The 57,671-nt window shown below is 42.6% G+C and carries 45 protein-coding genes and 1 tRNA gene (1 of these 46 running past the window's edge); 21 read left to right on the top strand and 25 right to left on the bottom strand.

Annotated elements, in window-relative coordinates; genetic code table 11:
• Together B3Q63_RS07685 and copM are read left to right on the top strand one after the other, a co-directional pair.
• On the top strand, positions 1 to 227 hold the 3' end of the coding sequence (locus tag B3Q63_RS07685) for a DUF411 domain-containing protein (protein WP_296175473.1). 463 nt of this gene lie to the left of the window's left edge; the window shows 227 of its 690 coding nt (coding positions 464-690); the start codon falls outside the window, past its left edge; its stop codon occupies positions 225 to 227.
• Positions 228 to 530: 303 nt separating this feature from the next.
• The gene (copM, locus tag B3Q63_RS07680) at positions 531 to 1,295 is read left to right on the top strand and encodes a CopM family metallochaperone (RefSeq protein ID WP_296175470.1); all 765 of its coding nucleotides are present in this window, start codon (positions 531 to 533) and stop codon (positions 1,293 to 1,295) included.
• Between the two features lie 156 nt (positions 1,296 to 1,451).
• Here the strand turns inward: copM and B3Q63_RS07675 are convergent, their stop codons facing one another.
• Positions 1,452 to 1,967: a hypothetical protein gene (locus B3Q63_RS07675; protein WP_201562808.1), complete on the bottom strand. Its 516-nt coding sequence runs from the start codon at positions 1,965 to 1,967 to the stop codon at positions 1,452 to 1,454.
• Between the two features lie 518 nt (positions 1,968 to 2,485).
• Here B3Q63_RS07675 and recJ point away from each other — a divergent pair.
• Positions 2,486 to 4,339, top strand: a complete 1,854-nt coding sequence (recJ, locus tag B3Q63_RS07670; protein WP_201624892.1) for a single-stranded-DNA-specific exonuclease RecJ — start codon at positions 2,486 to 2,488, stop codon at positions 4,337 to 4,339.
• A 21-nt stretch (positions 4,340 to 4,360) separates the two neighbouring features.
• Here the strand turns inward: recJ and B3Q63_RS07665 are convergent, their stop codons facing one another.
• The 13 genes from B3Q63_RS07665 to B3Q63_RS07605 form a co-directional block, all read right to left on the bottom strand.
• Positions 4,361 to 5,023 (bottom strand): trimeric intracellular cation channel family protein, encoded by a 663-nt coding sequence (locus B3Q63_RS07665; protein WP_296175468.1) that lies wholly within the window; start codon positions 5,021 to 5,023, stop codon positions 4,361 to 4,363.
• Between the two features lie 109 nt (positions 5,024 to 5,132).
• Entirely contained in the window at positions 5,133 to 5,768 is a 636-nt protein-coding gene (locus B3Q63_RS07660; RefSeq protein WP_201618801.1) for a trimeric intracellular cation channel family protein, read from the bottom strand.
• A gap of 14 nt (positions 5,769 to 5,782) precedes the next feature.
• On the bottom strand, positions 5,783 to 6,964 hold the full coding sequence (locus B3Q63_RS07655; RefSeq protein WP_296175461.1) for a multidrug resistance efflux transporter family protein: 1,182 nt from the start codon (positions 6,962 to 6,964) through the stop codon (positions 5,783 to 5,785).
• A gap of 116 nt (positions 6,965 to 7,080) precedes the next feature.
• Positions 7,081 to 7,821 carry a 7-carboxy-7-deazaguanine synthase QueE gene (gene queE, locus B3Q63_RS07650; protein WP_201628860.1) on the bottom strand — a complete coding sequence of 247 codons (741 nt, stop codon included), beginning with the start codon at positions 7,819 to 7,821 and terminating at the stop codon, positions 7,081 to 7,083.
• 241 nt (positions 7,822 to 8,062) lie between these two features.
• Complete coding sequence (gene dapD, locus B3Q63_RS07645) at positions 8,063 to 8,884, bottom strand: 2,3,4,5-tetrahydropyridine-2,6-dicarboxylate N-succinyltransferase (protein ID WP_183618859.1); 822 nt, start codon at positions 8,882 to 8,884, stop codon at positions 8,063 to 8,065.
• Positions 8,885 to 9,062: 178 nt separating this feature from the next.
• Entirely contained in the window at positions 9,063 to 10,001 is a 939-nt protein-coding gene (locus B3Q63_RS07640; protein WP_296175458.1) for an alpha/beta hydrolase, read from the bottom strand.
• A 224-nt stretch (positions 10,002 to 10,225) separates the two neighbouring features.
• Complete coding sequence (locus B3Q63_RS07635; protein WP_296175456.1) at positions 10,226 to 11,416, bottom strand: hypothetical protein; 1,191 nt, start codon at positions 11,414 to 11,416, stop codon at positions 10,226 to 10,228.
• Between the two features lie 14 nt (positions 11,417 to 11,430).
• The gene (locus tag B3Q63_RS07630) at positions 11,431 to 12,417 is read right to left on the bottom strand and encodes a DUF2515 family protein (protein ID WP_296175454.1); all 987 of its coding nucleotides are present in this window, start codon (positions 12,415 to 12,417) and stop codon (positions 11,431 to 11,433) included.
• 9 nt (positions 12,418 to 12,426) lie between these two features.
• Entirely contained in the window at positions 12,427 to 15,093 is a 2,667-nt protein-coding gene (locus B3Q63_RS07625) for a DUF2345 domain-containing protein (protein ID WP_296175452.1), read from the bottom strand.
• 114 nt (positions 15,094 to 15,207) lie between these two features.
• Positions 15,208 to 16,035, bottom strand: coding sequence for an OmpA family protein (locus B3Q63_RS07620; protein ID WP_296175450.1), 828 nt, complete (start codon positions 16,033 to 16,035; stop codon positions 15,208 to 15,210).
• A gap of 64 nt (positions 16,036 to 16,099) precedes the next feature.
• On the bottom strand, positions 16,100 to 17,125 hold the full coding sequence (locus B3Q63_RS07615; protein ID WP_296175448.1) for a TagF domain-containing protein: 1,026 nt from the start codon (positions 17,123 to 17,125) through the stop codon (positions 16,100 to 16,102).
• A complete protein-coding gene (gene tssM, locus B3Q63_RS07610) occupies positions 17,122 to 21,156 on the bottom strand; it encodes a type VI secretion system membrane subunit TssM (RefSeq protein WP_296175446.1) in 4,035 nt (1,344 codons plus the stop codon). Before tssM ends, B3Q63_RS07615 begins: the two co-directional genes overlap by 4 nt.
• Positions 21,157 to 21,247: 91 nt before the next feature.
• Positions 21,248 to 22,780 (bottom strand): hypothetical protein, encoded by a 1,533-nt coding sequence (locus B3Q63_RS07605; RefSeq protein ID WP_296175444.1) that lies wholly within the window; start codon positions 22,778 to 22,780, stop codon positions 21,248 to 21,250.
• A 711-nt stretch (positions 22,781 to 23,491) separates the two neighbouring features.
• On the opposite strand from B3Q63_RS07605, the gene B3Q63_RS07600 reads away from it, so the two are divergent.
• The 4 genes from B3Q63_RS07600 (at position 23,492) to icmH (ending at position 27,354) form a co-directional block, all read left to right on the top strand.
• Positions 23,492 to 24,334: a M15 family metallopeptidase gene (locus B3Q63_RS07600; protein WP_296175442.1), complete on the top strand. Its 843-nt coding sequence runs from the start codon at positions 23,492 to 23,494 to the stop codon at positions 24,332 to 24,334.
• 117 nt (positions 24,335 to 24,451) lie between these two features.
• A complete protein-coding gene (locus B3Q63_RS07595) occupies positions 24,452 to 25,093 on the top strand; it encodes a hypothetical protein (RefSeq protein WP_296175440.1) in 642 nt (213 codons plus the stop codon).
• Between the two features lie 9 nt (positions 25,094 to 25,102).
• Complete coding sequence (gene tssK, locus B3Q63_RS07590; protein ID WP_296175439.1) at positions 25,103 to 26,449, top strand: type VI secretion system baseplate subunit TssK; 1,347 nt, start codon at positions 25,103 to 25,105, stop codon at positions 26,447 to 26,449.
• A gap of 92 nt (positions 26,450 to 26,541) precedes the next feature.
• Entirely contained in the window at positions 26,542 to 27,354 is an 813-nt protein-coding gene (gene icmH / locus B3Q63_RS07585) for a type IVB secretion system protein IcmH/DotU (protein ID WP_296175437.1), read from the top strand.
• A gap of 201 nt (positions 27,355 to 27,555) precedes the next feature.
• Here the strand turns inward: icmH and B3Q63_RS07580 are convergent.
• Positions 27,556 to 27,631: transfer RNA gene (locus B3Q63_RS07580), tRNA-Asn, on the bottom strand.
• Positions 27,632 to 27,990: 359 nt separating this feature from the next.
• Here B3Q63_RS07580 and B3Q63_RS07575 point away from each other — a divergent pair.
• The 3 genes from B3Q63_RS07575 (at position 27,991) to B3Q63_RS07565 (ending at position 30,703) form a co-directional block, all read left to right on the top strand.
• The gene (locus B3Q63_RS07575; protein ID WP_201562794.1) at positions 27,991 to 28,533 is read left to right on the top strand and encodes an acyl-CoA thioesterase; all 543 of its coding nucleotides are present in this window, start codon (positions 27,991 to 27,993) and stop codon (positions 28,531 to 28,533) included.
• A gap of 301 nt (positions 28,534 to 28,834) precedes the next feature.
• On the top strand, positions 28,835 to 29,923 hold the full coding sequence (locus tag B3Q63_RS07570) for a cation diffusion facilitator family transporter (RefSeq protein WP_296175434.1): 1,089 nt from the start codon (positions 28,835 to 28,837) through the stop codon (positions 29,921 to 29,923).
• Positions 29,924 to 30,013: 90 nt separating this feature from the next.
• Positions 30,014 to 30,703 carry a DUF2059 domain-containing protein gene (locus B3Q63_RS07565; protein ID WP_296175432.1) on the top strand — a complete coding sequence of 230 codons (690 nt, stop codon included), beginning with the start codon at positions 30,014 to 30,016 and terminating at the stop codon, positions 30,701 to 30,703.
• A gap of 144 nt (positions 30,704 to 30,847) precedes the next feature.
• Here B3Q63_RS07565 and dps read toward each other — a convergent pair whose 3' ends face one another.
• A complete protein-coding gene (dps, locus tag B3Q63_RS07560) occupies positions 30,848 to 31,330 on the bottom strand; it encodes a DNA starvation/stationary phase protection protein Dps (RefSeq protein WP_193031191.1) in 483 nt (160 codons plus the stop codon).
• 537 nt (positions 31,331 to 31,867) lie between these two features.
• Here dps and uvrB point away from each other — a divergent pair.
• The 4 genes from uvrB (at position 31,868) to B3Q63_RS07540 (ending at position 37,577) form a co-directional block, all read left to right on the top strand.
• Positions 31,868 to 33,979 (top strand): excinuclease ABC subunit UvrB, encoded by a 2,112-nt coding sequence (gene uvrB / locus B3Q63_RS07555; protein ID WP_296175428.1) that lies wholly within the window; start codon positions 31,868 to 31,870, stop codon positions 33,977 to 33,979.
• 90 nt (positions 33,980 to 34,069) lie between these two features.
• The gene (locus tag B3Q63_RS07550) at positions 34,070 to 35,545 is read left to right on the top strand and encodes an AbiH family protein (protein WP_296175426.1); all 1,476 of its coding nucleotides are present in this window, start codon (positions 34,070 to 34,072) and stop codon (positions 35,543 to 35,545) included.
• Between the two features lie 207 nt (positions 35,546 to 35,752).
• Complete coding sequence (locus tag B3Q63_RS07545) at positions 35,753 to 36,838, top strand: pyridoxal phosphate-dependent aminotransferase (RefSeq protein ID WP_296175424.1); 1,086 nt, start codon at positions 35,753 to 35,755, stop codon at positions 36,836 to 36,838.
• 349 nt (positions 36,839 to 37,187) lie between these two features.
• Entirely contained in the window at positions 37,188 to 37,577 is a 390-nt protein-coding gene (locus tag B3Q63_RS07540) for a hypothetical protein (RefSeq protein ID WP_296175423.1), read from the top strand.
• 207 nt (positions 37,578 to 37,784) lie between these two features.
• On the opposite strand, the gene B3Q63_RS07535 is transcribed toward B3Q63_RS07540, so the two are convergent.
• Together B3Q63_RS07535 and B3Q63_RS07530 are read right to left on the bottom strand one after the other, a co-directional pair.
• Positions 37,785 to 39,470: an alkaline phosphatase D family protein gene (locus B3Q63_RS07535; protein ID WP_296175421.1), complete on the bottom strand. Its 1,686-nt coding sequence runs from the start codon at positions 39,468 to 39,470 to the stop codon at positions 37,785 to 37,787.
• Positions 39,471 to 39,616: 146 nt separating this feature from the next.
• Positions 39,617 to 40,003 (bottom strand): hypothetical protein, encoded by a 387-nt coding sequence (locus B3Q63_RS07530; protein ID WP_201563005.1) that lies wholly within the window; start codon positions 40,001 to 40,003, stop codon positions 39,617 to 39,619.
• 964 nt (positions 40,004 to 40,967) lie between these two features.
• On the opposite strand from B3Q63_RS07530, the gene B3Q63_RS07525 reads away from it, so the two are divergent.
• The 3 genes from B3Q63_RS07525 to B3Q63_RS07515 are packed head-to-tail and all read left to right on the top strand — an operon-like array spanning position 40,968 to position 44,614.
• Positions 40,968 to 42,002, top strand: a complete 1,035-nt coding sequence (locus B3Q63_RS07525) for a TAXI family TRAP transporter solute-binding subunit (RefSeq protein ID WP_296175419.1) — start codon at positions 40,968 to 40,970, stop codon at positions 42,000 to 42,002.
• Positions 41,983 to 42,525 carry a DUF1850 domain-containing protein gene (locus tag B3Q63_RS07520; protein ID WP_296175417.1) on the top strand — a complete coding sequence of 181 codons (543 nt, stop codon included), beginning with the start codon at positions 41,983 to 41,985 and terminating at the stop codon, positions 42,523 to 42,525. The genes B3Q63_RS07525 and B3Q63_RS07520 overlap by 20 nt, the downstream gene beginning before the upstream one ends.
• Positions 42,497 to 44,614: a TRAP transporter permease gene (locus B3Q63_RS07515; protein WP_296175415.1), complete on the top strand. Its 2,118-nt coding sequence runs from the start codon at positions 42,497 to 42,499 to the stop codon at positions 44,612 to 44,614. Before B3Q63_RS07520 ends, B3Q63_RS07515 begins: the two co-directional genes overlap by 29 nt.
• Before the next feature lie 117 nt (positions 44,615 to 44,731).
• On the opposite strand, the gene lipA is transcribed toward B3Q63_RS07515, so the two are convergent.
• Positions 44,732 to 45,775, bottom strand: a complete 1,044-nt coding sequence (gene lipA, locus B3Q63_RS07510) for a lipoyl synthase (RefSeq protein WP_271133977.1) — start codon at positions 45,773 to 45,775, stop codon at positions 44,732 to 44,734.
• A 213-nt stretch (positions 45,776 to 45,988) separates the two neighbouring features.
• Positions 45,989 to 46,414: a carboxymuconolactone decarboxylase family protein gene (locus B3Q63_RS07505; protein WP_296175413.1), complete on the bottom strand. Its 426-nt coding sequence runs from the start codon at positions 46,412 to 46,414 to the stop codon at positions 45,989 to 45,991.
• Positions 46,415 to 46,881: 467 nt separating this feature from the next.
• On the opposite strand from B3Q63_RS07505, the gene acnB reads away from it, so the two are divergent.
• The 3 genes from acnB to B3Q63_RS07490 all read left to right on the top strand — a co-directional run bounded on the left by acnB (position 46,882) and on the right by B3Q63_RS07490 (position 50,742).
• Complete coding sequence (gene acnB / locus B3Q63_RS07500; RefSeq protein WP_296175411.1) at positions 46,882 to 49,485, top strand: bifunctional aconitate hydratase 2/2-methylisocitrate dehydratase; 2,604 nt, start codon at positions 46,882 to 46,884, stop codon at positions 49,483 to 49,485.
• Positions 49,486 to 49,703: 218 nt separating this feature from the next.
• Positions 49,704 to 50,132, top strand: a complete 429-nt coding sequence (locus B3Q63_RS07495; RefSeq protein ID WP_201628879.1) for a DUF805 domain-containing protein — start codon at positions 49,704 to 49,706, stop codon at positions 50,130 to 50,132.
• Between the two features lie 163 nt (positions 50,133 to 50,295).
• Entirely contained in the window at positions 50,296 to 50,742 is a 447-nt protein-coding gene (locus B3Q63_RS07490; RefSeq protein ID WP_180952490.1) for a PACE efflux transporter, read from the top strand.
• Positions 50,743 to 50,838: 96 nt separating this feature from the next.
• On the opposite strand, the gene B3Q63_RS07485 is transcribed toward B3Q63_RS07490, so the two are convergent.
• Entirely contained in the window at positions 50,839 to 51,636 is a 798-nt protein-coding gene (locus B3Q63_RS07485; protein ID WP_296175406.1) for an enoyl-CoA hydratase/isomerase family protein, read from the bottom strand.
• A 329-nt stretch (positions 51,637 to 51,965) separates the two neighbouring features.
• Between B3Q63_RS07485 and B3Q63_RS07480 the strand changes: the two genes are divergently transcribed.
• A complete protein-coding gene (locus B3Q63_RS07480; protein ID WP_296175403.1) occupies positions 51,966 to 52,778 on the top strand; it encodes an alpha/beta fold hydrolase in 813 nt (270 codons plus the stop codon).
• 182 nt (positions 52,779 to 52,960) lie between these two features.
• Here B3Q63_RS07480 and B3Q63_RS07475 read toward each other — a convergent pair whose 3' ends face one another.
• The 4 genes from B3Q63_RS07475 to B3Q63_RS07460 all read right to left on the bottom strand — a co-directional run.
• Positions 52,961 to 54,037: an HpcH/HpaI aldolase/citrate lyase family protein gene (locus B3Q63_RS07475; protein WP_296175401.1), complete on the bottom strand. Its 1,077-nt coding sequence runs from the start codon at positions 54,035 to 54,037 to the stop codon at positions 52,961 to 52,963.
• Positions 54,038 to 54,184: 147 nt separating this feature from the next.
• A complete protein-coding gene (locus tag B3Q63_RS07470; protein ID WP_296175399.1) occupies positions 54,185 to 55,384 on the bottom strand; it encodes a cysteine protease StiP domain-containing protein in 1,200 nt (399 codons plus the stop codon).
• 241 nt (positions 55,385 to 55,625) lie between these two features.
• On the bottom strand, positions 55,626 to 56,447 hold the full coding sequence (locus B3Q63_RS07465; protein ID WP_296175396.1) for an HAD hydrolase family protein: 822 nt from the start codon (positions 56,445 to 56,447) through the stop codon (positions 55,626 to 55,628).
• A 122-nt stretch (positions 56,448 to 56,569) separates the two neighbouring features.
• The coding region (locus B3Q63_RS07460; protein ID WP_296175393.1) for a phosphoribosyltransferase domain-containing protein at positions 56,570 to 57,671 on the bottom strand (1,102 nt) is incomplete at its 5' end.

The following is a 57,671-nucleotide window of genomic DNA, read 5'->3' as shown; positions in this document are numbered from 1 at the left end:
CAACCGACGGTTATGTATTTGAGGGGCATGTACCAGCTAAATATGTCGCTCAGTTTTTAGCCAATCCACCGGCACAAGCAATCGGGCTTGCTGTTCCTGGTATGCCAGTCGGCAGTCCGGGTATGGAATATCAAGGTCAATTTGCACCTTATCAAATTATGCAAATAAACAAAGATGGTACAAACCAAGTATATGTAGATATTGAATCTGCTGAGCAGCAGTTATAAGCTCATACAATATGAAACTCATAAAAGAAGCTAGTAAAAGAAGAAGTACCTTTTACAATAGGTTGACTTTTAAATAGCCTAAGCCATATAAAGGCAGTCATAACAACAATCATAACGACCTGAGTCGTGTAGAGGGAGACTGCTTTATGAATCATTCAGAACAAGAAAAAATGAACCTATATGTGAAATTCTCACTGATGATTCTAACGTAACGGCGTTTAGCACATTCGTTTAATAGTTTTTTATTGGTAAATCTTAACTGATTTACCATTTTTTATTGTCTACTTACATAAAGGATATACCATGAAAATCACTCATCATTCACGTCTTGTTGTTCTCACTGCTAGTATCAGTGCGGCATTGCTGCTTAGTGCCTGTCAGCCTACCAATGACAAAGTTGAAACTGCCCCTGCTACAGAAGAGACAGCGGTCGTTAATGATACTGATAATGTTAACGATACTGCAGCCGCCACAGATCCACATGCCGGTCACGATATGTCAGCGGGCACGATGGCAGGTGCTAAACATATGACGCCGATGCATCAAGCATACAATGACTCTATGGTAAAGATGCATGACGAGATGATGGTTGGGATGGAGTATAACGATCCAGATGCCGCCTTTGCCAAAGGGATGCTAGGTCATCACATTGGCGCCGTTGATATGGCAGAGATTCAGCTGAAATATGGTACTGATAAAGAGATGCGCCAGCTGGCACAAGACATCATCGATGCTCAACAAGCTGAAATTGAGCAAATGCAGGCGTGGCTAGCCAGTTATCCCGATGCAGCTGAGGCCACACCCGATACCAAAGCCATGCAACAAGCCTATGCCGATGGTATGGATGCTATGCATGATGAGATGATGGCGGGTATTGCTGATCCTAATCCTGATATGGCATTTGCACGTGGTATGTTGCCGCATCATGTCGGCGCGGTTGATATGGCAAAAGTGCAGCTGAAATATGGCAAAGATGCCGAAATGCGTAAGCTAGCGCAAGCTGTTATAGATGCTCAGCAGTCTGAGATTGAGCAAATGCAAAACTGGATTGCCAAACAAAATAGTTAGAAGTTTGGTGTAAAAAGTAGCTAGAAGTTTGCCATAATATACTTTATGTAATTAAATTTAAATAGAAAACCCAGCTAAGAGATTCTTAGCTGGGTTTGTTTTTTAGCTTATTATTAAGTTATTAATTAGTTATTAAGCTTTCGATTTGTTATGCTTTTAGACGTTTTTACCATGCTGTTTTTGCTGAATATCTTTTGCCAAGTTATAGCATTCATTGATATGGTCGGTGGCGATTTTTTTGAAAATCATATAACCCATGGTTGCCGCAACCATTTGTCCGCCAAGTGGGATAAATTTGGTCACTTGCTTGGCTGCGATACGACCACCAAAGCCTTGGACGGTCTTTTTCACGATACCACGTGTTGCCATTAAGCCTGCAAAGTCAACGGTACGGTCTTTTAGCGCCGCCCAATGAATGGCGCGTGACTCTAAATCAATGGCAGACTGACGACCTTCAATCAGACCAAAACGTTCGCTAATCTCAGGTAACAGCATGGTTAGCATGCTGGCATCAACTGCCACGTCAAAAAATGGTACTGGAACGATGGCAACACCCGCTGACAGCTTGGCGCGTTTTTTGACCAATTTTTCGCAGTCTTTTTTAACTTTTTCAAGATCTAAATTTGGATCGATGGTATTAGGCAGTTTTTCAGCAAGCGGAGTGGTTTTCATAAAGCGTCCTTAAAATGTTTAAAAAACAGAAAATGGTTAATATATTAAAAGAAAAAATTGCAAAATGATAAGTATCTTATGATTTTCTAATAAGTCATCTTAGATGTTTACCATTTTATGGATTTATACGCCCCATACAATCATTGCTTTGTAGCAAAATGCAGAAAATTACAGTCACTCTGCACCGTTTTTGTAAATAAGTAACGGCTAAGAAAGAAGGGATTTAGAAATGCGCCATATATAACCCTTGTTTGGCATAGAGTAAATTTAATACACACAAAATACAGCGGCGCTTGAATATGTTTTCTGCCGCCTCTGTCTGCTGTAGGCACAGCAAGCAAAAAAAACCTATTCAAGCCGCGCTTAATGATTTAGTAGATTCATTTTATTTAAAGTTGACGATAAAATACATGGAATATAAATTACGCCATCAGACCCACCAACGCAATCGCTAAACCTAAACGACAGTGCTAAAAATTCCCATTGTGGCTATCTGCCAAAGCCAGTAGAATACCAACATGCTAAATTTAACCCCCCGTTATAACAGCACTCGCATCGACGAGTTGCCCGCCGCGTTGCAACCACTTGCCGCCCAATCATTTACCCTTGCTAGGCTTTATGCTGGTCGCGGTATCACTGCGCCTGATGAGCTTGAAACAGGACTGTCTGGTTTACTGCCAGCCGAAATGCTGCATGGCGTCACGGAAGCGGTGCGTCTATTAGATGTTGCTATCGATGAAGGGCAGCGTATTTTAATTGTCGGTGATTTTGATTGCGATGGAGCAACCAGTACCGCCTTGATGATGCGCGCGCTGACAAAGATGGGCGCAGTCGTTGATTTTTTAGTACCTGACCGTTTTAAGTATGGCTATGGTCTGACGCCAGAGATTGTCGAGTTAGGTATCAAGACTTATAAGCCCGACATGATTGTGACGGTGGATAATGGTATCTCAAGCCACGACGGTGTGGCGCGGGCGCAGGCTGATGGTATCACTGTCATTATTACTGACCATCACCTGACCACCAAAGAGACACCGCCTGCCGAAGCGGTGGTCAATCCCAATCAGCTCGGCTGTCACTTTAACAGTAAGGCACTGGTCGGTGTCGGCGTGGCGTTTTATGTGCTTGGACGCTTGGCAAAATTACGCCGTGAAGCAGGCAAGTCAAGCGTACAAGTGAGCCAGTATTTAGATTTGGTCGCGCTTGGGACGATTGCCGATGTGGGCGTACTTGATAAAAACAATCGCATTTTAGTCCATCATGGGTTAAATGCCATTCGTCAAGGGCGCTGCTCGCTTGGCATATTGGCATTGCTTGAACAAGCAGGTCGTGACCCTAAGCAATTACAGGCGCAGGACTTTGGTTTTGTTTTAGGTCCGCGTATCAATGCCGCTGGGCGTATGGATAATATGCGCATCGGTATCGAGTGCTTATTGACCGATGATTGGAGCACCGCACAGCGTTTGGCGCAAGAGCTCGAACAGCTTAACCGTACCCGCCGTCATGTCGAAGGCGAGATGCGCGCGCAAGCGGATAGCATTGTACAAGCGTTAGCTGCTACTGATTCTAATGCTAATGTGAATACTGGTGATATTAATAATAGGGCTGACGAGAGCGATGAAAATCTTATCCAGCCTAAAACTGAGAAACAGGCGGCTGATAATCAAAATCGCAGTATTATTTTATATCAAGACGATTGGCATCAAGGGGTTATCGGTATTGTCGCTGGACGTTTAAAAGAAAGCCATTATCTGCCCAGTATCGTTTTTGCGCCAGCAGACACAGAGCGCACGGGTGGTGATGATGCCATCAAAGGCTCGGCGCGCTCTATCGCAGGCGTGCATATTCGTGATGCGATTGAGCAAGTAGCCGAACGTTATCCTGATTTAATCAGCCACTTTGGCGGTCATGCCATGGCCGCAGGTTTAACCATCAAACGTCGTAATTTTGATGGCTTTGTGACTGCATTTAACGAAGTGATGGCGCAGATGGATGATGAGGTATTTGCCGAGCAGAAATTTACCGATGGACCATTGCAAGCGGCTGACTTTAGCTTATGGTTTGCGGAGCACTTAGCCAATGCCAGCATTTGGGGTCATGGCTTTGCGCCGCCGATATTTGACGGTGTATTTGAGGTATTAAGCTTTAAAGTATTAAAAGACAAACATCTTAAATTGTCGCTACGTTATCCCGATGTGCAATATCCGATTGAGGCAATCCAATTCAATTTTGATAGTAGTGCTTGGGATTACCGCGCCGAAAAAGTGCATTTATTATTTCAGCTAGACATTAACGAGTGGAACGGCAAACAAAGCTTGCAGTTGATGGTTAAAGATTTGGCGCTGGTAAAAGAAACAGTAGAGGAAAGCTAGTAGTTGCTAGGCTTGAATGCTTTAATATTTCCATTCAATGGTTGGAAATTGCCAGTCATAACGAATGGCAAGCATGCGCAAGGTAAAAATCGTCGCCATTGCCGAGATATCAGCAATCCAAGCGCTCACGCCAAGATTGTGCAGTGCAAAGTAGAGGATACCGCCCGTTAAAGCGGCGGTAATATAAATCTCTTGCTGTAGCACCAGCGGAATCTCATTACAAATCATATCGCGGATGATACCGCCGACAATAATGGTAATCACCCCCAGTAATAATGCCACCGGCACATTGGCGCCCATACTATCAGCAACCTTGATGCCGATTAAGGTAAAGGCTGATAGCCCAATGGTATCGGAGAGCTTGAGGAATTTATCAACACGTCTAGAGTTGGGATGAAAGAATATCTGCATCACCAGCGAAGAGATAGTAATAACCGTCAGGTAACTCATGTCTACCATCCAAAACAGCGGATGACGATCCAAAATCACATCGCGCACCGTACCGCCGCCGATGGCAGTCACAATCGATACCAGTAAGCAGCCAAAGACATCGAAATTCTTATGCTTGGCCAATATCGTGCCTGAAATACTACAAGCGACAATCCCAATCATATCAAACAGATAAATCAGCGAGCGCGGGTTAAAAGTAGTAATCAATTCAGAATCTAAAGCAATGGTGAGCATGCGTTTTTCTCATTAAAGCCTTGCTATTAAAGCCCTGCTATTAAAGCATGGATATTAAAACAGTGCTATTTTTTCGGCCATGATGATAAGCGGCTAAACGACTAATTCGTTAATCGACCAAGCGAATAGAAGGCAGATGCCAATCGAATTTAAGCGCCAGCATACGCACAGCAAAGATGATAAATAACATCATAAACTCATTGGTAACCGCGTCAACGCCCCAGTAATCAAGCGCCAGATACGTTACAGACCCTGCAATACTGGCAGTGATATAAATCTCACGCTGTAGCAGCAGAGGTATCTCATTACAGATAATATCACGTAATAAGCCACCAATAATCGCCGTCCAAACCCCCATCATAACCGCAATAACCGGCGACACATCTTGCGCCAAAGCCACTTTAAAACCAATCACACTAAAAGCCGCCAGCCCAATCGCATCAAAGAACTTAAGCGCTTTATCAATCTTATGATACAAATGAAAGAAAATTTGTAGAATAAGCGAGGTAACGGTAATGACGATGACATAGTTGAGGTCAGTCATCCAAAATAGCGGATGGCGATCGAGCGCCATATCACGTAATGTACCGCCGCCAATGGCATTGACCATAGAAACCAAAATACAGCCAGCAATATCAAAGCCTTTATGCTGCGCCAGCAAAGTGCCCGCAATGGCACAAGCAATGACGCCCACCATATCTAATAAATACAGCAGAATGTCAGGAAAAATAAAGTTACTTATCATGATTTATTTGAGCCTCAACCGTCTTTTGCAAACAATATAAGCCCTAGCATAATTAGCCCAATACCGACCAATCCCAATGCTGAGGGTAGCGTGTTATTCAACAATAGTATACCGCCAATTAAAGCAAAGATTACCTCGCTGGCTTGGGTCGAGTCAACGCCTGCCACCTCACTTGAGGTTACCGCTTGTTCACGTGCATAAAGAAATATGCTCGTCGCTGCCACTCCAGCCAACAGTGCGACTAGCAAGGTGTTAAAAATTTGTGTGGTTGCCGGTGGCTCGGGATGTATAAGTACGCCTAAAATTACCCAGAACGGCAAGCTACCGAGGGTCATGAGCCAGATTTTGTTAAAGGCATTTTGTAGGAGTGTCGTCTCGATAGCAGGAATACGGGCAATGAGGTTTTGTAAGGTAGAGGCGGGTTTAGCTTCTACGGTAGGATTTGTATTTAACGTCATGCTATTATCTGCTGCACTATTTAGGGCAGCAGATAAATCGTAAGCTTCTGAGATAAGCGCTTGGTTAGCATCGACGTTATGATTTTTATTGTTATGAAGTTTACTATCGGCTTCTCGCGCTGGTTGCAGCTTCTCGCTGTGTTTACGAGAATTGTGTTTGCGCGAGTTGTGGGAGACTTGCCAGACCAGCTGATTGCCGATTGGGTAACTGAAGGCAGCGATTAGTGCAGGTAGGGCACCGTAAAGTAGCATTTCTGCCATCGGCGCGCTATCAATATCGGCGAGGGCAGAGGCGCGTAAGCCTTCGCTGACATTGACCAATACCACCCCGATAAAAACCAAAAAGGCATAAATGATAAATTTCTTGTCAAACCTTTGTCCAAATGCCATTAATACAATAAGGCTTGTTACCACGGTAAACATAAAGGTAGCGGCAACGACCCAGCCTGCGACGTGGTCGCCCGCATAGCAAATGCCTGTATAAAATAACCCAAAGCCAATACTGCCGGTAAGGCACCAAAAACCCCAATGCTGACGAAAAATGGTCGTTAGCTCTTTGATGCGAGCAAAACCATGTTGCAGGATTATAATGGCGGTAATAATCAGCCACATAAAAATATAGCGTAGGCTTGCTGACCAAAACCAATGACCACCGGCATTACTCATCAGCTCATTTAAAATAAATGTCGAGCTAAAGAACGCCCCCGCCAATAAGCCCAATAAAATCAGTTTGACCATTCATGCGTCCTTGCAGTCGGCTCGTTAGCTATTTAGAGTGTATTTATCTTTAGGTTGCTGATTTATCTTATTTATTTTGACTGTCATTTTGCATGACTTATGCAGATATTAGACGGTTATTTACCTTTGGCATCGGCCCAAATAATCTTATGTAATTGCAATTGAAAACGTACCGGTAAGGCATCTGCCAGCATCCATTCAGCCAGCTCACGTGCCAGTACGGGCACCTCAGGGCTGCTTATTGCTTTACTATCGGCTACATCGTCTGCAACATTAAACATCGGTGAAAACCAAACCGTACCAACCAATTTATCGAGCTGATGCTCAAGTAGTTTTTCTTTCGCCCACTCATAATCAGCGCGGTTCATAATGACAAATTTGATTTGGTCGTGCGCCGTAAGATAGTCAAGATTTGACCAAAGATTCTTATCGACTTCACCTGAGCTTGGCGTTTTCAGGTCCATCACTTTACTGACTGCGGGCGGCACATTTTCGACCGTCAGCGCCCCTGCGGTTTCAAGTGAAATCTCATAACCCTCATTTAACAAACGCTGCATTAATTCAATGGCATTTGGCTGCGCTAATGGCTCGCCACCAGTCAAGCAGATACGTTTACACGGATAGCTTTTTATGGTCGTGATAATGGCTTCTAATGATTGGCGTTCGCCGCCACTAAAGGCGTATTCGGTATCACAATAGACGCAGCGCAGCGGGCAGCCGGTCAAGCGCACAAATATCGTCGGCAAGCCTGAGGTCAACGCTTCACCTTGCAGCGAATAAAAAATTTCGGTCAAACGTAACCCTGCTTCAGGGTCGGTGACAGGAATCAATGATGTGCGTAAAGATAACTCACTCATAATATTTTCAAATACGGTTAGAGATTGATAATGCCGTGAGCATTTATCAAATAAAAAAGGTTTAATAATCTGTCTAACGCTCGGAGTTTCAGTGTCCAAACGAGATGCAGATTATAACGTAATGTCTTACATTAAACTTGCCATTAAGCTGCTATTAACCTGCCATAAAGCATTAAAAAAGATGCTGGAGTCAGCCCCAGCATCTTTTATGATAAAAACAATTAACGTAATAAATAAAGCATTAGGCTAAACGTAATAACTCATTGACTGATGTTTTAGCACGGGTTTGCGCATCGACTTTTTTCACAATAATCGCAGCATATAAGCTGTGAGTGCCGTCTTCTGATGGCAAGCTACCGGGTACGACGACTGAGCCTGCTGGTACACGGCCGCGATGAATCTCGCCCGTTTCGCGGTCATAAATGCGCGTTGATTGCCCGATAAACACACCCATAGAAATCACTGAACCTTCTTCTACAATCACGCCTTCAACGATTTCAGAGCGCGCACCGATGAAGCAATTGTCTTCGATAATCGTTGGATTGGCTTGTAGAGGCTCTAAGACACCGCCGATACCAACGCCGCCTGATAGATGCACATTTTTACCGATTTGGGCACACGAACCAACCGTAGCCCACGTATCTACCATCGCGCCTTGGTCGACATAAGCGCCAATATTGACGTACGATGGCATCAAGACGGCACCCGCTGCAATGTATGAGCCTTTACGAGCAACCGCTGGTGGTACCACGCGTACGCCGGCTTCTTTAAACTGCGCTTCTGTCCAGTTGGCAAACTTCGTTGGCACCTTATCATAAAACTGCACGTGTTCGCCCGCAGCTTGGACATAGTTGTCATTTAAACGAAATGATAATAAAACCGCTTTTTTAGCCCACTGATTGACCACCCATTCGCCATCTTTTTTCTCTGCCACACGCAAGCTACCGTTGTCTAATTGCTCAAGCACTTCATTGATGGCATCGCGTACGTCTTTTGGCATGGTTGCTGGGCTATATTCGTTACGATTTTCAAAGGCTTGTTCAATGGTTTGTTGCAATGACATAAATATTCCTAAAATTGATGGAAGGTAAATAAAAACGAATAAAAAGAGCGGTGCTAATAAAGTGAATAAAAGCGTTTTAACTAAAAAACGGGCTTGCTGTATTGTCGCTAATTTGGCGACTTTTAGCAAATAACTTAAGCGCCAGTAGCAGTACTGTTATTGATGCTTAATGCAGTTATTAATTAGGAGTATGGCTCGTTATCCATTCTAAGATATCTTGATAAACCAATGCTTTATTCTGCTCATGAAGTGGCTCATGGCGCATGTGCGGATAAAGCTGAAGCTCGACATCACTAAAGTTCTGTTTTTCTAAACAGCTGGCAATTTTGCGGATACCTTTGCCCATATCGCCAATAGGATCGTTCTCACCACTGACCAATAACATAGGAAAGCCTTTGGCAATTGTTGTCGCCCAGTTTTTATTGAGACCAGCGTCCATTAAGGTGAATAAGGTCAAAAAGCCATTATTGGTAAAGTCAAAACCCGTCAATGGATCGGCTTCGTACGCTTCGATAGCCGCAGGATCTTCATTTAGCCACGCAAACTCTGAGGAAGAAATACGATTATCAAGCTTACTATTGAGCACTTTATTCATCACGTTGGCAAAGACGGTATTTGGCTTTCTAGGAGCGGCTTTTGCTAAGATTTTATTAATCGGCAGCAGTACTTTGGTCAATGGATTGGCATCAGCCGTGCCCATTAGAATTGCACCAGTAAAGTTCTGCGCATGATGCTTGAGGACGTTACGCACAATAAACGAGCCCATTGAGTGACCCATGACAAAATGCGGTACGTTAGGATGGCGCGCCTTTAGGCTGTCTGCCATGATAATAACGTCTTTTAATAACGACTGTACCGGATGCTCTTCAGCAAAAAAACCCAAATCATCGGCCGATTTAACGGTCTGCCCATGACCAAGCTGATCATAAGTGGCAACCGCAATGCCATTATCCGCTAAAAACTGCGCAAACTCTGCATAGCGGCCACTGTGCTCCGCCATCCCATGCACAATCAGTAAGGTGGCAGTAATCGCCGTACTAGCATCGCTTGGCTCAAAAAAAGTATGGTGTAAATAATGAGTGTTATCAGAAGAAGTAATTTGTTCAGTGTGACTCATAAAAATCCAGTCCTTGAATGGTGAAGGGTTAACATACAGACAGTATATATAGGTATAAAGGTTTATTATAAAAATAAATAATGGGGACGAACACTCTAATCGCCAAGCGTTACAGGGTCAAATTTTTTACTCGTTTAAGGTTATCGTACAATAGTCTGGGTATAAATGCTTTTGTTTTATGTTTTTAAGCATTTGTTTCAATACGGACAAATTACAGAATACAACTAACCTTTCTCACCATCAAACTGCCAAATCACCTGACCCCAATTATTATTAGGATAATTGGGCATGATATCATCCTGTTTGAAGTAAGCTCGGCTATCTGCTTTTGCTAAGGTAAACCAGTAGCCTGATTTAGGGCAAGGCTGATTCGCTGGGCAACGCCCTTTGGCTTGACTAGTAATTTCAGGTTTAGCTGTGGGCTGGTTTTCGTAGTAGGGCGTCATATCTTCGCCAGCTTCCTGACGCTTGATAAACTCTTCGTAAGTTATTTTATAGGGATCAATAGATACAAACTTACTGGTATCAATACCTGTCTTCTCTAGTACAAGGGGTAGGGTGTAGTCGGGCTGATCTTGTTGAATGTTTAAGCCCATCTCTAATGCTTGGGTCTCTGATTGTAATCTTGCTAGCGGTAAATCCTTGTATTCTTCTGGATAGTATTGATCCCAACTATTTCTGTTTACGGAGTCTACCATCTGTTGCACTAACTCTTTTTCACTAAGAATATCTAAGTCCATCAAGTAATATCGGTTGTTTGTGGCAGGGTCGGTTTGCCTGTTGTAACGTATATCCATAAAAACATCTGTACCATGGCGTAGTTGCCATGTATGTATATCATCTAGTTGCATCCATTCTTCAAAGGTGAGAGGGTAAGTAAAGTCTAAATTTAAATCGCTTGTATGATCCGCAATTGTAAAATCAAAGCTGTCTTGTTTAAAAAGACGTGGAGATCCAATACTATAATTAAAAACCCATCCTTTATTCTCAAGCTCATCAAATAAAGTCATAGTTTGATCGTAGGCTTTTTCGTCAGTAATATTATTACTTTCATCACGAAGAAAAAAAGATATGGAAAGAAACTCTAAAGAACGGTCATTATCTTTGAGGTTATCTAACCCCATAACCGTAACGACATTATTTAAAGTTATTTGCCCATTAGGATAAATAAAGGTGGTGGTTGCCATGTTAGAAGTAGGAAAGTTATAGCCTTGAAACGTAACTCCCATAGGCTGAGCATCGTTTTCTTGAAACGCTGTATATTCAGGATTGCTCTCATACAATGCTTTTGCAGTTGTATTTAAAACAATCTCTAACGGTTTATCAGGCATAGTGACCTCTGGTTCGGCTTGGCAAGAAGTAGCCGTTAAAATAATGGAGATATAAAAAATAAAATAAGTTAATTGTTTAAACATACTCATCTACTTATCTAATTAAAATTGACCCAACGGTCTGCCTTGTTGTACCAGCCTGCCATGGTTCGCAGCTGTGTCTCCATATAGGTAGTTTCAGTTTGCATCAAGCCATGAAATTTTTTAGCAACCTGATTGATCCATGTCATACGACTGTCATAATCATAAACTACAGTACCCTCAGGCGCATGTGAGATATATCTTTCAGTGTTAGTAGAGCAATCACTAGTAAAAAACAAGGCAACATTAGGTGCAAGCCAACTAAACATTCCCATTGAATCGATTTCACGCCTGTTTCTCCAGCCTTCGTATATTAGAGGCTGTAAAATCTCACCTTGTTCATGTTCAGCTATAATTAATAAATTTTGGTATTGAGCTTTTAGTTTATTGTTTTTAAGACGAGCATTCTCGAACTTCTTAACTTCATCAAAGCCTTTTTTTATAAATTCGTTGCTTCTGAGATTATTAATTTTGGGTAAAGATTCTGCTGCCCAGTCTGCTTTATCAATAGCTGATTTTATTTCAGGAACGAGCGTACTTGTATTGCGCTTATCTATACAGTTGAAAAAAACTGTTGATCCAAATCTACTATAATAATGATGCCATCCTGCGATATCTTGGAACAGCCAAAAATTGCCTTGGCCAAACCAATCACTAGCAGTAACGACAATGCCATGCTTAGTTGATGTCAGTGTCCAATGCTCTAGCGTACAAGCTACAGTTTTGCTCGCAAAGGCCCCGAGCGCCATCCAATAAAAGCGACCTTTTTTACTTGAATTACCATTTTCTTCAGTTTCCAAATAAAACCTTGCATAAGTACCTGCTATTCGTCTTGCTCTTACACTATAACTATCTACAAAATTGTAAGAGTTTGCTGATACTTCCTCACTCAAGCGTTTTAGGCAGAACTGTTGAGAGACAGACCATAACTCTTCACAGGTACATGTCGTTGGCAACCAGCTATTTAAAGTTGTATTGGTTTTAGCCTTTGCTTTGGTTACCATAATTTTCCCTTATTTATTGTTTTTCTTATTAAACTTAGACCAAACTAGTTTTACCTTTAGTTCATCCTCTTTATCACCCGAGTCTACGCGAGGCGTCTTACCTTCAATATCTGATTTCGCTTTAATATTTATATTCTTGCCCGTTAATAAGTAGTCTAAATCAGGTAATGGATTACCCATGGGGTCAACCAACTGGACCTGCTCATCAAAGAATTCTTTTTCTAGCAGCTTATCAAAAGGTAGGCGCGATAAATAACTACTATCAACTCCGCCCCCAGCCTTACTATGCTTCCCAGCTTTCTCAGTAAACTGCTTAGCCGCTATCGTAATATTTGCGCCATCCAAAGTAATACTCGCACCGCCAGCCGTCAGCGTAATCTTATTCGTTGCCACTATCTCAACCTCTTTGGTCGAGGAGGCGATATTCACATCCTGCTTTGCCGTCGCTTCCAGTTTTCCTGTATGCGCAGAAAGGGTGATATTTTCTTTCGCATTGGTCATACTAAATTGACCATCGGCTATTATATTGAGTGACTCGCTGCTGACTTGGTTATGGCTATCACCACTACTGATTATCATATCTTGCTGCGTGGTCATTATCATTTCACCCATTGACCGGTGAATAAGTAGGTCGTCACTGACATAGCCGGTATCAGCCGCACTATCAATCAGCGTGAATGGCGTTGTTTGATGGGTTTTGGTTTGCTGTTCCTCTGCAATAGTCTCAAGCTGGGTTTTAATCGCCTTATGGTCATTCACTTGTCTGCCAAGTCCCGTTGCTAGCTGCGTTAAACGCTCCGCTAAGTGCTGACCGCCAAGACCAGTTTGGGTGAGGGTCGGGGTGTGGTGTTGGTAATTATGTTGTCCTGTTTGTGCGTGCGTTTGCGGTTGAGTGGAAAGGGCTAAGGCTTCACCTGATTTGATATTAACTTGGGCGTTAGTAGCCGCATTGATGCCTTGACGCTTGGCGGTGTCTGATGGATTAATAACCCCCATTTTTAGACTGGCAGATATCCCGGCACTGTCTACTTTTAGCTGAGAGTAAGCTTGCTCTGTACGATGGTCAGTCACCCATTCAGATAGGCCGTTACCCGTGTTGCGATAACCGCTTTCGACCGCTTGTTCATTGTCCGTAGCAAATAGACTTGGGCGCGTAGATGACAGTAGGCTACCAATATTAATTAAATGTTCACCATCACCGATAGACTGCATGAGGGTTTGGTCATCAGCCCTATGGGTGAAGTGACTGCCGTAATTAGCACCTGCTTGTGCCTCTAATCGATTGATTGCTTGGGCGGGGCTATCTAATAAATAGCTTTTAGTCGGCGTCATATGATTACGGCTATCAATCTCATTTTGCATTTCAGTGATGCCCGTCATCGGTGGCAACGCGCGTCTACTATAGAGCTGACCGACCCACGGAGTATCAGCAGTGATTAATCTAAGTTGGGTTAGGTGAGTGCCAGCTTCTAAAGAAGAAGCGTGACGCTGATGATGGCGGCGGCTATTTGTTAATCCTGTCATATGAGCGAGGCTATTACGTGCTAAATGTACGATATGAGTGGTGCGGTAATGCTGATTCAGTGCGCTATGCTCGACTAATACAAAGGTGTCAGCGATATTCAAATCTGTAGCATGGGTGAGAGCATGATAGACGCTATACTGACTTCGATGGCTGTTTGCGATGATAGCCGCCTCATCTATGGCTTCGGTATCCGTCACTGGAGCAAAGGCGGCAGGACTGTCTAAAATCAGCGTATTGTCGTTGCCGTTATTTTGTTTAGGGTGGTTATCGCCAAAAATAATCTCAGCCGTTTGAGTAGGGTGTGCAACCTTTGCGGCATTGAAGCGTTGCATGATGACAGAATCAGGTTGTACCGTAACATGCTCACTGATTGCTAAGACAGGCGCATGAACACGATCATGTAGTACTTGCTGGTAACGCACTGAGCCTATATTCTGACTGATGTTATCACCATCGCTTGGATACGCTGAGGTTATGATGAGCTTTGGCGGGCGGTGCTCAAAAGTTTGCTGATGACGCAGGTAAGCGGTTAAACCTTGACGCGAGAGCCGCTCACAAATATGTGTCCAATCACTTATTTGCCATTGGGTCATACGTGCAGGTGTCCAGCTTGCATCTTCATTACTAGTACTGTCATCGATGACTTCTATGTCTAGCGCCGCTGTGCGCTGTGCGACAATCGTTTGGACAGAAGTTTCAGTATCTATATGGCTGCTTAAATGTTGATGCAAACGATAAGTAATAGGCTGGGCGAGTAGGCGGTAATACCCATAGCTGCCATCATGATCCAATTGACAAATAGCGGTTAGATATAGATGGCGATAGCTGCTGCCATTCGGCGTATCAAAGCATAAGGTTAAAGGACTACCAATTAAAGCAGTGCAAGAAGAGAAGGGTAAATGATGACCTTCATGAATGTAGACCTGTAATACATAAGTGTCGATACCATGCTGCTGATGCTGATAACCGCTATTAGGATTTAAGCGCTCAATGATAGCTGTCTCATACTCGGCATTGAGCAATTCATGTTGCCACGTTTGATGAACAGTAATATCTTGTTTGGCACTGGCATAAGGAGCTTGGCTACTGCCTTCACTGGCATAGAGCCTATCAAGATGCATGGGTAGCGCCGTATTGAGCAAACGTAGCATGGTTGTTGTCCCATTTTATTAAGCAATGTAAAGCAGTGCTATGAAGCGCATAAAGCGCCGGGTTTTATCATTCTGGATCAGTTATTACTGATAATGGTTACTAGTAAATAAAGGTTACTCAGCAAGGGTAAATTCGATACGCCGATTACGCGTGCGTCCTTCTTCATTATCATTGCTAGCAATAGGGTCTAAATCCCCCTTGCCAGTCGTACTCAGGCGAGCAGCATCGATATTGCGACCGATGAGATACTGTTTCACCGCTTCTGCACGCTGATTAGATAGTGTTAAATTGCCACCAGAATTACCGACATTGTCTGTATGTCCGGTGATAGTTACGGGTTTATCGCCGACCCGCTGTAATACCCCTGCCATATCATCTAGGATACCAAGACCCATTGGGGTTAAGTTGGCACTTCCTGATTCAAACTCAACGATACGATTGCCTAGGGTCTCATCTATGAGCTGTTGTTCGCCTTGAGTGACAACCAGCTGATTTTCTAATTGATAAAGATCGGTCAAACGCGTATGAATACGGTTTTGGATAGCTTGTTTTTGTTCAAGGCTGCTGACCTTGCCATGTAGGCTAATAGTCGTACCATGAATGTCTATCCGACCTTGGCGTATATTGGCAATGTCGCTATCAATAATGGCAGTGGCTACTTGCTGCCAATTGGTCGGTATGTTGATATTTGAGCGCACCTCAATTTCATCTCTAACGGGTTTATCAGGGTACTGAGCCTTGAGCTTATCAAGAAGCTGCTGCTTATCTGAACTCGTGGCAACGACGCCTTTTATGACCACAGGCACATCTTGGTCGTTATGTAGGGTATCTTGAGCAGCAAAGACCATCGCGCTCATAGATAAGGTAGTGATTGCTGCCAATAATAGGTTTTTTCTACTTCCTATTAGCCTAGAATTCTTGATTGAGAAACGAGTTAGCATGGCAGTACCCTTTTTTACTTCAATGTTTATCAGGTGTATAAATAGGAAAAATAGACAATAAGCTTTATTGTGCTAAAAATATTTGCTTAAATAATTGTCTGGTGTCATACAAATACAGATCGTCTTGCAATAATATTTTGTTGAATCGAGTCAAACCAATGTCCTCATCGATATAGCTTTGTGTCCAACCACTATCCCCAATCGAGACCCAGTCAGCAGGTAAGATGTTCTTATGCGTTAATAGTTGAGAAAGTAGCTGGCTATCTGGTTCGGTAAAGCTCAATAACAGCTGGTAATGCGCAGAGGTTCGATAAAGATAGGTATTAAGCTGTAATTGATGAGGCTGATAAAACCCATGAATCAGGTCATGCCAAAAGGTCGCCATATATATAGCAGGGGCTCTTTCAGCGGGCAGCGTCCAGCTTATAGATTTGTTTAGGCCATGAAAGCCTTTAGAATAAGTTGGTAAAAATAATAAACCAGTGGCAATGATTTGTTGTATTAAATGCGCTTTATCGATACCCATTAAGCCTGCGATATCTTGTAGGGTGGTCGTATTAATGAAGTTGTAATAGTGGGTACTGGCATTTTGATCGATAGTCAGTGAGCAATTATTTAAATCTTCCATTACTTTGGCAGTGTCAGTTTGAGACTTAGCGTTAATTAAGGCGTCATATACATCGTCCCATAAAGACAGAGATTTAATCGGCACATAATTCATCCAACTTTTGGGTTTATCGTGATACATCAGACCAAAGCCAATTAAGGGGTAGCGGCGTTGATTGCTATCGTGACTGGGTATCAGGACACCTGTGACGATTTTATTAGCCGTAGTATCGATGTGACTGAAATATAGCGCTGTGTTTTCTTTTATAGCGCCATTTTTTAAAGGATTTGTTTCTAATGAATGCTCAGTTAATGCATCTTTTGGCAATAAGGCTTTCGGTAATAAATATTCAGATGCCGTCAATGCCTGACTGACCCAAGTGTCTATATCATTGGTTTCGTTGATATGACTGCGCGCACGAATAAAGTCTCCACGTGCTGGTAGCTTGCCGAAATATACCAATGGTAATGATTCAGAAGTCATGGGTTTTGCTCCTGCGGCTCAGAGCTGGCATTAGCATCGCTAGCAGGAGTATTTAAATGAGACGCTTCATTGGCATCATCATTGCTTGTATTTGCAGAGGTAGCTACACCATTAGCCGCACGTTCATTAGCATTCGGATTTTGCGGTGTGGTGTTTGTGCGTGGCGAGCTACTCGAGGGTTGGTTTTGAGCGTTTGCATCACGCTCATTGGTATTACCACTATTGGATGCTGCCGTTGTAGGCTTTGCGGTACGTGTAACACCCAGACCAATCACTTCGTTAGGCAGTTTCATACCAGTAAAAGGATTGCTTGAGCGACCTTGACTGGCGGTGCTGCTATTGCCACTGATAATCCTAAAGCGTACGGAGATAGTGATACCATCACCTGACCATGCCATCTCAAAGATGTTGTCACCAAGCTCGGTGCGCCGCGCACTATTGATAAGACGCTCTACCCCAAAGCTGCCAGCCTCTTCAAAGACAGTATAGTCTTTGCCATCATAATCCTTGGCTCTAATACTGGCACCTGGCTGGCTACTAGGGTTTGGCCATACAAATGTCGTCCACGCTTGGGTGCCCATGCGATAACGCAGCTGCTGACCATCAACGACGATGGTATATTCTGTTAAGCCACTGACCGGCAATGGCATAATCTGAAAGGTGGTTTGATTTGAGGCCCCATTAGCACCTGCGGCGCCTGCCGTACCACTGCCATTACCACCAGTATAATTGACGAAGTAGCGACCAAAATCAGCCACAAACTTCGGACTGAGTCCCAAACCTGCGCCATTCCAAATTTTACTAGATATCTGATCACCGCGGCGAATGATAAAGGGCGACAAGGTTTCATTGACGAATTTTGCTACATAGCCATCCTCGCCAAAGAACTGCCCAATCTCAGCAGGCGTGGCTTCTAAATTGGCATTGGCAGTAAACGGATATTTATTGCCCAAATTGTCAAGAAAAGGCTTATATACTTGTGCTTGCCAAACTTTATTAATCTCATCTTTGGTAGGCTTTAAAAGCATATTAAATGAGCGCGTAAGGGACTCACTCAATAATGGGCGTACCAATTGCTTCATCTCAGAGTTGGCTTGACTGAGTATCTGTTCATCTAGTATCTGTAAAGACTTGGTAAGCTCTGAGCCTTCTGGGCTTAAAGTCTGTGAGGCAAACAACAATGCATCGGGACCAATATCATCACTACGAGCGATATTATTAAAGCGGGTTCTAATATGACCCAAGCTTGCCAAATAATTATCCAATAAAGACAGGTTTTGGTTGTCTTCTCTTGGTGTGACCAAATTGTGAATAGCGGAAAATTCTTGCGCAATCAAGCCTGAACTTGCGGGTATCACAGTAGCATTAGGGCTCGATTGGTTATTACCCATCATGGCTTCGGCCTGACGGAGCTCCGCTGGGCTTTGACGAAGAATAGTTTGCTTAAACCAAGTTACAAATGAGCGCCGAGATTGCGCGCCATCAGCTGAGGACGAGCTTGTAGATTTATTATCCCATTGGGTCTGGCGATCAACGGTTTCAAATAAAGTCTTTAAGGGAGATTCTGTAGCATTGGACAGCTGATTTAATAGTACCGCATGATCGTCAAAGCCTTTACTGTCACGAATATAGACTTGTGATAAAAACCGTTTCCATTCGCTGATATATTCTTGCTTATACCGACTGACCAAATATTGGCGTATTTGTTCAGGACTACCGGTCAAGGTCAAGTCATTTTGGCTACTGGTTGCCAATACCCAATCGTCAGCTACCATTTTATTGGTCGCCGCTTTATCGATTTCATCACTGATAAAGGATTCCCATGCTTGCTTGGTAAAGGTGCCAGAAACCACATAGCTGCCTAATAATGCTTCGTTGCCTGTATTTTGAGTAATCTGTGCCACGGTCACTGCTGGAAAACGTGCTGATGAGCGCATTTTTATCTCGGAATAAACACGCTCACGTGCAGGCTGGCCCTTACTGACTTTAGATAAATTCATACGGGTTTTATCAATCAACCCTAAGTCGTTTTGAATCAAAGGAAAGCTTGGGTCATTAATATGAGCCAAGCTAAAACTTAAAATCCGCTCGGCTTGTCGAATCATTTTATCGCGTGGCATATCTGCGCGATTGGCTTCAAGCCAAGTACGCCAAAAGCGCGTCATCTGATCGCTCAAATGGCTGGTTTCTAAATGATCGTGATTGCTCAGCATCAAATAGGCTTTGAGCGCATTGTAAGCATCTTCAACATCGGTAGGATCTGATTGGATATAGGTATCAGTATTGCCAGTTGCAGACTCACTTTCTTGCGCCTCTGGCTCTTTAACCGATAGTTGTGCCGTATTGGCATTGACCTCAGTGAGGAATTTTTCTATATTTTGTTTGGTAGGCGCTAAGACAATGATGCCAATACCGTTGTAGTATTCTGATAAAAGTTTTTCTTTGAGCTTGTCGCCTTGATATAAGCCAAAACTTAACGAGAGAGGGTGACCATTTTCGTACTCTTCAAGCTGCTCTATGCGACTTTGTAAAATACTGAGTGACTCCAGTTGTGACTGCAAATCACCGTTTGAATTTTTTTGGATTTGAGCAACTTGTTGTAAATCTGCTGCTACCCGTTCAGTCAGCTGTTTATTATTGGCATATGACCATGTCCATAGCCCAGCCGCCGCACAGAGCACCACGACCGATGCTAAGGTTGCAAGGGCGCGATGACTACGTTTATCACGGTTCTTGTGCTGCTTAACCAAATGTTTGTCTTTTAAGATAACCTTGGAAAAAAGATCATTTAAAAAATAAGGCTTATCTGCGTTTGTTTGCTGAGAATTAAGGGGAACGGCTGGTGGCTGCAAATCAAAATTTTGTACCATTTGTAGCGTCATTTGACTGCTAACTTGACCTTCTTGTAGCGCACTGGTGAAATAAAAGCCACGCAATATAGGCTTAAATTGAAAAGGATTGTCTTCAAACAGAGCGTGCATGAGCGTTCTTATCATAGGACGCAATGACTGAAATTCCATTGGAAATGTCATCAAACTGGGTGAGACAGTACGCTGATGGCGTAACGACAGTTTGGTCGTGCTTAAGTCTTTTAGACCATTTACCAATACGCCAAAATGCTCTTCAAAAACATCTGTAATATTGATGTTGTCGGGGTCTTCTGGATAAGGAATGGTCGCCCCCCATACTTGCCCGCGATCTTCTTGCTCATAATCATGAAAGAAATCACGAAATCCTGATACCAGATCCATCTTGGTAAATACCACATAAACAGGGGCATAAACTTCTAATTGTTCGGTCAAATCCTGCACACGACTTCGTAAGTTTTTAGCCAAATCCAGCGCATAGCTAGGCTCATTTTTAGTCAATTCTGCGATGCTAACGGCAATGATAATGCCATTAATAGGGGCCTTGGGGCGGTTCTTTTTCAGTAGGTTTAAGAATGACAGCCATTCTGAACGGTCGTCTTCATAAGCAGAATAACGCCCTGCGGTATCAAGTAGAATCCCTTCAGTAGAAAAAAACCAATCGCAATTACGCGTACCACCCACGCCTTTGACTGACAGCTTGTTGGTTTGCTCCATAAATGGAAACTTTAACCCAGAGTGCAGCACTGCCGAGCTTTTACCGGCTGCTGGATTGCCGATGACCATATACCATGGCAGCTCATATAACGCTGCTTTACCGGTTTGATCACCGATTTTCGATTTACGAATGGTTTTAATGGCGTCTTGCATTTGCTGACGTAATGCTTGCACTTCTTGTGCATTTTCATCTTTAGCGATAGTGTCTTTATTATGCTCATCGCCATTGTCTTCTACTAAATTGGCCAGTTCTGCCGAGGCAAGTCTGCGTTTTTTCCAAAAATAGTAACCTAAGGTAGCAAGCAGAGCAGTAGTTACGGCAATACTAAGAATGACGATGAAGGTTTTAAGCGGCATATAATCGTAAAGTAAGACCAAAGCGACGATAACCCCTAAGATTAATAACACTCTCGGGTGGTAAATAAGATGGAAAAATCTTGCAAACATACTTGCTACCTAATGTAATCTTGAAATAATAGGGGGTTATCGGGTCAGGGTAAACGGTGACTATGATGTCAGGCAACGAATAAAAATATGCCTAAGACGCTTTAGAAGAATTTTGTAGCCATAATATACAGTCGTGCTTATGTTTGGTTATTAAAAAGGATAGTCCTGACTCTTGTTCGTCTGAATTAGCTTGGGAAACCAATAAGGATAAGCTTATAAGTGTCTTTAACCATACGTTTGATGGCATATAATGCCCTAAATGATGCTCGTTTACTAGTATGTCTTTCTCTACTAATGAGTCGATAAATGTCATAAATAAAGACAAGTCATAAGGCTGCTTTAATGGATTAATATCTGTTATAGCGTTTATTTTGTTTTTAGAGGTTATGGCTTTGATGGTTGATGTATTAGCAATAAGCTCAAGATTTTGGCTTTCTATGGTTTTCATTTTACGTTTGTCAACGGGCGCTGTAGCCGACGTACCATTTAGTAATAAGTGCTTTATCTTTTGTAGATTTTTCGCGTAGTGCTGGCGAGTCTCGAGCTGTGAAGTATTAGACTGAGAAGAGTTGGAGTCAGTATTTACAGTATTATCTGTCTGACTAAGAGTATGGTTAGGAATCTTAGTCAATAAAAAATAGCTATCACTTTCTAAATTAAGAGCTTCATGAGCAGCTTTATTAGAAAAAAATAACAAGGTTCCCGCTTCGGTTGGTATCGTATTATCGAGCGCAGTTTCATATAGCGACGACTCCAACCATGCTTCATAAATTTGGCAGTCTACATTCATCAGTAAACAAGTTTTAGGGACAGCCGCTTTAGCGAGTGTAATAAGATGTTCATCGATAAAGTCGAGCGGCTGATAGGATTCATCGTCAGCAAAAATCATAGTGATCGCCAGTAACGATTCTGCTATACCATAATCGGCTAACTGCTGTTTGATAAAACGTAGCAGAAAATCAGTGTCAGCGAGGCTTGGTATACACAAATAAATAGACAGCTGAGATAGGGTTTGGGCAGGCAAGTCATTACGTGATTCTTCATCATTCGTTTCACTGCTGTTATTACTGTTATTAGCACCTGCGATATAATGCGGCTGCCAATCAGGATGAATATGAATGGCTGAATTTGGCTCATCATCATCTTGTTCAAGATAAGCGAAATGTTGGGCGAGTAGCGAGAGGAAATCATTGCTCAGTAGCAGCTGCTCACTAACCAAGGCACACAAACGCAAGGTCAACTCATCTGAAGATTGCGGTCGCTCTTCCTCATCGTCGTAGGTATCTGATTCGTCATAACTGGCATAATTGTCGGCATCGGCATCGGCATCGGCATCGACTTCAAGCTCATGGCTGGCAAAATTACTGCTATCTTGATAATGATATAAAGGATATTGCTCAGTTATCACACTCTCTATAGGTTTGACTAGAATCGGTAAACCATCGAAGTCAGATAAGTCTTCACTTAAGACAGTAAGGTCGTCCTTGTTGTCTACTATCTCAGACCAACTACTTCCCTCCGGTATGCAAATACTAGCATTGATAAACAATTGATAGGATTCTATAGGCTCTTTTTCTATTTCTTTGTCAGTGATAAGCGTTATTTCAGTTTTTCTATTGTCCAAGTTTTTTCGATGTCGTCTAATTATCAATATAAAACCAAACAAAGATGCTGGCAGAATGATAAACCAAAGCAATAGCCTAGGGGTAGTAAGCTGTAAGGTATTGTCTTTAAAATACATCCAAGTCATTAGTAAGTAAACAAGAAGCACAACGCTAGAGGTATATATTGCATAGCTTAATAGTTTTCTGGAATGCACTTACGATACCTCTGGTCGAACAAATAGATGAGAGGCAGTTTATGATATTTTACTCACTATGGCTACTATATTTATCTACTTTGGTTTGTTTTTATTTTTGACATATGGTTTCTAGTCAGTTTTTAAGCATATTATAAAATACTATAATTAAGTCTGGTTATTTTAGGAAAAACCATGTTTTTAGCTATATAATAGCGAGCAGTTTTGCTGGAAATAAGCAGTCAATAATGGATATTAGGTATGTTTTTCTGCTTATTGCGTGTTTTAAGAGTCTGATGTAGTGATGTATTTAATCTTATGATCTATCTGATAACCACGATATTTACGCTTATTTCTATTGTAGTGATAGTCATGCTATTTGATCGTCAGCTATATGGTCGTGTTTATCAAAAAGCTGATAACGCTTTTCAGTACTTATGGATGCTAAAAGCCAGATACTTTGTACTCAAGCCCCAAGTAATAACTAATATTAGACCTAAGATTGAGCTTAGATTTTTGAATATTAAATCATCGAACATGAAAGTATTGAATGTCAGTGCGGCGGTAATACCAACTTTATCCATCTTAGTCATCGTAGCAACGACAGTGCTTTGTTATTTCCTAGTGACGCATAACTCCCTTGAGGTTTATCGCACTCAAAGTGATGCACCAACCACCGCCAACGCACAAATCAATCAATTATTAATCGGGGAGCAGCTGCGCCCACCGCCATCACCACCAGCAGAGCTGTTTGCTGAGCTTGAAGCGGAGATTGCCAGTTATCAAGCTACTCAAATGGAAGCAGGCTATTGGCCTGAAACGGCAAGTGATGCATCGTCAACGAGACCGCTTATGTTACCTGAGCCTGATCTATCGGATTTAAGTGTTCAAGATCATACTACTGGCTACTCAGGCGATATATTGGCCTCACATATCACAAACGGTCATATTAATATCAAGAATGCTGACCGTAATTGGAATAAAATGAATTCTGAATTCGTTCAGCGAATGTTGACTGTTTATAAGGTTATGAGTGAACAATATGGCTATGATATGGTGTTGCTAGAGGGGTATCGTAGTCCTGGTCGACAAGCAAAATTATTGAAGCAAGGGTCGCACGTGACGAAGGCAGGCTCTTATAAGAGTTACCATCAGTTTGGTCTAGCAGGAGATAGTGCTTTTATTCGAAACGGTAAGATTGTCATTACCGAAAAAGATCCATGGGCGATGCAGGGCTATAAGTTATATGGTAAAGTGGCAAAATCGGCAGGGCTAGTATGGGGTGGTGACTGGCGCATGATGGATTTAGGGCATGTTGAGCTACGTAAACCTGGGGTGCTCGGTCGCCCTCAAATGGCTGAGATTTTAACCAGCCAATAATGGCTATCAATGATTATTATAATTTTATATATGGGCAATTGTATGGTAGATTTTTCATTGAAAGCAATATCTTTTTGTCTATTAAGTATAGGGTTGGTTGGTTGCGGTAGTGATGGAATGAGTCAATTAAACCAAACATTAAAACCTAATCAGCCAACTGCATTAGTAGACAATTATCAATCTGATAAGCAGCTTTATGAGGGAAGTATAGGTAAGAAAATTGTCGATGTTAATGCGAACATGAGCACTAATACTGATTTAGAAAAGCTTAAAGCTCAACTTGAGCAGCAGCAGCAACAGCTCAGTGCGATGAATGCAGAACAGCAAGCGTTACAAACGCAGTTAAAACGTCAAACTATTAGCTTACAGATACTTCCGAGCGCCGATGCAAATGCGGGTCGTCAAAAGCAAGGCACCGCCAGTATTGCTCATATCGCCTTCTTAGAAGATGAGAGCCAGTTTTCAGAACTGCTAGAGATGGCGACTAAAGAGGTGAGTGTCATTCCCAGTCGTCAAACAGCGCTGAAACTGAATGTTCCGCACGAGGCGCGCTTTATTGCTATTAAAGTGGGGCTAAGATACACCAAGAAGCGCTCACAGCTATTGATTCCTATCAGTAGTATCGACTTTGAAAAGCCGTTAACCTTGAATGTAGGTGCATGTGATGTGAATATCAAAGAAGGCATCATCCCAGAATTGGCACCCATTTTTGCTATTAAACTTAAATATTATCAACAGCCACTGGTTGGTTGCGCGTAGGAGATGGTCTTGAGTAAAAACAGAGTATTATGGGGCGAAGGTTTATTTTTAAGACCTCAGCATTTTCAGATTCAAGACACTTATCATAACTCGCAGCGCGCGCTCAGTATGGTGCTCGTGCATCCTTACGCTTATGGTATCGCTGATGTGCAAATCGATAGCCAGCTTCTAGAAAGTAATATCTTAAGCTTTGAAAGCATCTATGCAGTCTTGCCCGATGGCACGATATATCAAGCACCGCGTACGGATGCGCTGCCTAAAGCGGTGAGGTTGGATAGCCAAGATAACGGCGATGAGGTGTATGTATTTTTAAGTCTAGAGATTGTTCAGGGTAGTGGCAGTAATATACAGACAGAGCATAGCGATAATCCCGCCCGTTATATAAGAGATAGTATCGAATCCCATGATTTATATACTCAGGGTGCAGAAGCCGTTATTGATATTCTAAAGCTATCACCAAGCGTGCAATTGAGCCATACAGCGCAAGTACCAAGTCAAGATACGCTTTCTATCTTGATTGCTAAGCTGACGCGCAGTACGCAAGGTATCTATCAGTTAGATGAAGACTATATAGTGCCTAGCGTCCATATTATGAGCAATTCTGCGCTACTCAATCAGCTCTATCGCTTGATGACGATGATTAATACTAAGTCAAGCTCGCTCTATGATCACCATCGCCAGTCTAATAATGATTTGTTAGAATTTCGTTCATCGGATATCGCATCTTTTTGGTTATTACATACTTTAAATACGGCTTATTCACAATTGAGTCATTTATACAATAATGCGAAATTACACCCAGAACGGCTGTATGAAGCACTCCTAAATGTTGCCAGTCAATTGGCGACTTTCAGCTCATTATATAAGGTAGGCGACTTACCGCATTATCACCATAATAATATCAATGATTCGTTTACCAGTATCATTGGCATCATCCGTGAGCTACTCAATACCGTTATTGCCAGTAATTTTATCTCCATTCCTTTACGTCAAAACAAACACTCATACTACATGGGCGACCTGAGCAGTGACAAAATCACGCGTAACTCGCAGCTATATTTATCTGTTAGCTCATCGCTACCAATGCATGAGTTGATAGATTTGGTGCCAAGACGCTTTAAAATTGCGACGCCAGATGCTGTGGAGAAACGTGTCCTATCTGCGCTACCGGGCTCGCCGATTTCACATGTCTCGCAAGTGCCAAGTGCTATTCCTGTCAGACCGGGCTTTAGTTATTTCACTATTGAGCCAGTAGGCGAGCTGTATGACGAGATGATTAGATCTGAATCCATCTGTATTTATGTACCAAATGGTTTTGATGATTTAAAAATTGAGTTGATGGCTATCGTACAGTAGTTTTTTTAGGCATTTTTAAATGGTTTTGAAGTCGCTTTTTTTAAATGATTTTTTTAAGCGGACTTTAAAAATAATATGTATTAGGAACAATCATGTTCGGGAATAATTCAATGGGTTCAGCACCTTCTTTGTTAGATTCAGGCGAAGTTGCCTCAAAAGTTTCAACCGCAGGACTTAATAGACGTATCAGCAGTCAGTCGCTGGTTGATACTATGTATGATGGTTTTTACTTGGTGTTTTTATTACGCAATCATTATTTCAGCACTGAACCTCGCCATTTTCGTCAAAAAATCTATGATTTTTTAGACAAGTTTGAAATGAACGCTCGTAAAAAAGGCTTTTTATCAGAAGACATCCATGAAGCAAAGTACGCGTATTGTGCGTTGATTGATGAAACCATCATGACGTCACAAGAGTCAGAATTTCAGACTCTAAAAGATGCATGGGAGCTAAATCCTCTGCAGTTAGATTTGTTTGGCTCACAAATCGCTGGTAATGAGTTTTTTGAGCGCTTAGATGGACTGCGCGAACAAGGAGAGAAGCGTTTAGCGGCATTAGAAGTTTATCACTATGCGATGTTGCTAGGATTTCAAGGAAAGTATCGCCTAGAGGCCCCTGAAAAGATTCGCTATCTTATCTCACGCTTGGGCGATGAAATCGAACACTTACGTGGTAATAAAAACGAATTTTCGCCGTTTTGGGCAATTCCTGATCAAATTAAGCATAAGCTCACCAGTGAAACGCCGCTTTGGGTGATTCTTGCAGTGATGGCAGTGTTACTAAGTGTGATATTTGCAACCATGTGGCACTTTACCAATAGCTTTGCAGATAATCAGCTGTCAGCATATAACCATGTTATTCAAGAAAATAAAGAGCAGGCCCATATCTCAATCTTCTTACCCTAAAGCTTGTCCTCATTTAGATGATTATTTAGATAACTATTGATTGATTTGAGGATGTGCCCTCATTATTAGCAATTGTTATCTTTAGATAATAAGTCACTTACAAAAACAACAGCCATAAAAAAACCCCCATCAAAGTGATGAGGGTCTTGGCAAATGCCATAATCGAATCAAAGATGACTCAAAAAATTTACTACTAAAATATGGCTCTCCAACCTGGGCTCGAACCAGGGACACACGGATTAACAGTCCGTTGCTCTACCAACTGAGCTATTGGAGAATAAGCGGTAAGTGTTTAATGGCTTACTGCGAGCTTAGAAAGTTTCTAACGAGTTCTTGCTAAGTGGGGCGTATTCTAGCAAAGATAAAAAATACGTCAAGCTTTTTTTGCATATTTAGCAAATATTGTTCTTTTACTTGCTAGATAAGTCCTTTTACAAGGGTTTTAGCTAAAAATTGTCAATTGAGATATCAATAAAATCTATATGCCTATAAATAAAGTAACAAGCCAATACTATGCTGAATCATTAACTTTTCATAAATAATATCCTCTAATATGCATTTATTTGCGATTTATCCGAGGCTACTGTATAACGGACATTCAAAATAGATAGGTCTCTGATAACGGTAAGGAATATTATGTCGCAATACAATACCAGCTCCACTGCCAAAAGCGCCCCTTTAAACCATGAATTGTATATGTCGGTACTGATGACGCCAGATATGGCAAACTTTATAGGCAATGTGCATGGTGGTGATTTGCTCAAGATGCTCGATCAAGTCGCTTATGCTTGCGCGAGTCGCTATAGTGGTAGTTACGTTGTGACGCTATCGGTCGATCAAGTGATGTTTCGTGAGCCTATTTATGTCGGTGAGCTGGTTACCTTTGCAGCAAGTGTCAACTATGTCGGTAGAACTTCCATGGAAGTGGGTATCCGTGTGGAAGCAGAAGACGTGCGCGCCCGTACGATTCGCCATACCAATAGCTGCTATTTTACCATGGTGGCGATTGATGATAACGGTAAGCCAACGCCGGTCCCTGCGCTTGAGATTAAAAATGAGATGCAGCAATGTCGTTTTGATGCCGGCTTAGCGCGTAAAAACTTGCGTATGGAAGTCTCGCATCGTCCTAGCTGCGATATTAATAAGATGATTGGCGATAATTCAGATAGTAAGAGCTAAACTCTAATCACATGACAGATAAACCATGTCATCGAAAAAGCGTGGCTGGCAAGCTTTCTTAGCATCCCCATATCTAGTAGGGCGTTCGTAAAATGGGACACTCCCAAACCTTTAAAGCTATTAAGACCATCAATACTTAAACAAAGTCTCACGAAAACCTTACTGACCAAGGTTAGGTTTTTGGTTAAATTTAATGGTAAACAAGGCAGGTAAATAAACAGGTACAACCATTCATACTTATGATTCGACTGTTTTATTTGACTGCTTTAACCCATTACATAGACCATTGACCGAGACTCACATGAGTTCAAAACCTGCAAAGTCATCAGAATCCCATTCTACAGAGCTATCAACACCGCAAGCTGGTCGTGCGCGCGGTGTTGATGGTGCGCCCTTTGATGCTACAAATACTTCCTCTAACCCTGCAACCAATGCTGATAAAAAGGAGGATGAAAAAAAATCTTCCTCATTACTCACTGTGCTGATTGCGGTTGGGGCAAATCTGATTATTGCGATTGCTAAAACGGTTGCGGCATTCATGACTGGTTCAGCTTCTATGATAGCGGAGTCGGCGCATTCGTGGGCAGATGCAGGTAATGGCACGTTGCTGATTGTGGCCGAGAAAAAAGCGGTTAAGCCTGCCGATAGGAGCCATCCATTAGGCTATGGTAAAGAGGCGTATGTGTGGTCGATGATTGCTGCCTTTGGCGTTTTTATGGCAGGTTCTATTGTCTCCATTTATACCGGTATTACCGAATGGAACGCGCCCGAGACCGAAACCAACTATACCATCGGCTTTATTATCTTAGCAGTGGCTTTTGTGCTAGAAGGATTCTCGCTGACGCAAGCTTATTTGCAAAGTAAAAAGCATGGCGAGGCCATCAATGTCAGCGCCCTTGGTTATGTTGTTGATACCTCAAACCCAACGTTGCGCGGTGTCTTCTTTGAGGATTTAGCCGCGGTTATTGGCTTGGTGGTCGCTGCGGCGGCGATGGGTATGCATGCGTATACGGGACAGCCGTTTTGGGATGCGCTTGGGTCGATTGTGGTTGGTATCTTATTGGGTATGGTCGCCATCTTTTTAATCAATCGTAATCGCGACTTTTTGGTTGGCTATAAAGTCTCAGAAACAATGCATGACTACATATTAACTGAGCTATTAAATCATCCTGATATCGATAGTGTCTCTTATTTACACTTAGAATGGGTTGGACCCAAAAAAATATTTATGGTCGCCGCAGTAGACATCGCCGGTAACCAAAAAGAGCAGCAAATCGCACAAAAATTTGAAGATATTGAAAATCAGTTCCGTGCCAAGCCGCTATTTCAAGAAGCTATTATAACGTTGTCAGTGCCTAATGCTGAGATTTTACGCTTACCAAATAGCTGATACTGTTTAAAGCGTTCATTTGCTCACTGAACATTAATAACTGAAAACTGCTAGCCATACTACTTAAAACTATAATAATGAGAGCTTAATATGAAACGTTTTAATAACGCTACGATAAAAAAATCACGCCAGCGTACTACCATTATAAATCCGTTACTTAGCTTGGTTGTGGTAACGCTTATGTCAGCTCCTATCGCAAATGCCAATGCAGAATTGATTATCCATAGCGAGCCCAATACAGTTAATAAGGACGTCAATAAGATTGCCAATCAGCATAATAATAAACAAGCACCGACCGATGTATCTATCATTAAGCTGATGCAGGTGATGCATATTGACGAGCAAATCCAATCTATCGTCAACGGCCAACAGGCGGCTATCGATGCCATCAATATACAAACGCAAAATCAGGTTCAAAAGGGCAGCCAGCAGATAAATGATAAGTCGTTAAACAAGCGTCAACGTCAGCTACAAGAGGAAATCCAAAGTGTTTTAGGTCAATATGCGAAGATTATGAGTAATGGAATAGGCGATGCGACAGACGCACAAACCTTGACCCAAGCTTATATCAGCGCAGCGAAGACTTACTATACGCAAGCGGAAGTTGATGCCCAAATTAAATTTTACGACACTGAAATGGGTCAAAGTATCCTTGCCAAGCAACCACAAATTACCGCTGCCTTTTTACAGCAATCATTGCCTGAAGATACCAGTGCAACCGAAGCACAACTAGGCGAGCTGTTGCCGCAAATGAAGCAGATTATTAAAGGTGTTTTTTAAACCTGTTATTTTAAAATCTGAGTTAAACGTACCGCTTTTATATCAAATGACTGTATAAAACTGGCACACATAAAAAAGGTCACTCTCAAAGTGACCTTTCTATTTCTATAACTTATTATAATATTTCATTTTTCTATAAAATGCTTATTTCTTTGGCGCATTGGCACCGATAAACCAAGCGTCTTTATCGACAATACGGCTAACTTCAGTCAATAAGTCGGCGGTATCCTCATCGCCCGCATCGCTAGCAACATCAATCCCTTCGCGCAATGAAGCGGCAATGGTTTTATAGCGGTTGGTAAGCTCGCGCACATGCTCATCCACTGCTGTAATATCAGTCGGGTAAGTCTCTAAAATAGAGTCCTCAACGACACGCTTAGAGATACCATTGGCTTTACCACCAAGGATAACAATGCGTTCAGCAACCGTATCATAAGCTTCTGTTAAGCGCTCATAAGTGTCATCTAATAGCTGATGCACCCCGATAAAGCCAGTACCTTGCAAGTTCCAATGGCACTGTTTGCTATCCATACTTAGGTCAATCAAATTTGCCAAGTTGGCATTCAATAAATCGACCATTTTTTTAGCTGTTTTATCATCGATACCACTTGCGTAACGTTCTCTCATATTTTTCTCCATTGTATTATTTTACTGAATTTATATCGTTAGTAGATAAGCTGTTAATGAATAAATTGTTATTAATGTTTTTCTAAATGGCTATTCATTAAATGCTGACTAGCCAAATCAATATTTACTAATCGTATTGCTGCTTATATGCTGCTACTTACTTAATTCACTACCGATGATAGCAGCTTAAATTCTCTATAGAACCCTTGCGCGTTAGGCTTTATTGAGTGGTCGTGTAATGAGTTTGTTAATCGTGAAAAGCTTTGTAAATTTAGCCGTCGCTCTGTGCGTTTTTTATAAATAAAGCATACTTATAGTGCAGGCAGTATTCTAGAAATACTCAGCTTAATGCTTCTGTCTTGGATGTTATTTGCTTATTTACACTGGGCTGACTTGACTCTTCACTTTGGCTTTTAGATAGCATGACCGTTAAAGGATAAACCCAGATATTATCCTTTAAAAACTGTAGTTTAGCCCCCATATTGTTATAAACCTAAGCTCTTATAAGCTTTTATAAAAATCAGGAAGAAAACCATTATGCGAATGCCTGAACCGCGCTCGTCGCGTCAGTTAAACCAATTGGCCACTCAGCTCCAGGGCGAAGCTGAAATTAGTGGTGTCAATGCGTCTGGGACGCAAATATCGAGCCGCGCTTTTGAGATGGTCACCGAATTTGAGCCAGCAGGCGACCAACCGCAAGCGATTAAAAAGTTAGTCAAAGGTATCAATTCTGGCATGGATGAGCAGCTATTACTCGGTGTGACGGGTTCTGGTAAGACGTATACCATGGCAAAGGTCATCTCGGAATGCCAACGTCCAACCATTATTATGGCGCACAATAAAACGCTTGCCGCGCAGCTTTATGGTGAGTTTAAAGCGTTCTTTCCGAACAATGCGGTCGAGTATTTTGTCAGCTATTATGACTATTATCAGCCAGAAGCTTATGTCGCCGCTAGTGATACCTTTATCGAAAAAGACAGCGCCATTAACGACCATATTGACCAAATGCGTCTGTCAGCCACGCGTGCTTTATTAGAGCGTCGTGATGCGATTATCGTCGCGTCGGTATCGTGCATCTATGGCTTGGGTGATCCGGAAAGTTATCTAAAAATGCTCTTGCATGTCGTCGTTGGCGATAAAATCGACCGTACTGCTACGATTAAGCGCTTGGTTGAAATGCAATATACGCGCAACGAGCTGGACTTTGGGCGTGGTACGTATCGCTTGCGCGGTGAGTTACTCGATATCTATCCTGCTGAGTCTGAGCAGCTGGCGGTACGTGTGCATTTATTTGATGATGAAGTGGAGAAAATCACTTGGTTTGACCCTTTAACGGGAAAAACTGTGCGTAGTGTGCCGCGTATTACCATTTATCCAAAATCGCATTATGTGACCCCACGTAATAAACTAGAAGCGGCGAGCCATACGATTCGCGCGGAGCTTGAGCCGCGTCTTGAGTATTTCCGTGAAAATAATAAATTGGTTGAAGCGCAGCGTCTGAAAGAGCGTACCCAGTACGATCTTGAGATGATTCAGCAGCTTGGCTACTGTAACGGTATCGAAAACTATTCGCAGCATCTCTCTGGTCGTCCATCGGGAGAAGCGCCGCCGACGTTGTTTGATTATATTCCAGAAGATGCGTTGTTATTCCTCGATGAGTCGCATGTGACGGTATCGCAAATCGGTGCGATGTATAAAGGTGATAGGTCGCGTAAAGAAAACCTTGTCAATTACGGCTTTCGTTTACCAAGTGCGATGAATAACCGCCCGATGAAGTTTGAAGAGTGGGAACGTATTAAGCCAAAGACTATTTATGTCAGTGCCACGCCGGCACAATATGAGCTTGAGCATAGCGAGCAGGTGGTTGAGCAAGTCGTGCGTCCAACCGGTTTGATTGACCCTGAGATTGAGATTCGTCCGGTATTGACCCAAGTTGATGATGTGCTATCAGAGATTACCAAACGCCGTGAAAAAGACGAGCGCGTATTGATTACCACTTTGACCAAGCGTATGTCAGAGGATTTGACCAGTTATCTAAAAGAGTACGATGTCAAAGTCGCGTATTTGCACTCGGATATTGATACGGTTGAGCGTATGCAGATTATTCATGAGCTGCGTACTGGTGTGCATGATGTGCTGGTTGGTATTAACCTCTTGCGTGAAGGGCTTGATATGCCAGAGGTGTCGTTAGTGGCGATATTCGATGCGGATAAAGAAGGCTTTTTGCGTTCTGAGCGTGCGCTGATTCAGACTATCGGTCGTGCTGCGCGTCATATTAATGGCAAGGCTATTCTCTACGCTGATCGCATCACACCCAGTATGGAGCGTGCGATTGAAGAAACCGACCGTCGCCGCGAAAAACAAGTCGCCTTTAACCTTGAGCATAACATTACGCCAAAAGGCGCGCGCCGTAGTATCACCGATAAAATTGATACGGGCGAAGATCAGAATGCCAATGACAATCAGGTGATTCCTATCAAGAGTAATCTGCCTGATGTTGATATCAGTATTTTACGTAGTCCTGATTTGCTCGCCAAAGAAATTAAGCGTTTAGAGAAGCAGATGCAGCAAATGTCACGGGATTTAAAATTTGAAGAAGCGGCAAAAACGCGTGATAAAGTGCTCGAATTAAAGGCGCATTTGATTTAGATGGTAAGGTTTAGAATATAAAAATAATAGGGCGGGTTAACGGATAGTTAGCTCGCCTTATTTTTGGATGATGAAAAGGAAACTAAAAAATTGGATACTAAAAGAATATTTGTATTGGGTAATGGCTTTGATTTAGCACATTATCTACCAACTGCTTATGTGCATTTCATGGATGCTATGATGGCTGTCGAATCTTGCAAAGAAGAAAAAGAGCTTGGGTTTGATGATTTATTTCAGAAATATATCGCAGGTGAATGTTCCGATAGAGACGAGAAGTTTTTTAGCAAGACTAAGGAATTGTATAAAACAGGTGACTTGAGGTTATCAATTGATACTGTGAAGGATTTGCAAATAAAGTTAAAAAATAACGGTTGGTTTCAGCATTTTAAGCATCATTTGAGCGATGTAGATACGTGGATTGATTTTGAGAATGAGATAGAAAGTTTACTAGTGAAAACATGTGATTTATTTGAAATGAGTTTTGATGATAGAACCATCGGGTATTTTTCAGATAGATTCCAAATATCTCTTCCGAATACGAGTAATAGTCGTAATTTGACTATAAAACATACAGATGTACTAGCCAGCAATTATCGCCAAGTGAATCAAGTATTTTTTGATAATTTTAAATTACAAAAGATGTTTATACAAAATACGCTAATTAATTTTCAGCTTATATCTAATATGTATTATAAAGCTGAAGATGTACATAATCCGAATGGTTTCGGAGCAAGCACTATTCAATATAATGAAGTTCTTGAAGAAGAATTTGAAGGTCTGCAAGAACGTGATTTATCATACGATAGAAGAGTTGCTAAAAAATCGTTTAGAAATGTTATAGATACAAATTTTTTAAAAAAGTACTCAGATAAATATTTAGAGTTTGAAGGTAATAAAGTATTGAGACAAATCCTGAGTCATTTAGATGGCTTTAATGACGTTTTTAAAATGTATATTAGGCTAGTAGTAAATAAGCTTAAGCCAATAAGTGAGTTCATAAGGTTTGGTGACTTGAATGAAAATTTACAAGCAATATTTACTTTCAATTACTCTAACTCATTTGAACGTTTGTATCCCGATGTTAAATTATTGAGCATCGATAAGGTTCAATATGTTCACGGTAGTACTAACAGTCGTAAGATTGTATTAGGTATAAGTGATTTGGACGATGAGCGCCTTAGAAAATATAAAGTATACGGGTTTGTCAAAACTCATCAAAAGTTAATTAATGATACTGACTATCAGTTCCTTGACCATGAAGACCTAAATATCAAGCGTGTACTAGGTCAGTCCCTAAATGATATGCCTTATGAAATTATCTTTTGGGGTCACTCTTTAGCTGATTCAGATGCAGAGTATATCAAAGCGGTTTTTGAGATGAATACTGATGAAAAGTCACCCAATGTGAAATTAAAAGTTTGGTGTTTCCAAAATGATCCTCATGAACCGTTAGCTAACTTGATTCACATTGTTTCTAAGGAAGTTGTAGAGCGTTGGATGAAAAAACGCTGGCTAGTATTTGAAGCCGCACCTGATATTTATGCAGAGAATAAAAAAGCTGAATGATCATAGATTGAGTGCATTATCTTGTAACTTACGTCTTATATTTTAGAGGTATATATTAGGACTAAAAGAAAGAGCTTTACCCATTAAAATTGATAACGAATAATTTGCCGTTAGATAACTTGTAATTATACCAAATGCCACTTAAGATGATATTAAGCAGCTGCATGCGCTTTATTACTCACGGACGACTTAGGCGGACTATCTATCATGCATACCAGTACCCATAATAAAACCAATGAAATTAAAACTAATGAATTACTCAGATTAGACTTCAATGAAAACTCCTTAGGCATGTCAGACTCTGCCAAAGCAGCCATCCTCAGTGCTTTAGATGGCGCTGCTCGTTATCCCGATAAGCCGCGCGCTCAACTGCTGAGCAAAGTAGCCGAAATCAACGGCGTACCTGAAAAGCAGGTCTTATTGGGCAATGGTTCAATCGAGAGTATCAGGGCTGTCGTGCAAATGCTGTATGACAAAGCCTTAAAGACAGATAAAGGATTTCAGCTAGTCATTCCAGACCCAACCTTTGGCTGTGCAGAGTTGTATGCACACTCTCTAGGCGTGCCAGTGGTCAAAGTACCATTAACTCGCGATAACTATGATTTAGATTTCGACAACCTACAAAAAGCTGCGGCTGAATTTGACGGTATGAGCCTGTTTTATCTGTGCAATCCTAACAATCCAACGGCCATCATTACCGCGACGCATACGCTCAAAGCTTGGATAAAAAATGCGCCAAAAAACCACTATTTCTTATTGGATGAAGCCTACTTTGGGTATGTCACAGACCCAAGTTTTGAGAGTGGCGTTGAGTGGATAAAGCAAGGGCTATCAGATAATTTGATTGTCGTTCGTACCTTCTCAAAGCTATTTGGCCTTGCAGGTTTGCGCGTTGGCTACGCGATTGGACATCCGCAGATTATTGCAGAGATTGGGTCTTTAATGTCTACGGATAATATCAATGTATCAGGTGCGGTTGCTGCAATCGCAACGCTCGAAGATGAGGCGTTTTTGGCGCACAGTTTGCAAACCACCAATCAAGCAAGGCAAATGATGGAGACGGCGCTCGATGAGCTAGGACTGCGTTATTTGCCCTCGCAGACCAATTTTATGTTTTATGAAGTAAAGGGTGATGTGCAAACATACATAGATAGAATGAAAGAGCATGGCATCGCGGTCGGTCGTGAGTTTCCTTCTATTCCAGGTTTCAACCGTATTACCCTTGGGACACCCGAAGAGATGACGGTCGTTATTGACACGTTGCAATTATTTCGGAAGCAAGGCTGGGTCTGAATAAGCTAAATCGTATGTTTTAATTCACCAAAAAGGAAAGCGGCTTAGACGGCAGCTTTCCTTTTTTATTTTTCTAATTTTATTTTTTCTAATGAATTTTATATCCTGTCGCTAAAATGAGCAGCATTTTTTACCAACAGCAAACGCAGCTTTACATATCCGGTCTTAAAAAATAGCACTACCTCTTATAGTCTAAGTAAACAAAGCATGACCTATTAGCCAATTGGCTAAAAGACCAGTAACTAAAAGCCAATTAACTAATAACTAAAGGCTGGTGAAAGTTAAAAACTAGGTCTGCTAATGGATACTTCATCATAATTATAATTTTGTAAATGCTAGGGATATAGAAATGTTCGATATAAAAGCGTTGTTAAAGCGCGAGGTAGAAAAAAAGCTTATTGATGTAGATGATTATATATTTATGCCTGAGCGCATAGAGATGGCACTCGAAGGGGGTAAATTAAACTGTGTGTTAAATAGTGATGGTCGCGTTGATATTTTTTATACTAAGCAAGGGGTGACGGAAGTTAGTTCAGCGGCGCGCAAGCACCCTTATACGCCGTTTGAAAAGGAGTTAAGTCATGGGATATACGATGACATTATTCGTGATTTGGTTAAAGCGGTGAATAAAGTCCTAGACGGAAAATCCAAATACTTTCATCATAGAGTGTTGCCTATAAAGACGCCGCAACTGCCAACGTCAACGTCAACCATTATTAAAGAGGATAGCGCCTTTTAATTTAGTGGCTGTTTAACGGCTATTTAGAATTATGGCTTTATAAAGAATAAATAAAATATATTCAGTTAGGCTTTTATAAAAAGGGCGCGTTATATGCATATAACGCGCCCTTTTTATTGGGAATTTTCTTTATTAGGTATTTTTTTAGTACACGCACTTACTATGAGCCATTATTATTTTAAATAGCAGATTGCTCTCGCTTCTATTTTAACCAGCGCTTAGCGAGGCTGATTTTTTCATCGCCATAGAGGTGTCTTTACTGGCTAAAGCAGCCGTTTTAGTAATAGGGTGCGATTGACCACCTTCAACTAAATGATTGCTACTTGCTTGGGTTACCAGCCCTTTGGCATAACGACAGCGGTCATCACGCTTTTTTAACGTCTCGGTATAATACCATTCGCATTGCAAAGCCTGCTCATTGATGTCCAATAACATATAACCATGGTCGGTTTGGTTATTGAATTTTTGATGTGGATTTTCTTCTACTCCTGCGCCACTTTCTGGAAAGGCTAAAGAGGTCAGGGCAGGGCAGACAAATTCGACCGCAATGGAGCCTTTGCCAGTCGCTGGATTGTAGCTATTGGCATCAAAAGGATTTTGACAGACATCAAACGCAAATGAGGCATGATAGTCACCGGTTAAGACCACCGTATTATCGATGGCATTTTCTTCGATAAAGTCTAATAAACGCGTCCGCGCGCTGGCATAGCCATTCCAAATATCGCCAGAATTGGTCGCAGAAGAACCTTTAAAAGGCGCTAAAATGACTTGCTGTCCAAGGATTTGCCACGTTGCTTGCCGGCGTTTGCCCTCCAGCATCTTTAAATATAGCCAGTTTTCTTGCTCAAGCCCTAGCAGTTGACGTTCAGGCTCATTACTGGCTGTCGCATCAAGCTTTTCACGGCCAAATATGCGCGTATCTAGCATATTTAAATCAAACAATTTGCCAAACTCGAAACGTCTATAGATGCGTAATTGGCTGTCTAATTCGTTACTACTGTCGTCGCGAATGGGCATCCACTCATGATAGGCACGTACGGCGGACATTTTACGTTCTAGGTAACTGCCTTTGCTATCGGTGTGGAAGCGTGCGCCACCTTTCCATGAGTTATCTGCTATCTCATGATCATCCCAAACAGCGATAAACGGATGCTGGCGATGACATTCTTGTAAATCAATATCGGTACGGTAGCAGGCATAGCGGCGGCGATAATCCTCTAAGCTAATGATTTCGTTTTTAGGGAACAGCGGGCGTTCTTCTTTTAATTCGTTATCGCGATAAAAGCCTTCTGGGTACTCATAGATATAATCGCCTAAATGTATAACGGCAGATATGTCGGCTTGCTTGGCGATATTGGCATAGCCGTTAAAGTAACCAAAACCATAGTTCGAGCAGGAAACCACTGCCAAGCGTACGCGATCGACTTCGCTCGCTGGCAGGTCTGGGTGCGGTATGGTACGTGTACGACCGATAGGAGAGAGATAGCCCAATGCTTCAAAGCCGTAGTAATAAGTGGTATTGGGTTTGAGATTCTTAGGGTCAACTTTTACGGTAAAATCAGATGCGGCGCTGGCTTTTGCTCGCCCTTGAGCGACGATGTTTTTAAGCGCTGGGTCTGTTGCAATCGTATAAGCAACAGGAATGCTGGAGGCCTCGATACTGCCGTCGTTGGTAATCCGTGTCCACAGTATCACGCGATCATGTAGCGGGTCGCCACTGGCAATACCATGCACGAAAGGAGCTGCCCCTTGATAGCCTAAGTCGTCTAAATCATCAAGCTGATTTGGCGGCTTGACGTTATCGTCATCTGACGAACAAGCGCTCAGCTGCGTCAGTACCGTTCCGGCTACTGTTACCTGACCACCCAGTTTTATAAATGCACGTCTTTTCATGAGTCATCCTTGATATAAATTACAGATAAATTCCATTTATCCTTAATGATACTAAATAATCTATATGAATAGGCTGGGTTAAGCAATCGCTAACCCAGCCTATTTCGTTAAAATAAACGCTCGCAATCGGTAACTTTATCAGTTACTTATTTGACGATGCTACCGTAGCAACTTTGCAGCGATTTTGCCACTACTCTAGCGACCAGCTGTGTGCGATAGCTGGCATCTATTGCAGCATTGCCAAGCTCGACGATAGTCACTTGCTGCGGTGCTTGCTCACTGACGCAGCCACAAACTCTCCCTTTTACTTCTTCCTCTTGGGCGTCAGTCATCGCCACACTCGCAATGCGCCACGCGTTTTGTTTTTCAATTTGGCTACGGCATTGATTGTCAATGGCGGCTTTAAAGACATTCATACCAATCTCGTTTGCCGTGCCAATTGCCGTACCGGCATTAGAATTGACATCGGTTGTGGCACAGCCAGCTAGCGCAAATGTGGCCAGCATCATGGTTGAAGTAAGTAATTTTTTCATAAATTTTCCTATAAGGTTGTTCAGTATTATTGGCGGTCGTATGCTCTAAGCGCTATTTTTAGCTGCTTATTGTAGTGCGTAGCTATAGAGCGAATACAGCGTTTGCACTGTAGCATAATAGAGATGGATTTCGCCTTCAAAAAATTGAATGTTTAATAAAAAATATTGTCTAATTTAGGTGTCGTTATTCTGCTAAAGAGTGGTTATATAAGCGGCATTAACGAAGTAAATAAATGGCTAGCAGTAGCGTTATAAGAAAAGTGCTATTGATATATTTTTTAATAAAATATGATGTTAATAAAAATAGCTTGGCGCATTTTTATGAAGAGCAGCGCGGATAAAGGTTTACAACCCCGTCAAAATTTGTTTAAATCATTTATAATATGAAACTTAGTATCGCATAGCGAAACTATAGATATGGTTTCGGCTGTTTATATATAGTTAAAATACTTTGAAAACGGTACAGTGCTGCTGGGGTTAATTATGCGCAGTCTCTGTTAGCGTAGACACAGCACGCAAGTAAAATTTATACCAGCAGCACGTGACAAAAAACGTTTCAGTTGTGTTTAAGATTAACCATAGCTTTGGTATAGCTTAGATTTGGATTGTTATTTGGATTGCAACTTGTGACATATTGCTTAGCTCATTAAATATAGAGAACCATATAACTGACTGTTTTTTGAACATAAGCACTCGCATCCATTAAAACATCGTAGCAATATATGACATGCCATGTTTTAATTGAGGAGACCCTAGGTTATGGAACGCTTAACTCCTGAGTTTATAGCGAAGGTCAGTGTCATAGACTGAGGTTGGTAGTCAACAAGAATGAGTTGCTACTACAGCTTTGTATTTAAGAACCATGTATTTAAGAATCGTGTATTTAAGAACCATGTATTTAAGAACTTTGCATTCAAGTTTTTTTATAAACCCATTTTGCTTTATTTTATCAAGGAAGAAAATAATGAAGTCTATTTATAAGATGCCTCTATTAGCCGCCATGGTTGCAGCCAGTATGACTCTGGTTGCTTGTTCAGACAAAGCGCCTGCTGATAATGCGGCCACTGACAGTGCTGCTACCGACACTTCTACAGATACTGCCGCCACAGCAAGTGACAAGCTCGAAACCAAATTCGTCACCATTGCTACAGGGGGCGCCTCCGGTCCTTATAATATTATTGGAACGTCTTTAGCAGAGATTTATGCCAAAACCTTTGGTGTTAACGCCAAAACCCAAACGACAGGGGCGTCAGTAGAAAACGTCAATCTATTGACCCAAGGTAAAGTAGATATGGTGCTGGCGCTTAGTGATGTTGTCACTGATGCGGTAGAAGGTAAAAATGACTTTAAGGCAGCGCCTATCACCAATATCCAGCAAATTGCCGTGCTTTATCCTAACGTCATTCAAGTGGTTGCCTCAGAGAAGTCTGGTATTAAAAATATTGAAGATTTAAAAGGTAAGCGTATTGCAGTTGGCGATCAAGGCTCTGGTACAGAGGTCAATGCTCGCACCCTGTTAGAAGGTTTTGGTATCACTTATGATGATGTCAAAGTCGACTATTTAGGCTTTGCCGATGCAGCCGATGCGATGAAAGCGGGTAAAATTGAAGCGGCGTTTTTTAGTAGTGGCTTACCGAACTCTTCATTATTAGAGCTAGAGCAAGGTATCAAATTGCAGCTGGTCACCATCAATCAAGATAAGCTCAAAAAAATTATCGAAACCAAGCCTTACTTTAAGACTTTTGAGATTCCTGCCGGTACCTATGGTAATGCTGCTGCTATTCCAACCACAGCCGTCATGAATGCCTTATTGGTGCGCTCTGATATCTCTGAAGATGATGGCTATAAGTTGACCAAAGCGTTATTCGAAAACTTAGAGGGCTTGAAAAACGCTCACCAAGCGGCGAATGATATCAGTTTAGAGACCGCTCAAGTCGGTATGGTAGCTCCTATTCATCCTGGTGCCAAAAAATACTATGATGAGCAAGCAGCCAAATAAACCTTTATGGTGGATAGCTGGCGCAGCAGCAATGGCTGCGCTGGTTTTATTGATACTATGGGCGGTTTTTAGCCGCCAATCTGTCATTGAAATACGGGTAGCGGGCGATACTAAAGCCGATAGCTTGCTATGTTATTTTGTTGAGCCTGACTTTCAATTACGCTGGATTCATTCAGTAGAAAAGCAGTGGTGGGAAGAGCAGTATCTTCGTGAAGAGGAGGGTTTACTACTAACCAATACCTATTTTCAAGCATTTGGTGCCGGTACGCCGTCTATCGAAAACGTTGCTCCTATCAAAAAGGATGGCTACGTCGGCTATCAAATTAACCAAAGGTTTCCCCATCTTAATTGGGTGGTATCAAGATTAACGCAGGGTGAAATTGATTATGCCGGTCAGCGTATTTTGATTCACCAATGGGTACCAGATTATTCAGAAGTAACTATTACGCCCAAGGCTTATAGTCTAATCGATAGATTTAATAAGGATTTTTGTCATGAACTCCCAAGTGATGGATCACAATAGCGGGGCTCCTATTTATAACGATGATGCAAATTCTAACGATGATGTGAATGCTAATGAAAATGCGATATTGGCACAGCAGACAAATGCGCATGTAGAGACTGAAGATTACGACGACGTTGATCCTAGTGTGACGCAAGCGATATTAGAAAAATATGATCGCGAGTCTATCACGCGTCATATTACCCAAGGTCCGGTGAAGTATATTATCGCTACCATTTGCATCTTATATTCCCTTTTTCATTTATATATTACCTTTAACCCCATGCCGTCACTATTGCAGCGCTCCGTGCATGTGGGCGTTGGCTTTGCGTTGATTTTTTTAATCTTTCCTGCCAGCAAAAAAAGCAGTCGTAAGCGGGTAGCATGGTATGACTGGATTTGGTTTCTGTTGTCTTTATCTGGCATGACCTACCTGATATACGAGTACCAAGATATTGTCACCAGTCGCGGCGGCATGGCAAATTCGGTCGATGTGATATTTTCTATTATCACCGTCATCTGCGTCCTTGAGGGCAGTCGGCGTATTACTGGCTGGATATTGCCCATACTGGCCTCTATATTTTTGCTATATCCCTTTGTCAGTCATCTGGACTTTATGCCTGATCGGCTACTCACTCGCCCTTATGATATGGGCGATATTTTTGGTCAATTATTCCTAAAAACAGAAGGGCTGTATTCGGTCGCAATCGGCGCCTCAGTCACATTTATCTTTTTATTCATCCTCTTTGGCGCTTTTCTAGCGCGTTCTGGCATGGGTCAGCTGTTTAATGATTTGGCATTGGCGCTGGCAGGCGATAAAAAAGGCGGTCCTGCTAAAGTGGCTGTCATTTCAAGCGGCTTTATGGGCAGTATCAATGGTTCAGCCTTATCAAACGTCGTTAGTACCGGCGCGTTTACCATCCCCTTGATGAAAAAGGTTGGCTACCATAAGGATTTTGCGGGCGCTGTAGAAGCAAGTGCGTCGGTTGGTGGTCAGATATTACCGCCAATTATGGGTGCAAGTGCCTTTATTATGGCCGAGACCACAGGTCTACCGTATAGCACCATTGCTTTGGCAGCATTATTACCTGCTATCTTGTATTATCTAGGCGTTATCGCGCAGGTACATTTTCGTGCCGGTCGCCGAGACTTAAAAGGCATGGCAAAAGAAAGTTTGCCACAGGTAAAAGAGGTATTAAAAGCGCGCGGTCATATGTTATTGCCGATTGTATTTTTGATTTATTTATTAATACAAAATGTGCCGGTAGGCTATGCCGCTGCCTATACCATTGGCTTTACGGTTGTCATCAGTATGCTACGTAAAGAAACACGCATGGGCTTTAAGGATATTTTAGGTGCGCTAGAAGACGGCGCCCGTCAGTCGCTAGCGGTGATGGCTGCTTGTGCGGTCGTAGGTATTATTATTGGGGTGGTCAGCTTAACCAGCTTTGGTACGGTAATGACTTCTTCGATTGTCACTTTAGGGGCAGGGTCATTATTGCTGACCTTAATTTTGACCATGCTAGCGTCGATGGTCTTGGGTATGGGATTGCCATCGATTCCTGCATATATTATTACTGCAACCATGGCGGCGCCAGCATTAGCAGGGTTTGATGTGCCTATTTTAGCCGCGCATATGTTTGTGTTTTACTTTGGGGTGTTTGCCAATATTACCCCGCCGGTTTGTTTGGCTGCTTTTGCTGGGGCTGGTATTTCGGGCGGCGATCCGATGAAAACAGGTTACTTATCATTAAAGCTGGCGTTAGCAGGTTTTATCGTCCCGTTTATGTTTATTTATAATCCTGCGATGTTGATGATTGACCCGACAGGTCTTGCGGTCACGGCGAAAGAGTTCCCATTGCCACCGGTCATGGATATTGCGATTGCCGTTGTGACGTCGGTCGTTGGTGTGATTGGGCTTAGTGCGGCGTTAGAGGGTTATTTTAAAGGAAGTATGAATTCAATCACGCGTATCATTCTGACCATTGGCGCTTTACTGCTGATTTATCCTGGGCTTATCACAGGTTTGATAGGGGGTGTCATCATCCTTGGTATCGCGTTATTAAATATAAAAACCAGTAAGACGCCCGTGTTACCTCTAAACGTTTAACCTTATTTAGAGCGATAGTTTAGAGGCATAAAAAAGGGCGAATAGTAACTCTCTACTATTCGCCCTTTCTATATTTTAAGATTCGTCATCCTACTTTAATATGATGACAAATTTCACTTAACAGCCAAGTTTACCTTCTGCTGCTAAGGCTTTTTTGCTACGGATAGGCGCTGGGCAATCTTCGCCGTAATATTGACGATCAGCAAAGTAGCTTGAGCGCACCATAGGACCTGCCCAAATGTTAAAGAAGCCAATCTTTTTGCCATAGTCCATATAACGCTGGAACTCATCTGGATGAACATAACGATCGACTGGCGCATGGTCTTTACTTGGTTGCAGGTACTGACCAACGGTAATCATATCAACGTTATGGGCTTTTAAATCATCAAGTAGCTTATAGATTTCTTCTTCGGTCTCACCAAGTCCAACCATAAAACCACATTTGGTGGCAATATCAGGACGGCGTTCTTTATATAACTTAAGCAAATCGAGCGAATGCTGATAATCAGAGCCGGGACGGAAGGCTTTATATAAACGAGGCACGGTTTCGATATTATGATTAAAGACATCAGGCGCAGTTTCAGTCAATAAGTCCAAAGCGATATCCATACGACCACGGAAATCTGGCACGAGTATCTCAATCAAGCAATTTGGGCTTAAAGCGCGAGATTCATTCAATACTTCAACAAAATGGGCAGCACCGCCGTCTTTTAAATCATCACGGTCAACCGAGGTAATCACCGCATATTTCAGACCTAGACCCTGAATGGTCTCAGCGGTATGGCGTGGCTCGTCTTTGTCTAACTCATTTGGGCGACCATGACCGACATCGCAAAACGGGCAGCGACGGGTACAGATATCACCCATAATCATAAAGGTCGCCGTACCATCGGCAAAGCACTGCGGCAGGTTAGGGCAGGCGGCTTCTTCACAGACGGTATATAGCTTTTGCTCACGCAAGGTGGCTTTAATACGCGCCACTTCCGCAGGTGAGGACATTTTAACCCGAATCCAATCTGGCTTTTTCTTCGCCTCGACGGTCGGAATCACTTTAATTGGGATGCGTGCTACCTTGTCGTAGCCACGCAGCTTTTCGCCTTGGATGGCTTTTTTCGGTTTTGCACGGGCAGCGGGGACGTGGGTTTGTACGGCGTTTGTCATAATCAAATGTTCTCTTAACCCTTGATAGAATAAGGGTTTATGGCATTATTAGAATGTTTTATGAATGCAGCTATTATAGCAGATAACGGGTCAATATTTTTTAGGCAATCTTGTTAAGATAACTAAGAAAGCTACTAAGGATAAAAAGGCTTCCATGAATAAAAAAGCTTGCGTAAATAACAGGGTACTACGAAGCATACCTTTATCGTAGTTTTATTTATTGATATCAATGTCCATGTCATTTAGCACTTCTATGGCAGCGCGAAACGCTTCTTGGGTGGCAGGTGCGCCGCAATAAGGCAGGCTATGCATCAATACTTCTCGGATTTCAGCAACGCTAGCACCATTATTTATCGCCCCACGGATATGACCCTTTAGCTCAGCGGGACTTTTTTGGGCAATTAAAAACGCCATGGTAATTAAGGAGCGGTATTTGCGCGGTAGTATCGAATCATCTTGCCACGTACTGCCCCAAGCATGTTCGATAATCCAGTCTTGCAACGGCTGGGTAAATGGTGTTGCTGAGTCAAGCGAGCGTTTAACATGCGCTGCGCCCATCACTTCAGTACGAACTTTTAAACCATTATCGTAATGAGCGTTATTGTCTTTTTCGCTATTTTTCATACTGCTATTGTCCATATTGCTATTATCCTTAATATTCACTCATGGCGTTTGTCTTAGAAAAAATATCTTAATAAAGTCGTAGATATTTAGATAATAAGAGTATAGCAGTCGCGCCATTTTTATTTAACCGCCAATGTAGAAGTCTATGCAGAAACTAATGCAGAAACTAATGCAGAAATGAATGCAGAAATGAATGCAGAAATGAATGCAGCAGTCAATGCAGAAAAAGAGCAGGGCAAAAATGAGCGGTAAGGCGACAGGTTTGCTATTTAAGGGCGTCAATCATATTAGTTATGGCACTATTTTTATAATAAATGTCCAATATGGCCTTATTCTGCGCCTTTTCGCCGCACAGCCATTAACATTTTGAGCGTTTTGAGCTATGATTGCACGGATAATTATTCAATGCAGTACATCGATGTAGGCTGTCATCCTGACTACTCACGTGATGTACTGGTCACCAACCGACGAGGACGACTATTGTGTTAGAAGCTTATCGTAAACATGTCGCAGAACGTGCTGAGCTAGGGACTGTACCACTTCCACTAAATGAGAAGCAGGTAGCAGAATTGGTTGAGCTACTGAAAAACCCACCAGCGGGCGAAGATGCGTTCTTAATGGACTTGTTAGAAAACCGTATTCCTGCCGGTGTTGACCAAGCCGCTTATGTTAAAGCTGCATTTTTAGCCGCTATCGTTAAAGGCGAAGCGACTTCACCACTTATCAGCAAGAAAAAAGCCGTTGAAATCTTGGGCACTATGCAAGGTGGCTATAACGTTGCGCCATTAGTTGCGGCATTAGACGACGCGGAAGTCGCACAAGAAGCCGCTGATGCGTTGAAAAAGACATTACTCGTATTTGATGCGTTCAATGACGTGACCGAAAAAGCTGAAGCTGGCAACGACATCGCTAAAGAAGTCGTGCAATCTTGGGCTGACGCTGAGTGGTTCTTAAACCGCCCTGAAGTACCAAAGAAAACCACTTATACCACCTTTAAAGTGACTGGCGAAACCAACACGGATGACTTGTCACCGGCGCAAGACGCGTGGAGCCGCCCAGATATCCCATTGCATTCATTAGCCATGCACAAAAACTCTCGCGACGGCATCTTTGCTGACAAAGAGGGCGTTGTTGGTCCAATGAAGCAAATCGAAGCTTTGAAAGAAAAAGGTCATCCACTTGCTTATGTCGGCGACGTGGTTGGTACGGGTTCTAGCCGTAAATCTGCAACCAACTCAGTACTTTGGCTCATGGGCGATGATATCCCGAACGTACCAAACAAACGTGGTGGCGGTCTAGTATTGGGTAACAATATCGCTCCTATCTTCTTTAACACCATGGAAGATTCTGGCGCGTTACCAATTGAAAAAGTAGCGGTTGATAACCTAAACATGGGCGATGTGTTTGACATCTATCCGTACGAAGGCAAAATCACTAAGCATGATTCTGACGAAGTATTGTCAACCTTTACGCTAAACTCGCCAACATTGCTTGACGAAGTTCGTGCAGGCGGCCGTATTCCACTAATCGTTGGTCGTGGTTTGACCAATCGTGCTCGTGAATACATGGGTCTTGGTCATTCAGACGTATTTGCTAAGCCAGAAGAGCCAGCTGATACCGGTAAAGGCTTCACCCTTGCACAAAAAATGGTCGGTAAAGCTTGTGGTCTACAAGGCGTGCGTCCAGGTATGTACTGTGAGCCAAAAATGACGACGGTCGGCTCGCAAGATACCACTGGTCCTATGACCCGTGATGAGCTAAAAGACTTGGCATGTTTGGGTTTCCAAGCAGACCTAGTGATGCAGTCATTCTGTCATACCGCAGCTTATCCAAAGCCAGTTGACGTTGAAACTCAGCATACACTACCTGACTTTATCATGAACCGTGGCGGCGTAAGCTTGCGTCCTGGTGATGGTATCATTCACTCATGGTTGAACCGTATGCTACTTCCAGATACCGTTGGTACTGGTGGTGACTCGCACACGCGTTTCCCAATGGGTATCTCGTTCCCAGCGGGTTCTGGTCTAGTAGCATTCGCAGCGGCGACTGGTGTTATGCCACTTGATATGCCTGAGTCTGTTCGTGTACGCTTCGTTGGCGAACGTCAGCCTGGTATCACGCTACGCGACTTGGTCCATGCGATTCCTTATCAAGCCATCAAAGAAGGTTATTTGACGGTTGATAAGAAAGGTAAAATCAACGAGTTCAACGGTCGTATTCTTGAAATCGAAGGTCTAGAAGACCTAACTGCTGAGCAAGCGTTTGAGCTATCTGATGCATCAGCTGAGCGTAGTGCTGCTGGTTGTACCATCACTTTATCTGAAGCGTCTGTGACTGAGTACCTAAACTCAAACATCACCTTGCTTAAGTGGATGATTTCAGAAGGCTATGGCGATGCGCGTACGATTAGCCGCCGTGTTGAGCAAATGCAAGAGTGGCTAGCTAACCCAAGCCTATTGCGTGCTGATGAAGATGCAGAGTATGCCATCGACATGACAATCAATATGTCTGATATTAAAGAGCCGATTCTTTGCTGCCCGAACGATCCAGACGATGCTAAAACATTGGCTGACGTCGCTGGTGATACCATTGATGAAGTATTCATTGGTTCATGTATGACCAACATTGGTCACTTCCGTGCAGCGGGTAAACTGCTACAAGACGTACCAGCAGGAAGCCTAAAAACTCGTCTATGGATTGCGCCACCAACGAAAATGGATGCGCGCCAATTGATGGAAGAAGGTTATTACAACATCTACGCACAAGCCGGCGCTCGTACTGAGATGCCAGGTTGTTCACTATGTATGGGTAACCAGGCACGTATCGCACCGAACTCTACTGCGGTATCGACGTCAACTCGTAACTTCCCGAACCGTCTAGGTCAAGGTGCTGACGTTTATCTAGCGTCTGCAGAGCTTGCAGCAGTCGCAGCGGTACTTGGTAAATTGCCAACCAACGACGAATATCAGCAGTACGCTGGTATGCTTGATAGCATGGGCGAAGAAGTCTATCAGTACATGAACTTCGATCGTATGGATTCTTATACTGAAGAAGCCGACAAAATTAACGTTGCTCAGTTGACCTAATTTTGCTTAAAGCTTAAGTTAAGTATTTTTAAGTTTTACAATTCTTATTTAAATAGAAACCCCGTATCGTGATGATGCGGGGTTTTTTTAAATTTAAAATAAACCAATAACGGTTTGCAAACTTTTATTGAGTGCTTATAATCAAAGTCGCTGATTAAATTTTTTGGTTGGCAACTTTACCGTTAAGGTTGACGACAAATCCTAGGGAAAATAAAAATATGCTTGATAAAACGACGCCGCCACCTTTACCGAATTCTGCAATGGTTAATAATCATAGTGCTGAAGCAAACTTTGGCATCCTTGACTGGTTTAAAAAAGCTTTAAGAAATTATACCAATTTCTCTGGTCGTGCTCGACGTAAGGAGTATTGGTATTTTGTATTGGTACAAATGGGTTTGATTATTGTAGCGATGATTTTAGATGCTATTATATTTAATTCAGAAACGGGGCTATTCTATATCGTTGTAGCGCTCGGTTTGTTTTTGCCGGGCTTAGCGGTGACTATTCGCAGGTTGCATGATACCAGCCGTTCAGGATGGTGGTTTTTGCTATCCATTTTGCCATTGATAGGCTCTATTGTATTACTGGTGTTTTTAGCAAGCGATACCAAGCTTGAAACCAATCAATGGGGTCCACCAGCAAAATAAGCTGCGACTGGTTTCTCTCATTATCTTCTGTATAATATAGGGGCAGGCGGAAACCGTGGCTCTGCACTCTTTTCTCATTTCTATCTCGGGACGGACCGATACTTTACTAAGCAACTTTTTGTTTATACTTAAGTGCTAAGTGCTAAGTGCTTTGGAGTCTTGGTTGATTACTTTATCCCCACTCAAACGTCGTGTTGTCTATGTGACCATCTTTGAAATTATCGCTATTATTGCATCTACCTTTGTGCTGATGAAACTTAGCGGCAGCGATGCGGCAGAGTCGTTACCCGTTGCGGTGATGGTGTCATTAGCCGCTGTGATTTGGAACTTTTTATACAATACGGCTTTTGAAGCGTGGGAGCGGCGCAAGCAGGTTAAAAAGCGTACCTTATTAATCCGCAGCGCTCATGCGATAGGGTTTGAAGGTGGCTTGGTATTGATTTGCCTGCCACTTTATATGATTTGGTATGACGTTGGTTTAATCAAAGCCTTTATGATGGAGGCGGCGTTACTGCTATTTTTCTTGGTTTATACCTTTGTATTTACCTTAGGTTTCGATAAAATATTCACCTTACCGCGTTACGATAAGACCGCCTCTGCTTCTTCATAAATACAGAGATGAATCGTATTAAATGACCTAACGAAAGGCTGCTATTAGATTAGGCAGCCTTTTTGTTGATAGTACAGAAGGTAGCGTTAGAAGTTTTTATTTACCCTGATAAACGGGCTTACGTTTTTCCATAAAGGCGGTGACACCTTCAGCAAAGTCAGCGGTTTTTGCCATCATGGTTTGTTGGTCAACTTCCATATCGAGCGCTTCATTTAAGCCTGAAAAAGCATGCACGTTAATCATATGCTTCATCGAAGCCAAAGCTTTACCGGGCAGGTTGCTTAGGCGCGTTGCCAACGCCAATACGCTGGCGTCAAGCCCATCTTTGCTCACGACGCTATTGACTAAGTTTAGACGCGCGACATCGTCGCTAGTAAGCTTATCACCCAGCATCACAAGCTCAGTCGTTTTGGCCGCGCCAATCAATTGATTCAATAGATAAATGCCACCCGCATCTGGAATCAAACCGATATTGACAAAGGCTTGCACGAATTTGGCATTGTCAGCGGCAATACGGAAATCACAGGTTAATGCCAAGTTCATCCCAGCGCCAGCGACGGCACCTTCTAATTTAGCAATAATGGGTTTGTGAATATTACGCAGCTTTAAACTCACTTCTGCCACTTCTCTGAGCATAAAATCAAGCTTTGCCACCAATGCTTCTGATTCCATGCCATTCTCTAACATCTCACCAATATGACCGCCACTAGAGAAATTATTATTTGACCCTTGCAAGACAATCACGCGCACGTCGGCATCTTGATCAGCCTGATCAAGCGCATCCATAATTGCGCCTTTTAATGGTGTGCTAAAAGCATTTAGCGTCTTAGGGTCATTCATGGTAATGGTAGCAATATGGTTTTCGCTGTGATATTCGACCAAAGGTTGTGACATGGTTGGTTTCCTTAATAAGAAGTTTTAGATAAGCATTGCTGATGACAATGGACGTTGTGATGGACAAAGTTGTAACAAGTCATGCAAGCTGATTACTATAGCAGCTTGTTATGATTATAAAAGCGAGTTTTGTGGGCGCTAAAGGCACGGTCAAAAATGTTTAATTTTTCCTTGTTTTGCTATATATTTATTTTAAAAAATATATACGATCTGTCGTACAAAAATAACGCTATGAAGTATTTGCTTGGTGCATTATGCTAAACAGCAGTAGTGTTAAGGATTTCGTTAACCAAACAAGCAATCAATAAGCAAAAAACAAGGAAGTAATTATGCCAATGATAAATGTAAATAACGTTGATATTTATTATGAAGACAGCGCGCCGGAGGATAAGCAAAAGCCAGTGATGGTCTTTGCCCATGGGCTGCTATGGAATACGCGGATGTATGACAAGCAGGTAGAGTATTTTAAATCCGGCTGCCGTTGTATTGCGTTTGATTTTCGCGGGCAAGGTCAGTCGGAGATTACCAAATCGGGCTATGATATGGAAACACTGACTGAGGATACGCTAGCATTGTTGGATGCGCTAAATATTGATAAATGTCATTTTTTAGGGTTATCGATGGGTGGCTTTGTCGCTCAGCGTATCGCGCTAAAACGTCCGGAGCTACTATTATCGCTGACTTTGCTTGAAACGTCAGCAGACCCTGAAGACCCAAAAAACGTGCCGCAGTATCGCAAATTGATGAAAGCTATCCGCTGGCTGGGTATGAAGCGGGTCAGCCAAAAAGTCATGCCTATTATGTTTGGTAGTAGTTTTTTGGCGGATAAGTCGCGTAAGGCTGACCGAAGAGAATGGCTTGCGATGTTACAAGGCAATCGTAAAGGTGGCGTCGTAAAGGCGACCACAGGTGTGATTGAACGCTCAGACACTTACGATCAGCTAGGCGAGATTAGCACGCCGACATTGATTATCGTTGGCGATGAAGATGTGGCAACGCCTTACGCAAAGGCGGAGCGCATGCATTTTGCTATTAAAGGCTCGAAGCTTGCGGTTATTAAAGGCGCTGGGCATACAGCGACGGTAGAAGAACCTGAGCAGGTTAATAAAGTGATTAATACCTTTTTAGCCAACTGTGTCTAACTTTGAGCGAGACTGGAACCAGTCTTGAATCAGACATAGCAGTTAATAAAGTGTTTATACGAAAAAAAGCCGTTATCCTATTTAAGATAACGGCTTTTTTATTGAAACCATTTAACAGATTAACGTTAAAGCGGCAGTTTTAAAAAAAACATACGATGAAGCAGTAAAGCTAATGTCTTTATTTATAACCGGGTCGTATAGTCAGTATTGATATCATCAAGGGTGCCAAAGACCTCAGCGCGATTGACGATTTCAGTAGCCCATGCACGGTGCGTGGCAGGCTCGAGCATGGTATCGTTATATTTAAATACTGCTTTTGCCTCGCTATGCAAGATTGCCTGCGCTTCATCCAAGGTGCTTAACGGTACGCAATACGCTTGCTGTACCAAAGCAATCTGGCTTGGGTGAATGACCGTTTTGCCGACCAGTCCTAAGTTCACGTCACGCATCAGCTCTTTCATAAACAGTGTTGGCTGCTCTAAGTATTCAAATACTGGCGCGGTAAGATAAAAACCATGCGGTACAAAGCAGCCAAGCAGCTGATAGGCGAGCGTACCAATCGGGGTGTCATAGACAATGCTGTTTTTAGGACGGCGTAAACGCAGCGCTGCAAATAAGTCATTACCACCGATACGCAGGGCAAATATTGGCTGGCTAAAAGCTTCTTTAAAGCCAATCGCCAACTCTTGATTGTGATGCGGGTTAAATAGCGCTGCCGTCTCAAGCGTCGGCATCAATAGCTGCTCAATGCTTAAATTCTGAGACGCCATGCGCCAATTAGACAAACTATACATATCGACTTTTGGCATCACAAAACCGTCGACCAAATCAATATGCGCAAAATCTGCCAATTGCTCAAGCATCGCCGGATGACGTGGACGCAAGAAGACCAAAGGTCTGGTTGGCTGATCGGTGTGCGCTTTTGATTGAATGCCATCTTTTTTTGCTGGGTCATTGATACTATCGACATGCGCGGCCCACGTATGTAGCAGCGTTTGTAGACGTTCAAGTGCCAACTTAACATCGCTATGGCTGACCGCATCTTCTAAGCAGATAATAATACTGTTAATCGTCGGCAATTTATCACGCGTAATGACTTGCCAAATATCTTGCCGCGTCGCAGGCATATATAGGCTAGCACCCAGCTGATACGGGTGATGGGTATGCGGTTTGAGCATCGCATGACGCTCAGTAATCAGGTGGGCATAAGACTGATTGTTATTATAAAGATTGGACTCATTGTGGGGCATATCGGACATAGTTGGCATCGTAAATAGTGATAAGTGAATGGTTATAGCAAGAAATCATAGCGTAAGGACGTATGATAAAAACAGCGCTGCTGATGCAGTATTGATGCATTTCTTTTGCAAGGCATCAATACATCAAGGCATCAATACATTAATGAATCATGAGCGATCTGTTGCCCGCTGCTTGATTAGCGTAATCGCTTGATAGGGGAGTATTTTAGCACCTAATACCGTGATATTGATATCACGCTCGCTACATAAATGGCGCAATAATACGGTATCTGGGTGATCGGCGGTGGCCAGCAAGATGCACTCAGGATCACGGCGTAATATCGCCCGTGTCGCCTCTGCAATGGTTGGCTTAATACGGTTGCGATTGCTAATGTCATACTCTGCTGCCAGCGTATCAATTAAATCCGCCGTCTGATAGCGTGGTTGCTCAAACGTTTGCAAGCATTGTGGAGATGTAGACAATGCACGCCGCGCGCTATCAATACGATCAACAAAAGCTAAGCTATGATCTACCTGAACCAAGTTATCGTAAAAGACACTACGATGTAGCCCCGATTGTGGCTCAGTATATAAACTGCGTGATATCAGTCCCGATACGGTGCTGTTCAATAGACCTGAAGGAATCAACCAGTCTTCCTCACTTGCCGCCAGCCAAGCAACGCCCGCGGGATCAGCAAGGGTTAATAAGGGAATAACATCCTTACCCTGATGAAAAATATTGGCAAAATATGGATGACTAGGATCGCTAAAGACTTCTAAGCTACGCGCCAGCTCTTGATAAATCGCCCCTTTGCCCGTCCAGCCGTCGACAAATACGATGGCACTCTCTGGATGAGCGTCCAATATCATCTGCAGCGCGACTGGATCAAGTCCTCGGTCGCGAATGATACTGATACCATAATGCACACTTGGCAACGCATAGCTGCTATCGGCATCTGACCTTTCATTGTCTAATAGGGCACGCTGCAACAATACGCCAACTGGTAAACCTGCACGTACCAAGCTGACTAATATTAATGGACGTTCAGTACTTACCGTTTGCTGAAAAATATGGTGTAGCGTATAAGCCAAGTTAGCAATATCAGTTGCGGTTCTCGTTGTACCTTGCGCTAATGCCTGCTGATACAATTGCTCATGCATGGCGGTTGGCGCATCCTCTAAGGTTAACATATCTGAATAGTGGCGCTGTCCACTTTGGATGAGCGCTTCTTTTTGACTGACTGGTACATCAGCAACGGCGTTTTTATCAACGATATCAAGCAGCACAGTCACATCGCTGGCAAGATAGCTGCCTGAGCCATATTCCTGCATTTTTTGAATATTAGGGTTCGTTATAGGATGGGTCATAAGATAGTTCCTACTTACAAAAATGCGTTCGATTATTGTTTTTATTTATGGTGTGTCCTCATTTTAAAAATGGTGATAAAAATCAGATAAATTGTAGCCAAACAAGTAAAATAGTGCAGTTAATATCGGGATATTACCCAGCTATTTGACGAAGTTTGGCAAAATTTAGCCATTTTTAGACCATTTAGATGTCCATCGATTGAATTGAGGACACGCCTTAGGAGAGGTTAAGCGTTTAGAATTACTGCGAGCTAAAGCGCTCATGTAGCTGACCATGATTGGGCATGCCATACCAGTCAAGCAATTGCAAAAATGGCAAATCGGCCAAGCTATCACCAAAACCAAAACTTGGACGCTGGTTGTCTAAATGCTGGTCTAATAAAAACTGCACCGCATGGCGTTTATGAACCGCGTGCGGCAGTATCGCCAGATTGTTCGCATTCACATGCACATAAAAATCTTGCTCAAAGTCACGTATTAACGTTGGCAATTTTTTAGCGAGCTCTACTAACGCTTGATGGTCCTTTTGCGCATGCTTAATAGCCAGATAAATGGTCAGCTCTTCATTAACAGCGCCATCATTAAAGTGATTGATATGCGGTGTAAATACCAGCTGGCTATTGTCATTTTTACTGTGATTGGCAAATAATTGGCTTAGCTGCTGTAATTTATCTTGCAGTGGTGCAAGTGCACTATGCATACGCTTTTGCCACTGAGCTTGTAGCGTGCCGTCTCTATCAAGAATAATCGCACCGTGGGTTAAGACCTGCCAGCTATCAAAAGGCAGCTTAACGCGTTTGATTTCACTGCGGTCACGTGCGGTGACCACTATCAGCTCTGTACTAAGCAGCAGCCAATTAAAAAACGCAGCTTGGCGCTGACTCATAAAGCTTAACGGCTTGCCTTGTTTATTAACGGTCGCGCAAACTAGATTTTCAGGTTCAGACGTTGGTAATTCCCATGCATCAATTTTACGTTGGGTTTGAAAAAGCGTATCGTCCAAATCCATCAGCGCGTAGGGTTTGATAATATCGGGATTGGCTTGAAAAAATGGGCTAGTCATAGTATTTGCCATAAAAGCGTGCGTAAGGGTTAAATGTGAAAATCAAAGTAGGGTTTAAAGGATAGTTTTAATGGAACAGCTTTTATAAGACAGCCTTTGTAAGCTAGCTTTTATAAAACAGCTTAAAGCGTCGGACTCACCACCAACACATTATCCAAACTTTGCCACATGTCATCAACGCTATCCGCTGATGTTTCCACACACAAAACAATTAAGTCCCAATCGCTAGGCTCAACATTATAAGCAAAGTTGGTCATACCCAGCCCATAGTTGTCGCTAAAACTGAGCATCGTGGTAATCGCGCCACCAAGGGCAATCGGTGAGCGCGTTAAGGCACTAAACTCAACCGTAGCGTTTTGAGTTTGCGTCTCAAGCCATTCCGCTAATAAAAACGGCAACCAAACAAACTCATTACTGCCCAATACTAAAATCCGCTGTGGCAATTGCTCATTGTCAAACTGTTCTTTTTCAGATTGGGCTCGCTGATTAAAAAGGTTAAATGCTGCTTGAAACTTCATCAGATAATTATCAAAACTATCGGTACTATCTAGCGTTGGGAAGCGCCCCCAATTGCCAGTGTTGCCTAATGGCTGACTGCCAGCCTCAGTGGTATCGACCGATGGCATCGTAATGGATTCAGGGTTGGGCGCATCCGTCCAAGTCCAAGCCCCAGATAGTAGGTGATGACGATGAAAGTCAATATTAGGCAAACGTGCAGATATGTTGTCATCTACGTCAACTGGAGCTTGGTTCTGATTTAACGACCAATCTACCAATGTCGTTAGATGCACTTGTTCTAATTCGGTCAGTCCTGCGTTACGAAGGGCGGTGACGACATTGACGCAAGTATTGCCCGTTGACGCTTCGTCATCAACCATAATCAAGGTTTTGCTGGCAAGTAGCTGTGCTTGAGTCACTCTATCTGCACTTTGATAAATCAGATGCTGGCTGGCGTGACTGTGATCTTCGCTAAACGTGGTCAATAAAGAGTGGCTGCTTTTGTCATGACTGTCATCATGTTGCGCATGACGCGTAGAATTTAATAATAAAGCTTGTGGATAGCGAGTTTGTAGCGCTTGATGTACCCCCGCAGATAAGCCAACGGCAGTTTCGGCCATGCCAATAACCAAAATGGGTTCAGGCAAATCATCGGGTACTAGGTTTGCCAAATCAGTAAAAGCATGACGCATGGCGCTAGGTGCGACTGGAATATGGCGACCTAAG

Origin of the sequence: Psychrobacter sp. UBA2769, assembly GCF_002352555.1 — a bacterium.
In the GTDB taxonomy this organism is placed as follows: Bacteria; Pseudomonadota; Gammaproteobacteria; order Pseudomonadales; family Moraxellaceae; genus Psychrobacter; species Psychrobacter maritimus.
Note: the sequence above shows the minus strand (reverse complement) of the source record. Positions and strands in the feature narration are given on the sequence as shown.

Excerpts from the sequence above, each read along its gene's own strand:
- copM (WP_296175470.1), top strand. The coding sequence starts at position 531 with ATGAAAATCACTCATCATTCACGTCTTGTTGTTCTCACTGCTAGTATC.
- B3Q63_RS07675 (WP_201562808.1), bottom strand. The coding sequence starts at position 1,967 with ATGAAAACCACTCCGCTTGCTGAAAAACTGCCTAATACCATCGATCCA.
- recJ (WP_201624892.1), top strand. The coding sequence starts at position 2,486 with ATGCTAAATTTAACCCCCCGTTATAACAGCACTCGCATCGACGAGTTG.
- B3Q63_RS07665 (WP_296175468.1), bottom strand. The coding sequence starts at position 5,023 with ATGCTCACCATTGCTTTAGATTCTGAATTGATTACTACTTTTAACCCG.
- B3Q63_RS07660 (WP_201618801.1), bottom strand. The coding sequence starts at position 5,768 with ATGATAAGTAACTTTATTTTTCCTGACATTCTGCTGTATTTATTAGAT.
- B3Q63_RS07655 (WP_296175461.1), bottom strand. The coding sequence starts at position 6,964 with ATGGTCAAACTGATTTTATTGGGCTTATTGGCGGGGGCGTTCTTTAGC.
- queE (WP_201628860.1), bottom strand. The coding sequence starts at position 7,821 with ATGAGTGAGTTATCTTTACGCACATCATTGATTCCTGTCACCGACCCT.
- dapD (WP_183618859.1), bottom strand. The coding sequence starts at position 8,884 with ATGTCATTGCAACAAACCATTGAACAAGCCTTTGAAAATCGTAACGAA.
- B3Q63_RS07640 (WP_296175458.1), bottom strand. The coding sequence starts at position 10,001 with ATGAGTCACACTGAACAAATTACTTCTTCTGATAACACTCATTATTTA.
- B3Q63_RS07635 (WP_296175456.1), bottom strand. The coding sequence starts at position 11,416 with ATGTTTAAACAATTAACTTATTTTATTTTTTATATCTCCATTATTTTA.
- B3Q63_RS07630 (WP_296175454.1), bottom strand. The coding sequence starts at position 12,417 with ATGGTAACCAAAGCAAAGGCTAAAACCAATACAACTTTAAATAGCTGG.
- B3Q63_RS07625 (WP_296175452.1), bottom strand. The coding sequence starts at position 15,093 with ATGCTACGTTTGCTCAATACGGCGCTACCCATGCATCTTGATAGGCTC.
- B3Q63_RS07620 (WP_296175450.1), bottom strand. The coding sequence starts at position 16,035 with ATGCTAACTCGTTTCTCAATCAAGAATTCTAGGCTAATAGGAAGTAGA.
- B3Q63_RS07615 (WP_296175448.1), bottom strand. The coding sequence starts at position 17,125 with ATGACTTCTGAATCATTACCATTGGTATATTTCGGCAAGCTACCAGCA.
- tssM (WP_296175446.1), bottom strand. The coding sequence starts at position 21,156 with ATGTTTGCAAGATTTTTCCATCTTATTTACCACCCGAGAGTGTTATTA.
- B3Q63_RS07600 (WP_296175442.1), top strand. The coding sequence starts at position 23,492 with ATGAAAGTATTGAATGTCAGTGCGGCGGTAATACCAACTTTATCCATC.
- B3Q63_RS07595 (WP_296175440.1), top strand. The coding sequence starts at position 24,452 with ATGAGTCAATTAAACCAAACATTAAAACCTAATCAGCCAACTGCATTA.
- icmH (WP_296175437.1), top strand. The coding sequence starts at position 26,542 with ATGTTCGGGAATAATTCAATGGGTTCAGCACCTTCTTTGTTAGATTCA.
- B3Q63_RS07575 (WP_201562794.1), top strand. The coding sequence starts at position 27,991 with ATGTCGCAATACAATACCAGCTCCACTGCCAAAAGCGCCCCTTTAAAC.
- B3Q63_RS07570 (WP_296175434.1), top strand. The coding sequence starts at position 28,835 with ATGAGTTCAAAACCTGCAAAGTCATCAGAATCCCATTCTACAGAGCTA.
- B3Q63_RS07565 (WP_296175432.1), top strand. The coding sequence starts at position 30,014 with ATGAAACGTTTTAATAACGCTACGATAAAAAAATCACGCCAGCGTACT.
- dps (WP_193031191.1), bottom strand. The coding sequence starts at position 31,330 with ATGAGAGAACGTTACGCAAGTGGTATCGATGATAAAACAGCTAAAAAA.
- uvrB (WP_296175428.1), top strand. The coding sequence starts at position 31,868 with ATGCGAATGCCTGAACCGCGCTCGTCGCGTCAGTTAAACCAATTGGCC.
- B3Q63_RS07545 (WP_296175424.1), top strand. The coding sequence starts at position 35,753 with ATGCATACCAGTACCCATAATAAAACCAATGAAATTAAAACTAATGAA.
- B3Q63_RS07540 (WP_296175423.1), top strand. The coding sequence starts at position 37,188 with ATGTTCGATATAAAAGCGTTGTTAAAGCGCGAGGTAGAAAAAAAGCTT.
- B3Q63_RS07535 (WP_296175421.1), bottom strand. The coding sequence starts at position 39,470 with ATGAAAAGACGTGCATTTATAAAACTGGGTGGTCAGGTAACAGTAGCC.
- B3Q63_RS07530 (WP_201563005.1), bottom strand. The coding sequence starts at position 40,003 with ATGAAAAAATTACTTACTTCAACCATGATGCTGGCCACATTTGCGCTA.
- B3Q63_RS07525 (WP_296175419.1), top strand. The coding sequence starts at position 40,968 with ATGAAGTCTATTTATAAGATGCCTCTATTAGCCGCCATGGTTGCAGCC.
- B3Q63_RS07520 (WP_296175417.1), top strand. The coding sequence starts at position 41,983 with ATGAGCAAGCAGCCAAATAAACCTTTATGGTGGATAGCTGGCGCAGCA.
- B3Q63_RS07515 (WP_296175415.1), top strand. The coding sequence starts at position 42,497 with ATGAACTCCCAAGTGATGGATCACAATAGCGGGGCTCCTATTTATAAC.
- lipA (WP_271133977.1), bottom strand. The coding sequence starts at position 45,775 with ATGACAAACGCCGTACAAACCCACGTCCCCGCTGCCCGTGCAAAACCG.
- B3Q63_RS07505 (WP_296175413.1), bottom strand. The coding sequence starts at position 46,414 with ATGGACAATAGCAGTATGAAAAATAGCGAAAAAGACAATAACGCTCAT.
- B3Q63_RS07495 (WP_201628879.1), top strand. The coding sequence starts at position 49,704 with ATGCTTGATAAAACGACGCCGCCACCTTTACCGAATTCTGCAATGGTT.
- B3Q63_RS07485 (WP_296175406.1), bottom strand. The coding sequence starts at position 51,636 with ATGTCACAACCTTTGGTCGAATATCACAGCGAAAACCATATTGCTACC.
- B3Q63_RS07480 (WP_296175403.1), top strand. The coding sequence starts at position 51,966 with ATGCCAATGATAAATGTAAATAACGTTGATATTTATTATGAAGACAGC.
- B3Q63_RS07475 (WP_296175401.1), bottom strand. The coding sequence starts at position 54,037 with ATGTCCGATATGCCCCACAATGAGTCCAATCTTTATAATAACAATCAG.
- B3Q63_RS07470 (WP_296175399.1), bottom strand. The coding sequence starts at position 55,384 with ATGACCCATCCTATAACGAACCCTAATATTCAAAAAATGCAGGAATAT.
- B3Q63_RS07465 (WP_296175396.1), bottom strand. The coding sequence starts at position 56,447 with ATGACTAGCCCATTTTTTCAAGCCAATCCCGATATTATCAAACCCTAC.